At 60.3% G+C, this 57671-nt stretch carries 51 protein-coding genes and 2 tRNA genes (2 of these 53 only partly in view); 22 read left to right on the top strand and 31 right to left on the bottom strand.

The features are described from left to right. A protein-coding gene (gene cphA / locus VFW72_RS02030; protein WP_329672588.1) for a cyanophycin synthetase crosses the window boundary here: on the bottom strand, nucleotides 1-1325 show its 5' portion. 1243 nt of this gene lie to the left of the window's left edge; only the first 1325 of its 2568 coding nucleotides appear in the window; the start codon lies at nucleotides 1323-1325; the stop codon falls past the left edge of the window. Nucleotides 1326-1360: 35 nt separating this feature from the next. Then, a complete protein-coding gene (cphA, locus tag VFW72_RS02025; RefSeq protein ID WP_329672587.1) occupies nucleotides 1361-3559 on the bottom strand; it encodes a cyanophycin synthetase in 2199 nt (732 codons plus the stop codon). A 75-nt stretch (nucleotides 3560-3634) separates the two neighbouring features. Here cphA (VFW72_RS02025) and VFW72_RS02020 point away from each other — a divergent pair, with 75 nt between their 5' ends. Genes VFW72_RS02020 through VFW72_RS02000 form a run of 5 tightly spaced genes read left to right on the top strand, consistent with a single transcriptional unit; the run spans nucleotide 3635 to nucleotide 11031 of the window. Continuing rightward, nucleotides 3635-5863 carry an ABC transporter ATP-binding protein gene (locus tag VFW72_RS02020; RefSeq protein ID WP_329672586.1) on the top strand — a complete coding sequence of 743 codons (2229 nt, stop codon included), beginning with the start codon at nucleotides 3635-3637 and terminating at the stop codon, nucleotides 5861-5863. 11 nt (nucleotides 5864-5874) lie between these two features. Further along, nucleotides 5875-6351, top strand: coding sequence for a DUF1854 domain-containing protein (locus VFW72_RS02015; RefSeq protein ID WP_329672585.1), 477 nt, complete (start codon nucleotides 5875-5877; stop codon nucleotides 6349-6351). Continuing rightward, nucleotides 6351-8276 carry a B12-binding domain-containing radical SAM protein gene (locus VFW72_RS02010; RefSeq protein WP_329672584.1) on the top strand — a complete coding sequence of 642 codons (1926 nt, stop codon included), beginning with the start codon at nucleotides 6351-6353 and terminating at the stop codon, nucleotides 8274-8276. Before VFW72_RS02015 ends, VFW72_RS02010 begins: the two co-directional genes overlap by 1 nt. Nucleotides 8277-8311: 35 nt before the next feature. Next, nucleotides 8312-9793, top strand: a complete 1482-nt coding sequence (locus VFW72_RS02005; RefSeq protein ID WP_329672583.1) for an aminoacyl-histidine dipeptidase — start codon at nucleotides 8312-8314, stop codon at nucleotides 9791-9793. A 35-nt stretch (nucleotides 9794-9828) separates the two neighbouring features. Further along, nucleotides 9829-11031 carry a patatin-like phospholipase family protein gene (locus tag VFW72_RS02000; RefSeq protein ID WP_329672582.1) on the top strand — a complete coding sequence of 401 codons (1203 nt, stop codon included), beginning with the start codon at nucleotides 9829-9831 and terminating at the stop codon, nucleotides 11029-11031. Between the two features lie 43 nt (nucleotides 11032-11074). Here the strand turns inward: VFW72_RS02000 and VFW72_RS01995 are convergent, their stop codons facing one another. Then, on the bottom strand, nucleotides 11075-12214 hold the full coding sequence (locus VFW72_RS01995) for a LuxR C-terminal-related transcriptional regulator (protein ID WP_329672581.1): 1140 nt from the start codon (nucleotides 12212-12214) through the stop codon (nucleotides 11075-11077). Next, nucleotides 12211-13374, bottom strand: a complete 1164-nt coding sequence (locus tag VFW72_RS01990) for a helix-turn-helix transcriptional regulator (protein WP_329672580.1) — start codon at nucleotides 13372-13374, stop codon at nucleotides 12211-12213. Before VFW72_RS01990 ends, VFW72_RS01995 begins: the two co-directional genes overlap by 4 nt. A gap of 209 nt (nucleotides 13375-13583) precedes the next feature. Here VFW72_RS01990 and VFW72_RS01985 point away from each other — a divergent pair, with 209 nt between their 5' ends. Continuing rightward, nucleotides 13584-14660 carry a hypothetical protein gene (locus VFW72_RS01985; protein ID WP_329672579.1) on the top strand — a complete coding sequence of 359 codons (1077 nt, stop codon included), beginning with the start codon at nucleotides 13584-13586 and terminating at the stop codon, nucleotides 14658-14660. 69 nt (nucleotides 14661-14729) lie between these two features. Beyond that, nucleotides 14730-15407, top strand: coding sequence for a PEP_CTERM-anchored TLD domain-containing protein (locus VFW72_RS01980; protein WP_329672578.1), 678 nt, complete (start codon nucleotides 14730-14732; stop codon nucleotides 15405-15407). Between the two features lie 48 nt (nucleotides 15408-15455). On the opposite strand, the gene yegQ is transcribed toward VFW72_RS01980, so the two are convergent. Next, on the bottom strand, nucleotides 15456-16835 hold the full coding sequence (yegQ, locus tag VFW72_RS01975; protein WP_329672577.1) for a tRNA 5-hydroxyuridine modification protein YegQ: 1380 nt from the start codon (nucleotides 16833-16835) through the stop codon (nucleotides 15456-15458). 73 nt (nucleotides 16836-16908) lie between these two features. Here yegQ and VFW72_RS01970 point away from each other — a divergent pair, with 73 nt between their 5' ends. Together VFW72_RS01970 and VFW72_RS01965 are read left to right on the top strand one after the other, a co-directional pair. Further along, entirely contained in the window at nucleotides 16909-17745 is an 837-nt protein-coding gene (locus VFW72_RS01970; protein WP_329672576.1) for a rhodanese-related sulfurtransferase, read from the top strand. Between the two features lie 26 nt (nucleotides 17746-17771). Then, entirely contained in the window at nucleotides 17772-18674 is a 903-nt protein-coding gene (locus VFW72_RS01965; RefSeq protein ID WP_329672575.1) for a pseudouridine synthase, read from the top strand. Nucleotides 18675-18713: 39 nt separating this feature from the next. Here the strand turns inward: VFW72_RS01965 and asd are convergent, their stop codons facing one another. Further along, nucleotides 18714-19559, bottom strand: a complete 846-nt coding sequence (gene asd / locus VFW72_RS01960; protein ID WP_329672574.1) for an archaetidylserine decarboxylase — start codon at nucleotides 19557-19559, stop codon at nucleotides 18714-18716. A gap of 124 nt (nucleotides 19560-19683) precedes the next feature. Between asd and VFW72_RS01955 the strand changes: the two genes are divergently transcribed. After that, the gene (locus tag VFW72_RS01955) at nucleotides 19684-20247 is read left to right on the top strand and encodes a hemerythrin domain-containing protein (RefSeq protein WP_329672573.1); all 564 of its coding nucleotides are present in this window, start codon (nucleotides 19684-19686) and stop codon (nucleotides 20245-20247) included. A 23-nt stretch (nucleotides 20248-20270) separates the two neighbouring features. Here the strand turns inward: VFW72_RS01955 and VFW72_RS01950 are convergent, their stop codons facing one another. Continuing rightward, on the bottom strand, nucleotides 20271-21305 hold the full coding sequence (locus VFW72_RS01950) for an endonuclease/exonuclease/phosphatase family protein (RefSeq protein ID WP_329672572.1): 1035 nt from the start codon (nucleotides 21303-21305) through the stop codon (nucleotides 20271-20273). Between the two features lie 20 nt (nucleotides 21306-21325). Continuing rightward, entirely contained in the window at nucleotides 21326-22012 is a 687-nt protein-coding gene (locus tag VFW72_RS01945) for an OmpA family protein (protein ID WP_329672571.1), read from the bottom strand. A 95-nt stretch (nucleotides 22013-22107) separates the two neighbouring features. On the opposite strand from VFW72_RS01945, the gene VFW72_RS01940 reads away from it, so the two are divergent. From VFW72_RS01940 to VFW72_RS01920, 5 genes are read left to right on the top strand one after another with little or no spacing between them, the layout of a single operon-like run. Then, nucleotides 22108-22524: a PA2779 family protein gene (locus tag VFW72_RS01940; RefSeq protein WP_329672570.1), complete on the top strand. Its 417-nt coding sequence runs from the start codon at nucleotides 22108-22110 to the stop codon at nucleotides 22522-22524. Then, nucleotides 22521-23537, top strand: a complete 1017-nt coding sequence (locus VFW72_RS01935) for a PA2778 family cysteine peptidase (protein ID WP_329672569.1) — start codon at nucleotides 22521-22523, stop codon at nucleotides 23535-23537. Before VFW72_RS01940 ends, VFW72_RS01935 begins: the two co-directional genes overlap by 4 nt. Continuing rightward, complete coding sequence (locus VFW72_RS01930) at nucleotides 23510-24880, top strand: serine protease (protein WP_329672568.1); 1371 nt, start codon at nucleotides 23510-23512, stop codon at nucleotides 24878-24880. Before VFW72_RS01935 ends, VFW72_RS01930 begins: the two co-directional genes overlap by 28 nt. Next, complete coding sequence (locus tag VFW72_RS01925; RefSeq protein WP_329672567.1) at nucleotides 24862-25872, top strand: FHA domain-containing protein; 1011 nt, start codon at nucleotides 24862-24864, stop codon at nucleotides 25870-25872. The genes VFW72_RS01930 and VFW72_RS01925 overlap by 19 nt, the downstream gene beginning before the upstream one ends. Then, the gene (locus VFW72_RS01920; protein WP_329672566.1) at nucleotides 25862-26446 is read left to right on the top strand and encodes a flavin reductase family protein; all 585 of its coding nucleotides are present in this window, start codon (nucleotides 25862-25864) and stop codon (nucleotides 26444-26446) included. The genes VFW72_RS01925 and VFW72_RS01920 overlap by 11 nt, the downstream gene beginning before the upstream one ends. A 32-nt stretch (nucleotides 26447-26478) precedes the next feature. Here the strand turns inward: VFW72_RS01920 and VFW72_RS01915 are convergent. The 17 genes from VFW72_RS01915 to VFW72_RS01835 all read right to left on the bottom strand — a co-directional run bounded on the left by VFW72_RS01915 (nucleotide 26479) and on the right by VFW72_RS01835 (nucleotide 42838). After that, a tRNA-Lys gene (locus VFW72_RS01915) sits at nucleotides 26479-26554 on the bottom strand. 103 nt (nucleotides 26555-26657) lie between these two features. Further along, nucleotides 26658-26733, bottom strand: a tRNA-Lys gene (locus VFW72_RS01910). A gap of 70 nt (nucleotides 26734-26803) precedes the next feature. Further along, nucleotides 26804-29980, bottom strand: a complete 3177-nt coding sequence (locus tag VFW72_RS01905) for a response regulator (protein ID WP_329672565.1) — start codon at nucleotides 29978-29980, stop codon at nucleotides 26804-26806. Between the two features lie 5 nt (nucleotides 29981-29985). Beyond that, entirely contained in the window at nucleotides 29986-30417 is a 432-nt protein-coding gene (locus VFW72_RS01900; protein ID WP_329672564.1) for a response regulator, read from the bottom strand. After that, nucleotides 30407-31897 (bottom strand): PAS domain-containing sensor histidine kinase, encoded by a 1491-nt coding sequence (locus VFW72_RS01895; protein WP_329672563.1) that lies wholly within the window; start codon nucleotides 31895-31897, stop codon nucleotides 30407-30409. The genes VFW72_RS01900 and VFW72_RS01895 overlap by 11 nt, the downstream gene beginning before the upstream one ends. Nucleotides 31898-32135: 238 nt before the next feature. Further along, entirely contained in the window at nucleotides 32136-32900 is a 765-nt protein-coding gene (locus VFW72_RS01890) for a tRNA threonylcarbamoyladenosine dehydratase (RefSeq protein WP_329672562.1), read from the bottom strand. A 31-nt stretch (nucleotides 32901-32931) separates the two neighbouring features. Beyond that, the gene (gene ybgF / locus VFW72_RS01885) at nucleotides 32932-33783 is read right to left on the bottom strand and encodes a tol-pal system protein YbgF (RefSeq protein WP_329672561.1); all 852 of its coding nucleotides are present in this window, start codon (nucleotides 33781-33783) and stop codon (nucleotides 32932-32934) included. Nucleotides 33784-33804: 21 nt separating this feature from the next. Further along, a complete protein-coding gene (locus VFW72_RS01880; protein WP_329672560.1) occupies nucleotides 33805-34359 on the bottom strand; it encodes an OmpA family protein in 555 nt (184 codons plus the stop codon). A 41-nt stretch (nucleotides 34360-34400) separates the two neighbouring features. After that, nucleotides 34401-35699, bottom strand: coding sequence for a Tol-Pal system beta propeller repeat protein TolB (gene tolB, locus VFW72_RS01875; RefSeq protein WP_414638762.1), 1299 nt, complete (start codon nucleotides 35697-35699; stop codon nucleotides 34401-34403). 120 nt (nucleotides 35700-35819) lie between these two features. Continuing rightward, nucleotides 35820-37322, bottom strand: coding sequence for a ribonuclease G (gene rng, locus VFW72_RS01870; protein ID WP_329672559.1), 1503 nt, complete (start codon nucleotides 37320-37322; stop codon nucleotides 35820-35822). 41 nt (nucleotides 37323-37363) lie between these two features. Next, the gene (locus tag VFW72_RS01865) at nucleotides 37364-37984 is read right to left on the bottom strand and encodes a Maf family protein (protein ID WP_329672558.1); all 621 of its coding nucleotides are present in this window, start codon (nucleotides 37982-37984) and stop codon (nucleotides 37364-37366) included. A 4-nt stretch (nucleotides 37985-37988) separates the two neighbouring features. After that, entirely contained in the window at nucleotides 37989-38456 is a 468-nt protein-coding gene (gene rlmH, locus VFW72_RS01860) for a 23S rRNA (pseudouridine(1915)-N(3))-methyltransferase RlmH (RefSeq protein ID WP_329672557.1), read from the bottom strand. 15 nt (nucleotides 38457-38471) lie between these two features. Continuing rightward, nucleotides 38472-39269, bottom strand: coding sequence for a ribosome silencing factor (gene rsfS, locus VFW72_RS01855; RefSeq protein WP_329672556.1), 798 nt, complete (start codon nucleotides 39267-39269; stop codon nucleotides 38472-38474). Continuing rightward, nucleotides 39256-39894: a nicotinate-nucleotide adenylyltransferase gene (gene nadD, locus VFW72_RS01850; RefSeq protein WP_329672555.1), complete on the bottom strand. Its 639-nt coding sequence runs from the start codon at nucleotides 39892-39894 to the stop codon at nucleotides 39256-39258. The genes rsfS and nadD overlap by 14 nt, the downstream gene beginning before the upstream one ends. Next, nucleotides 39881-40813: an oxygen-dependent coproporphyrinogen oxidase gene (gene hemF / locus VFW72_RS01845; protein ID WP_414638761.1), complete on the bottom strand. Its 933-nt coding sequence runs from the start codon at nucleotides 40811-40813 to the stop codon at nucleotides 39881-39883. Before hemF ends, nadD begins: the two co-directional genes overlap by 14 nt. An 11-nt stretch (nucleotides 40814-40824) precedes the next feature. Then, a complete protein-coding gene (gene purD / locus VFW72_RS01840) occupies nucleotides 40825-42105 on the bottom strand; it encodes a phosphoribosylamine--glycine ligase (RefSeq protein WP_329672554.1) in 1281 nt (426 codons plus the stop codon). A 10-nt stretch (nucleotides 42106-42115) separates the two neighbouring features. After that, on the bottom strand, nucleotides 42116-42838 hold the full coding sequence (locus VFW72_RS01835) for a YebC/PmpR family DNA-binding transcriptional regulator (RefSeq protein WP_329672553.1): 723 nt from the start codon (nucleotides 42836-42838) through the stop codon (nucleotides 42116-42118). Nucleotides 42839-42914: 76 nt separating this feature from the next. Between VFW72_RS01835 and VFW72_RS01830 the strand changes: the two genes are divergently transcribed. Continuing rightward, nucleotides 42915-44471, top strand: a complete 1557-nt coding sequence (locus VFW72_RS01830; protein ID WP_329672552.1) for a helicase HerA-like domain-containing protein — start codon at nucleotides 42915-42917, stop codon at nucleotides 44469-44471. A gap of 65 nt (nucleotides 44472-44536) precedes the next feature. Here VFW72_RS01830 and lplT read toward each other — a convergent pair whose 3' ends face one another. After that, on the bottom strand, nucleotides 44537-45835 hold the full coding sequence (lplT, locus tag VFW72_RS01825; RefSeq protein WP_329672551.1) for a lysophospholipid transporter LplT: 1299 nt from the start codon (nucleotides 45833-45835) through the stop codon (nucleotides 44537-44539). A gap of 110 nt (nucleotides 45836-45945) precedes the next feature. On the opposite strand from lplT, the gene alr reads away from it, so the two are divergent. The 3 genes from alr (at nucleotide 45946) to radA (ending at nucleotide 49063) form a co-directional block, all read left to right on the top strand. After that, a complete protein-coding gene (gene alr, locus VFW72_RS01820; protein ID WP_329672550.1) occupies nucleotides 45946-47064 on the top strand; it encodes an alanine racemase in 1119 nt (372 codons plus the stop codon). Between the two features lie 92 nt (nucleotides 47065-47156). Continuing rightward, complete coding sequence (locus VFW72_RS01815; RefSeq protein WP_329672788.1) at nucleotides 47157-47645, top strand: acyl-CoA thioesterase; 489 nt, start codon at nucleotides 47157-47159, stop codon at nucleotides 47643-47645. 47 nt (nucleotides 47646-47692) lie between these two features. Next, complete coding sequence (gene radA / locus VFW72_RS01810; protein ID WP_329672549.1) at nucleotides 47693-49063, top strand: DNA repair protein RadA; 1371 nt, start codon at nucleotides 47693-47695, stop codon at nucleotides 49061-49063. A gap of 1 nt (nucleotide 49064) precedes the next feature. Here the strand turns inward: radA and murJ are convergent, their stop codons facing one another. Beyond that, nucleotides 49065-50627 (bottom strand): murein biosynthesis integral membrane protein MurJ, encoded by a 1563-nt coding sequence (gene murJ, locus VFW72_RS01805; protein WP_329672548.1) that lies wholly within the window; start codon nucleotides 50625-50627, stop codon nucleotides 49065-49067. A 148-nt stretch (nucleotides 50628-50775) separates the two neighbouring features. Here murJ and rpsT point away from each other — a divergent pair, with 148 nt between their 5' ends. Further along, on the top strand, nucleotides 50776-51069 hold the full coding sequence (rpsT, locus tag VFW72_RS01800; protein ID WP_329672547.1) for a 30S ribosomal protein S20: 294 nt from the start codon (nucleotides 50776-50778) through the stop codon (nucleotides 51067-51069). Between the two features lie 89 nt (nucleotides 51070-51158). On the opposite strand, the gene VFW72_RS01795 is transcribed toward rpsT, so the two are convergent. Beyond that, nucleotides 51159-51746 carry a hypothetical protein gene (locus VFW72_RS01795; RefSeq protein ID WP_329672546.1) on the bottom strand — a complete coding sequence of 196 codons (588 nt, stop codon included), beginning with the start codon at nucleotides 51744-51746 and terminating at the stop codon, nucleotides 51159-51161. A 117-nt stretch (nucleotides 51747-51863) separates the two neighbouring features. Continuing rightward, nucleotides 51864-52181: a DUF3579 domain-containing protein gene (locus VFW72_RS01790; protein ID WP_329672545.1), complete on the bottom strand. Its 318-nt coding sequence runs from the start codon at nucleotides 52179-52181 to the stop codon at nucleotides 51864-51866. A 464-nt stretch (nucleotides 52182-52645) separates the two neighbouring features. Here VFW72_RS01790 and VFW72_RS01785 point away from each other — a divergent pair, with 464 nt between their 5' ends. Both VFW72_RS01785 and argF read left to right on the top strand, forming a co-directional pair. Then, entirely contained in the window at nucleotides 52646-53845 is a 1200-nt protein-coding gene (locus VFW72_RS01785) for an aspartate aminotransferase family protein (RefSeq protein WP_329672544.1), read from the top strand. Nucleotides 53846-53848: 3 nt separating this feature from the next. Further along, nucleotides 53849-54781 carry an ornithine carbamoyltransferase gene (argF, locus tag VFW72_RS01780; RefSeq protein WP_329672543.1) on the top strand — a complete coding sequence of 311 codons (933 nt, stop codon included), beginning with the start codon at nucleotides 53849-53851 and terminating at the stop codon, nucleotides 54779-54781. 172 nt (nucleotides 54782-54953) lie between these two features. On the opposite strand, the gene VFW72_RS01775 is transcribed toward argF, so the two are convergent. Both VFW72_RS01775 and VFW72_RS01770 read right to left on the bottom strand, forming a co-directional pair. Further along, nucleotides 54954-56522, bottom strand: a complete 1569-nt coding sequence (locus VFW72_RS01775) for a methyl-accepting chemotaxis protein (RefSeq protein WP_329672542.1) — start codon at nucleotides 56520-56522, stop codon at nucleotides 54954-54956. Between the two features lie 136 nt (nucleotides 56523-56658). After that, a protein-coding gene (locus VFW72_RS01770; protein ID WP_329672541.1) for a methyl-accepting chemotaxis protein crosses the window boundary here: on the bottom strand, nucleotides 56659-57671 show its 3' portion. Its footprint extends 367 nt past the window's final position; only the last 1013 of its 1380 coding nucleotides appear in the window; the start codon falls outside the window, past its right edge — the gene reads right to left on this strand; the stop codon is at nucleotides 56659-56661.

The raw sequence follows: 57671 nt of genomic DNA, 5'->3' as shown, positions 1-57671 counted from the left end.
AGGTGCATGCGCAAGCCGGGTGCCGCGTTCACTTCCACCACGCCACCGTTCTGGTCCTCCAGGGGGCGGTGCACGCTTTCACACATCACATCCACGCCGCAAATGTCCAGGCCCACAGTCTGGGCCGCCGCAATGGCGCGAGCGGCCACCTCGGGGTGAACGTCGTCGGTCACGTCGGTGGCGGTACCGCCTGTACTGAGGTTGGCGTTGTTGCGCAAGATCACCCGACGCCCCTTTTCCGGAATGGATTCGGGCTGCAGGTCTTGCAGAGCCAGACGGGCAATGGCGATGTCGTCGAATCGGATCTTGGTCAGCGAGGTGGCGTGACCATCACCACGACGGGGATCGGCATTGACCTTTTCAACCAGTTGGCGCACGGTGTGCACGCCATCGCCGATCACGTGGGGCGGGTCGCGTCGCGCGGCAGCGACCAGCTTGTCGCCCACCACGAGCAAGCGGTAGTCGGCCCCAGGCAGGTATTTTTCGACCATGACGGTACCGATTTCGGCAGCCGCCTTGAAAGCGATGGCAAGGTGGTCCTTGTCAACCACGTTCACGGTCACGCCCTTGCCCTGGTTGCCATCTTGAGGCTTCACCACCACGGGCACACCGATTTCACAGGCCACAGCCCAGGCGTCTTCCAGATCGGTCACCGGACGGCCAATCGGCACGGGCACGCCAGCGGCAGCCAGCAAGCGCTTGCACAAGTCCTTGTCTTGCGCAATGGACTCGGCCACAGCGCTGGTGCTGTCGACTTCGGCCGCCCAGATACGGCGCTGCTTGGAGCCCCAGCCAAACTGCACCAGGCTGCCTTTGGTCAGACGACGCCAAGGAATGCCACGGGCTGCGGCGGCCTCCACGATGGAGCCGGTGCTAGGGCCCAGGCGCACGTCTTCATCCAGCTCACGCAACTGGTCCAGCGCCTTGTCGATTTCAAACGAACCACCCGTCAGCGCGGCCTGGATCAGGGCCTCGGCCAGCTCGAAGGCCTGGGTACCGACGTCTTCTTCGCTGTACTCGACCACGACCTGAAACACACCGGACTCCACCGTGGCGGCGGTGCGACTGAAGGTCACAGGACACCCTGCTTGCGCCTGCAGGGCCAGGGCCACGGCTTCGAGCGCATGCGCCAAACCGATCTGCCCAGGGCGCCCATCAGGGCGCAGGGCCCCCATGGAAGGGAACAGCTCGCGCAAGCGCTTTTCAAACCCAGGCAACTGGGCCAGATCGCACTCTTGTGGCGTGCAGGTCACGATGGCCTGGATCGCGGTATGGCGACTCCAGAGGTTGGGGCCTCGCAGGGCCCGGATACGGGAAACTTCCATCAGCGTATCTTTCAAATCTCTCGGCAGACCCACTCTCAACGGGCAGGCTTGGGAGCCTGCTCGCTGGTCTCAATGCCGGCAATGATCAGTTCGGGTGTGATGCCCATGGCCCAGGCGGCTGCCACCACGGCCAGCAAGACCCGCTCTGTTTCGGCCTGACTGGTGGCCTGCACCATCTTCTGAACCGCCGGGCTGTTGACGTGAATACATCGGGTTTCGTAGGCCCCGTTCTGGGCCATGACGATGTGCTGGTCACGCAGGAACACGGCACGTCCCCCAGCGGCGCGGTGTGCCACCACGGCAGGATTCTGGCCATCGACCGCGAAGAAAATGACTTGCCCGTCGCACAGGCTGGCCATTTCGACCAGGCGCTCGTTGTCGGCGTTCAGCACGGCTGTGCCTTCAGGCAAGACCACATCGACCTGGGTGCGCAGCACACGGAACAGCTGCGCTGCATCATTGACGTCGTGTTTGGCCAATTCGGGCGAAGCCTCGAAATCCAGATCGGTGACCACGCCCACCTGGCAGCGGTCGTAGGCCAAACCGTCTTGCAAGATGGACGGGGCCCCGTTTTCCAGCACCACCGCATTGACTTCGCGGTTCATCAGCAGACGATGGCCGGCCGCCCAGGTGGCGCTGTTGGCGCTGTCAACCCGGCGCGAACCCAGGAACAAGCCGCCACGGCAAGCCAGCCCCACATGGCGACCGCTCAACTGCAGCAGCCAGGCCACCAGGCGCGACACCTCCGCCACGCCGCGCGAACCCGCCACACCGATGATGGGGATGCGTCCCGACTCGGTTTCGTCAAACAAGTGATCGACGATGTGCTTGCCAACCGGGCGGGGCAGCCCTTCGGCCGGTTTCAAGTGCATGAGCAAACCGGGGCCGGCGTTCACTTCCACCACGGCGCCCCCCTGCTCCAGCAAGGGGCGGGAGATGTCTTGCGCCACCAGATCAATGCCGGCGATGTCCAGGCCTACGACTCGGGCAGCCAGGCCCACCAGGTAGGCCACGTCGGGATGCACCTCATCGGTGCAATCAATGGCCACGTTGCCGTTGCGCTGAATCAGGACACGCTGGCCTGCGGCCGGAACGGACTCACCGGTCAGGCCCTGGCGCTCCAGCAAGAGACGAATGGCTGGCTCGCGGTCAAGGATGATGGTTTCCAGCGGAAACTCTTCCTCTTCGCCTCGACGCGGGTCGGTGTTGAGTTGCAGGTCGATCAGTCGGGCCACCGAGCTGACGCCGTCGCCAGTCACCCACAGGCTCTCGCCACGCGCGGCCGCCACCACCTTGCCGCCCACCACCAGCAGGCGGTGTTCATCGCCTTTGATGTAGCGCTCGACGATCACGTCGCTGCCTTCGGCATCGGCAATGCCGTAGGCCGTTTCAATGTCGGCTTGCTCGGAGAGCTCCAGCGACACCCCACGGCCGTGGTTGGCGTCAGACGGCTTCACCACCACCGGCAGGCCGATGTCTTGCGCGGCTTCCCAGGCTTCCGCCGGGCTGTTGACCACTTGGCCTTCGGGCACAGGCACGCCAACAGACTTCAGCAGGGACTTGGTCAAATCCTTGTCACCCGCAATGCCTTCGGCGATGGCGCTGGTCAAGTCGCTTTCAGCGGTCCAGATGCGGCGCTGAGCCTTGCCGTACCCCAACTGAACCAGGTTGCCATCATTGAGGCGAATATGGGGAATGCCACGGTCGGCGGCAGCCCCCACGATGGAAGCGGTGCTGGGGCCCAGGTAGCAATCGTCGATCTGGGCGCGGATTCTGGTGACCGCGGCAGTCACGTCAAACGGCTGGTCGTTGATGGCAGACATCAACAGCGCATGCCCTTCGGCCAAAGCCACGCGCGCCACCTGCTCGTCGCGAGCACGGAACACCATGCGGTACACACCATGCTGCGAAGTGCTGCGGGTCTGACCGAAACCTGTGGGCATGCCCGACAGGTTCAGCAACTCGATGACCACGTGTTCGAGGATGTGACCGGCCCAGGTGCCTTCCTGCAGACGCTGGATGAAGCCGCCACGCTCACCCACACCGCAGTGGTGTTCTTCCAGGGCCGGCAACAGCGCAATCAGGCGCTCGTTGAACCCTGGCAGCTTGTTGGACGGGAAGTCTTCCAACTCGCCCAGGTCCAGCCAGACCTCCAGGACGGATCGGTAGGTCCAGATATTGGGGCCGCGTAGGTAATTGATACGCAACAGCTTGATGTCGTTCTTCTGACTCATACCCAGCGGGATCTCTTGAAACTCGGTTGTGCCGGCGGCATTGGGCGAAAATAGGGAGCCTGATACGGGAAACACATGCTCACACACCCTTCACAAGAGACTCTTCGCCCCTCGCAGCCGATACCGCTGGCTGTAGGTGAAAACGTTTTAGCATCATTTTCGGTTGACTTGGACCTGCAACTCCAGTTTGGCCGTGGTGAATTGGTCCTGAGCAACCAGAGATTGCTGTCGCTCAAGGCGGGTGGCACCAGTTGGGAAACTTGGGATCTGCACCCCGGGTTGAGCCTGAAGCACCACGACCACGCCGGGGTGGGCACCCTGGAATTGCATGATACGGAAAAGCGTATCGCCCTGTGGCGTTTCACGCTGGACCAGCACAGTGCCGCCATGCGGTTGGTGGAACAGTTCGAACGTCAGCAGGCCGCTCAGCAATCCGGGCAAGCCCAAGAGGAAGACGAAGCCGGCGTGTGCCCCACTTGCCATGCCCAGATTCCGCCCGACGCCGAAGAGTGCCCGGTCTGCAACCGCGAAAGCCAGACACCGCCCTCGACCTGGGTGCTGCTGCGCCTGTGGCGCTTTGCCCAGCCGTACCAGTGGCAACTGCTGCTGGGCTTCTTGCTGACCCTGGGCTCCACCGCCGCCACACTCGTGCCGCCCTACCTGACCATGCCCTTAATGGACAAGGTGCTGATTCCCTTCCAGAACGGCCAGAAAATCGACCCGATGCTGGTGGGCGGCCTGTTGGGCGGCTTGCTGGCCTCGGCCTTGTTCGCCTGGGCCTTGGGCTGGGCGCGCACCTATGTGCTGGCGCTGGTGTCCGAGCGCATCGGTGCCGACCTGCGCACCACCACCTTCGAACACCTGCTGCGCCTGTCGCTCGACTACTTCGGCAGCAAGCGCACCGGTGACCTGATGAACCGCGTCGGCTCGGAAACCGACCGCATCAACGTCTTCCTGTCGCTGCACGCGCTCGATTTCGCCACCGATGTGCTGATGATCGCCATGACGGCCGCGATTCTGGTGTCCATCAACCCCTGGCTGGCGCTGGTCACCCTGGTGCCCCTGCCCTTCATCGCCTGGTTGATTCATCTGGTGCGCGACCGCCTGCGTACCGGCTTCGAGAAGATTGACCGCGTATGGGGTGAAGTCACCAATGTGCTGGCTGACACCATCCCCGGCATCCGCGTGGTCAAGGCCTTTGCCCAGGAAAAGCGCGAAGCCAACCGCTTCCGCGCCGCCAACCAGTACAACCTGGAAGTCAACGACAAGCTCAACAAGACTTGGTCGCTGTTTTCGCCGACCGTGTCGCTGATGACCGAAATCGGTCTGCTGGTGGTGTGGGCCTTCGGCATCTGGCAGGTTTCGCAAAACCACATCACCGTGGGTGTGCTGACCGCCTTCATTGCCTACATCGGGCGCTTCTACGGCCGGCTTGACTCCATGAGCCGCATCGTCTCCGTCACGCAAAAGGCGGCGGCTGGCGCCAAGCGTATTTTTGACATCCTCGATCACGTCTCGAACGTGCCCGATCCGGTCAACCCAGTGAAACTGGGCCCGATCGAAGGCCGCATCGAAATGAATGGCATTGGCTTCCGCTACGGTAGCCGCACCGTGATCCGCAACCTCAGCCTGGACATCAAACCCGGCGAAATGATCGGCCTGGTCGGCCACAGCGGCAGCGGCAAGAGCACGCTGGTGAACCTGATCTGCCGCTTTTATGACGTGACCGACGGCGCCATCAAGATCGACGGCACCGACATCCGCCGCATTGCCGTGTCGGACTTCCGCCAGAACATTGGCCTGGTGCTGCAAGAGCCCTTCCTGTTCTTTGGCACCATTGCCGAAAACATTGCCTACGGCAAGCCGGACGCCACACGCGAAGAAATCATCGCTGCGGCGCGCGCGGCCCACGCGCACGAGTTCATCTTGCGTCTACCTCAAGGTTACGACTCGTTGGTGGGTGAACGCGGCCAAGGTTTGTCCGGCGGCGAGCGCCAGCGCATTTCGATTGCGCGCGCCCTGCTGATCAATCCCCGCATCCTGATCCTGGACGAAGCCACCTCGGCCGTGGACACCGAAACGGAAAAGGAAATCCAGAAGGCGCTGGACAACCTGGTCCAAGGCCGCACCACCATCGCGATTGCCCACCGCTTGTCTACCCTGCGCAAGGCCGATCGACTTGTGGTGATGGACCGCGGCCAAGTGGTAGAAGTGGGTCCGCACGACGAACTCATGGCCCAACAAGGCGCTTACTGGCGTCTGTATGAAGCCCAGGCTCGCAAGGCCGAACAAGACGCCATTTGAGGAGCGGCCCCATGAACACCAACAGCGCTAACTTGAAACTCAGCCGCAATACGTTTGGCAAGCTGGTCTATGTCGATGCTGAGGGCGTCGAACACGTGGGCGTCACCCCCGTACGCGCCTTCCCCATTGCGGCCCCCGAGGAAGGCTTGTCCCTGGTCAGCACCGACGGCCACGAGCTGGCCTGGGTCTCGCGCCTGGCTGACCTGCCAGCAGCGACGCGCAGCCTGATCGAAGAAGACCTGGCCATTCGTGAGTTCACGCCCACGGTGGCTCGCATCTTGAAGGTATCCACCTTCTCTACCCCCAGCACCTGGGATGTCGACACAGACCGGGGGCCGACCCAATTGGTGCTGAAATCCGAAGACGACATCCGCCGTCTGGGCGAGGGTCAGCTGCTGATCTCCAGCAGCAATGGTCTGCAATTTCGCATCGGCAATTGGCGCGACCTCGACAAGCATTCCAAAAAGCTGTTGGAGCGCTTCCTGTGATGGCGAGTGCGACGGAGAAAGCAGCCATTCGCGTGCTGTCGCTCATCCCCCCGATGACACAGCTCAACACGCCCTACCCGTCTACCGCCTACCTCACTGGCTTCTTGCGCTCCCGCGGTGTGCCGGCCTTTCAGGACGACCTGGCCCTGAAACTGGTGCTGCGCCTGTTCACCCGCGAGGGCTTGCAGGCCGTGCTCGACCGCGTCAAGGCCGTGCCCCGCAAAGCGCGCACGCCCGCCCTGCAATCGTTCGAAGAACAGTTTGAACGGTATGCCGACACCATTGGCCCCACCCTGAGGTTTCTGCAGGGCAAAGACTCCACCTTGGGGCACCGCATCTGCAATCGCAGCTTTCTGCCCGAGGGGCCTCGCTTTGACGCCATCGAGCACTACACCGTGGGCGAAGAAGGCGAAGATCCGATTGGCTGGGCCTTTGGCTCGCTGGGCATGCACGACCGCGCCAAGCACCTGGCCACGCTGTACCTGAACGACCTGGCCGATGTGCTGCGCGATGCGGTCGATGAACGCTTTCAGTTCGTGCGCTACGCCGAATCGCTGGCCGCCAGCCAAGCCTCCTTTGACCCTTTGGCCGACGCGCTGGAAGCCCCGTCCAATCTGGTCGATAAGCTCTTGGCGGAATTAACGGTCGAGGCAGTCGAGCGACACCAGCCCCAACTCGTGCTCGTGTCCACGCCCTTTCCCGGCAATGTGTACGCAGCCTTCCGGATGGCACAGACCATCAAGGCCCGCTTCCCGCACATCCATACCGCGCTGGGTGGCGGCTTTGTGAACACCGAGTTGCGTGAACTGAGCGAAGCCCGCGTATTCGACTACTTCGACTTCGTCACGCTGGACGCCGGTGAGCGCCCTCTGCTGGCCCTGCTCGAGCACCTGCAAGGCAAGCGCAGCAAACAACGACTGGTGCGCACCTTTGTGCGCGACGCCGAATCAGGTCAAGTCAAGTACATGAACTGGGCCGAGCCCGATGTGCCCTTTACCGAAGTGGGCACACCCACCTGGGATGGCCTGCCCCTGACCGAGTATTTGTCGCTGTTGGACATGCTCAACCCCATGAACCGACTGTGGTCAGACGGACGCTGGAACAAGCTCACCATCGCGCACGGCTGCTATTGGAAGAAATGCAGTTTCTGTGACATCAGCCTGGACTACATCGGCCGATACGAAAACGCCACGGCCGAGATCCTGGTCGATCGCATCGAGGCCATCGTGAAAGAAACGGGGCAAACCGGCTTTCACTTTGTCGACGAAGCGGCGCCACCAAAGGCACTCAAGGCGTTGGCGCACGAACTCATCAAACGCAAAGTCCAGATTTCGTGGTGGGGCAATATCCGATTTGAAAAGTCCTTCACCCCCGAACTTTGCCAACTCTTGTCCGACAGTGGCTGCATTGCCATTTCAGGCGGGCTGGAAGTCGCGTCTGACCGCTTGCTGGCCTTGATGAAAAAAGGTGTGTCGGTCGAACAGGTGGCCAAGGTCACCCGCTCGTTCACCGAGGCGGGCGTGTTGGTGCATGCCTACCTCATGTACGGCTTCCCCACCCAAACCGTGCAAGACACCGTCGACGCGCTGGAATACGTGCGCCAACTGTTTGAAAACGGATGCATTCAAAGCGGCTTCTTTCACCGTTTTGCCTGCACTGTGCACTCGCCCGTGGGCATGAACCCCGAGGAATACGGCGTGACCCTGCAGGCCTTGCCGCCCGTGTCCTTTGCCAAGAATGACATCGCCTTCATCGACCCGACCGGGGTGGACCACGATGCCATGGGCCGCGCCCTGAAAAAGGCCATCTACAACTTCATGCATGGCGTGGGGCTGGACTCCGACGTGCGCAGCTGGTTTGACGTGCGCGTGCCCCGGCCCACCGTGAACCGCCAGCGCATTGCCAAGGCCCTGGCCGAAGCCTGACACCGTACTCACGCACCCACACCCCAGCCTGCCCGATGTTCGAGAACCTGCAACCCACCATCGTTTGGCAACACTTTGCCACCCTGTGCCAGATTCCGCGCCCATCGAAACATGAGGGGCCCCTGCGTGACCATCTGCAGCACTGGGCACAAGCGCGTCAACTCGAAACCATCATTGACACGGCTGGCAATCTGATCATTCGCAAGCCTGCCTCGAAGGGCTGTGAGACGGCACCTGGCGTGGTGCTACAGGCACACCTCGACATGGTCTGCCAGAAGAACGCCAACTCGAACCATGACTTCACCCGCGACCCGATTCGCGCGGTGGTCGAAAATGGCTGGGTGAAAGCCCCCGACACCACGCTGGGTGCAGACAACGGCATGGGCGTGGCCATGATGCTGGCCGTGCTGGAAGACACCGGACTGAAACATGGCCCCATTGAAGCTCTGTTCACGGTGGACGAAGAAGCCGGCATGGGCGGTGCACACGGTCTTCAACCGGGCTTGCTGCAAGGCAGACTGATGCTGAACCTGGACACCGAAGAGTGGGGCGAGTTTTACCTGGGTTGCGCGGGCGGAGTCGACGTGAATGTCGAGCGGCCCGGGCAAGCGCAGTCTTTGCCAGATGGCTACGTGCCACTCAAGATCAGCCTGCAAGGCCTGCGTGGCGGCCACTCGGGTGTCAACATCCATGAAGGCCGGGGCAACGCCATCAAATGGCTGGTGCGTGTGCTGTTGGACTTGAGCCAGCGGTTCGATGTCCGCCTGTCCAGCCTGCAAGGCGGCACGGCGCGCAATGCCCTGCCTCGCGAAGCATTTGCCACCCTGGCTGTTCCTGCCCAGCATCAAACGTCGATCGCTGCCGCAGTCGAGCAATGGCAAGACCTGCTGATTCAAGAATGGTCGGACATCGAGCCCAAGCTGGCTTTGCGCATCCAAGCCGCAGAAGGCGTCACCCAAATCTTGTCGACCGCAGAACAAGCCATCTGGCTGAACAGCCTGAATGCCGCCCCCCATGGCGTGCAACGCATGAGCTTGAAGGTGCCCGGCGTGGTCGAAACCTCCAACAACCTGGGCATGGTCGATGTGCGACCTGCGCACGGTTCGTGCAACTTCATGGTGAGGTCACTGATCGAGTCAGGCTTCAATGCGCTGGCCGACCAGATCATCAGCCTGTTCCAACTGTCGGGCACCTCGGCCTCGGCCAGTGGCCAATACCCTGGCTGGGCACCCAACCCGGCTTCACCCTTGCTGGCGCAGTGCCAGGCCGTGTACCGACAACTGCATGGCCAAGACGCTCACCTGCAGGTGATTCACGCTGGACTGGAATGCGGCTTGATTGCTGCCAAATATCCGGGCATGGATATCGTGTCCTTTGGCCCCACCATCCGCGGCGCGCACGCGCCAGGTGAAGCGGTGGAGATCAAGGCCGTGGATCGAACCTGGTCACTGCTGCGGCACATCCTGCAGGCCCTCGCCAACGGCGCTTGTGAACCTGCGACGTCGCTGCCATACTGACAGCCACCACTTGCTCCACCGCGAAAGGACTCGCCATGAGTTCCCACTCTCGCGCAGTACCCTCGTCGTCCAGATTACCCTCTTCGCCTTGTGGTGAATGGGATACCGTCGCCTTGGTGCTGCAAGGCGGCGGCGCTTTAGGTTCTTACCAAGCCGGTGTGGTTGAAGGCTTGCTCGAAGCGGGCATAGAACCCGACTGGGTTGCCGGCATTTCAATTGGCGCACTCAACAGTGCCATCATTGCCGGCAATGCTCCCGAACACCGCCTATCGCGACTGCAGGGATTTTGGGAAACCATCTGCAGTCCGCCACGCGGGCTGTCGCTAGGGGCCTTGCCGAGCATACCGTTCGCTCAAACCCTTCACACCCCGATCAGCAAAGTACGCAGTGCGGTCGAAGCAGGGCTGACCCTGACTATGGGACAAAACGGGTTCTTCTGCCCACGGGGCCTTTCTCCTTGGCTGGCACTGGATGAGCCCGTCACGGACGTGAGTTTCTATGACACCTCGGTGTTGAAGTCCACGCTGGAAAGCTTTGTCGATTTCGACCGCATCAACGCTGGCGTGGTGCGCGTGTCGGTGGGGGCCGTTGACGTTCAGACTGGTAACTTCACCTACTTCGACAACACTCAAGGTCCCGCCAAAGGCTGCATGCGGCCCGAGCACTTCATGGCCTCGGGAGCCCTGCCACCCGGCTTTCCAGCCGTCGAAGTCCAGGGCCGCTATTACTGGGACGGCGGCCTCGTCTCGAACACGCCATTGGCAGAGGTACTGCACGCTTCACCGCGTCGCAACACGCTGACCTTCCAGGTGGACCTGTGGAGCGCCAAAGGCCCCTTGCCCACCAATGTGTTCGACGCGCAAGAGCGGCAAAAGGACATTCAGTACTCCAGCCGTACCCGCGCCATCACCGACATCATGCAGCACCAGCAACGCAACCGGCACCTGCTGCGCGAGTTGCTGGAACTGATCCCGGAAAAAGATCGGCAGACCAACCCCTGGTGCCGTCAGGCTGCAGAAGAAGCCTGCTCCAGGCAGTACGCTGTCATTCACCTGATCTACCAGGACAAGGAATGGGAGGGCCATGCCAAAGACTACGAATTCAGCTTCCAGACCATGCAAACGCACTGGCACACGGGGCTGAAAGACATTCGCCACACTCTGAGCCATCCTGAATGGTTGCGCCTGCCTCCCGATGGCCAGGAATTCGTGACCTACGATCAACACCGCAGCCATTAAGCGACAAAACCAGTGGACATGCGCAATATCGTCCACGCCTTGGTCATATCAAGGACGGTGGCATGGAAGCGAGTTGTCGAACCAGTTGTGCTTGCCTAGATACGCCCATCTTCTCCATGGCCGCACGAATTTGTGTTCGTATGGTGTTCAGGGAAACCCCATGCTTGGACGCAATGGCTTCCGCAGACAAGCCTTCTTTCAACGCAATTGCCACTCTCGCTTCAGCGGGACTCAGGTCATATGTGGCCGCGACAACGAAAGGATCCAGCTTGTCATGGTGAAGCTGATCATGAAGCAACACCAAAGCCAAGCCCTTTGAGCCGAATGCACCCAGCGATGTGTCGGGCCGCATCGCGTATAGGTAGACTCCCCAGCACCCCCCCGTTGCCCCCATCATGCGGAGGAAAACTTTTTCCGAAGCCTCCCCCCCGAGATAAGAGCGGGATGACAAACCCAACGAACGAAGAGCGATCAACAGTTGCGCATCATCCGAAAGCAACGATCCACTGAGCAGCCCACCCTTATCAAACAACACCTGCTCCCGGTTTAACAAATCGCGAGCAGAGGGATTGCAGAAAACAATTCGACGGGTTTCGTCGAGCAACAACATGGGCTGAGGCATGCGTTGCAGCAGTTCTAGCCCTAGCGCAGCCGGTTGCATGGCCTCCCGGCGCCTCATGAAGATGGTGACGGCATTGTGCAAGTGCATTCCCAATCGACGAATCAGATCCTCCTCGTATTCGTTCACAGGCATTGCCCCATTGGGACGATGAACACCCCAAATGGCCGCTTGCTCGTTGTCTTCATAGACTTTCATCCCCGAGGAATACCGACCGCCATAGGGAATCAAAAATTCTTGATAGAAGGGACTCTGGGCAACAAACGCTTCATCAAAATGGCGATGGCAACTCAACACCTGTCCGACAGGGCTGCTCATAACCAGCGCCGCTCTCGGATCAATCTGGTGATATTTCCGAATGAAGTCCAACGCCGCCTCTGGATTCGCTTCCCCAACCTCAAAACTGAAGGCCATCGCTCCATTGCTCTTGATGGCACCGTACAGGTTCACAACTTGCGCACTCAGAAGCTGTCGAACCTTTTCCAGGCCCACCCCCCACGGAACCTGATCGCTTGATGCCCGATAGAAATCGATGATGATGTCATCCAGGTCAGAATCGGTCATGTGCCTACCCCCAATCGACGCGGCATGCATGCCAGAAGGCTTACCAGTTCCGCCTGGCGGTTCGCACCTGTTTTGGTCATCACCCCCCGAATCTGCGTGCGTATGGTCGCCAATGAAACCCCTCGCTCCAGTGCTATTTCATCAGCGCTCATCCCTTGCCCCAATGCCATGAATACGCCCGCCTCGGCCGGACTCAAGTCCCACATTGCCGCCACCACAAAAGGATCCGTCTCCAACGTCGCCTCTGGTGCATGAAGCATGACCAGTGCCAGGTCTTTCGAACCGAAAGCCCCCATTGATTCGCTCGCTCGTAACGCATAACAATGCAAGCCGATCCAATCACCTTGCCTATTGGATAAGCGCACAAACGACCTGTTCACAGCAACCGAGTCAGGCTGATCCCCCGGATACGAACCACCGGATAGACCAAGACTTCTGAGCGCCAGCAAAATTTGAGCGTCACCATCACGGTCTGGACCTCCAAGCAAGTTGTCATGACAACGAATGGGATGTGTTCCCTTGAGCAACTCACTGGCCTTGGCATTCTCGAAAACGATGCGACGTGTCTCGTCCAACAGCAAAATTGGGTAGGGCAAGCGTCTCAGAGCATCCAATCCAACTGACATGGCACCTGTCAAGGGCTGCATCGAGAGATGCATCGACAGAGCCTGCTCCAAATGCCTCCCGAGTCGATGCATCACTGCTTCATCGTCGCTCGTCATTGGCGTAGCCGTCGTCCCTCGATGAACGGCACACAGCACCACCGTGTCGCTGTCTTCATAAGCCTTGATCGCAGTGCAATACCGTAGGCCGTAAGGAATCAAGAACTCTTGGTGATAGGGGTCTGTCGCAACGAACTCTTCGCTGAAATGCTTATGGCAGCTCATTACGTGACCAACGGGCTGCATCAACAGCACAGGCGTTCTTGGCTCAATCTGGTGATAGCGACGGATGAAGTCAAGCGCTGCTTGTGGGGACATGTCCCCCACCTCAAAACTGAATGCGACGGTTCTGCTGGTCTTTGACAGGCCGTGCAACGTGACCACTCGCGCGTCAAGCAATAAACGCAAATGTTCGAGAGCTACGCCCCATGGTTGCTCACCTGACGCCGATCTGTAGAACTGGACGATGACATCGTCAATGGCCTGAAGGCAACTCATCTTTTGCGTCCCCCACGCGCCGAGGCGGCATCACAGCCCCCCCCTTGCCCGGACTTTATTCGGCCCTAACTCACTTGCGCAAACACCACCCCCACACATGAGGGGCACTCATCAATTTGCATGATGCTCGCAATCATTCATTTTCCTAACCTCAAGCAAATATTGCAGCGGCAATGCCACCCGGAAACGCTTCAACAAAAGGATTATTCATGAAATACCTAGCATTAATTTTCATAGTATTTTCCATAGCAGGGTGCGGAGGCAGTGGCAGCAACGAAGCCGATTCCACCTACTTTGGTGTAACGGGCGTAAAAGACGGCTCGTCATATACCGTTTGCATTAAAGACATGGAGTATGTTGACCCCGGAAGTGACTCTGGCAAAGCTGTCACAGCAAATTTGGTTGCCTACTACAAACTAACGGGAGAGATAAAGTCACTCAGTGGTACAGGCCAAACCTGCCAAGAGAAATTTCCCCAAGCGGCGACCAGCATCACGGTAGCGTTCTACAACGACAATGTGAGAGGCGCATCCGTTAGCAGCGACAACTCGGATAGCGGCGGGCAAAACAATGGAGGAAACAGCACCTCCATAACCTATTTCCAATGGCAAGGCAGCGTAAACGGAGCTGGCGTGCGTGACAGCAGCGGAAAGGTATTTGGATTTCGCGCTTCAGACGGACAGATGTTTTACTGGCCTGGTGGGGGAGTCGAGACCAAGTTGAATGGCCTCTCACTGTCCGGCATCAATCTGATGAACAACGGCCGCGCGATTGGTGGCGTATATCTCAGCGCAGCGGCGGGCGGAGGAAAGCTGGCAGTTTTATATTGCAGCGATGGCAGCCTGATGGCCATTGACATTGATGCAAGTGGTTGGAGCTATCAATGCAATGGCGTCGGCGGAGGAAGCGGAACCATAACCGGAGGCACGGGAGGAAACCAAAATGGAGGCCAGACGTCAACCTCCTACATTACTTGGCTCAATAGCAGCAATGGCGAAAACGTCATGGATGCCAGCGGGGATGCCTTCAAATTCAACAGCCAAACGAAGTGCCTCTACAGCTTGAATAGACAGACTGAATACTCAAATGCCTGCTTGTCTACGACCGGATATGGCTACCTTGGCTATTTTGATGGAACCCCAGTTTACGTAGTACTCGCACGAGCCCAAAACGGAACCTCATGCGTCGCAGTCTTTACGGACAGCAATTATTACGCAGTGGACATATACACCGACAACACGAAGGAATATTTTTCATCCACCAATGAAAAATGGCAGCCTTGCTGATTTCATCCGAAAACGCGACAGACAGCCCATCAAGCCCACGCACCTCATCATGTTTTAAAGGAGAAAACCATGCGTTCAATATTGATCATGTCATGCGCATTGACCTTTTCCATTCAGATTTACGCCACCCCAATAGGGTATGCATCTGAAATACTGGACGATGCAAAAGCCGCCAAGCTTGAGGCCTGGCTTGGAAATGGTCCGATTAAACTCACAAATATTTTCACAAAGGACGCTGACGACACGTCATACGACTTTCATGCGCAAGTGGATGGGAAAGGCCCCACATTCGTGCTGTTCTCCGTAACCAGTGGGGCGACCGGAGAAACAAATATCGTGGGTGGCTACAATCCGGTGTCTTGGAGTTCCGATAATGTCTACAACATGACTCCAGACCCGGCTGAAAAAGTTGCTTTTATATTCAACTTATCCAAAGATATCAAACTAACGCAGCGACTGGATTTTCAGGGCGACTACCAAACATATAACAATTCAGCATACGGCCCTACTTTTGGCGGGGGACACGACATTTTTGTCGGTCACGAACTCAGCTCCGTGCACTCCTGGCTTTGGTCCTATGGAGCAGACGAAGACTTGACCCAATCGATTGTGCCCAACAGTCGCTTCAACCCCATTCAGAAAATGGAAGTGTTCGCCATCACGGCGGTGCCGGAGCCCTCAGCTTTTGCCTTGGCTGGCATAGGCGCGCTGATCGTCTTGCGCTCAAAAAAACGTCATCCGGTCTAAGCCTCTATCGGCAGCGACGCGCCCTTTTCGGAGCATCGCTGCATTCGATCAGGCCTCCTGCGGCTCCAACAAACGCGCCAACAGCGCACCGCTGTACTTCTCTTCCAGCGGAATGCGCACATGCAAAGGGCTGCCCGGGGCCACCTCAATGGCCTCGCCGTCCATATTGCGCATCGCATCCAGCTTCACAATCTGGTTGCCACTGGGGTGAATGATTTCGATGTGGTCACCCACGGCGAACTTGTTCTTCACCTCAACCTCGGCCCAGCCATCGGCCACGCCGCGCACCTCGGCCACGAACTTGCTGCGCTGAAATTCCGAATGGCCGGTGATGTAGTTCTGGTAGTCCTGCGCGGGACGGCGCTCCAGCAAACCGCCGGTGTAGCCGCGGTTGGCCATGCCTTCCAGTTGCAGCAACAAGTCCTTGTTGAACGGGCGCCCCGCCTTGGCATCATCAATGGCTTGGCGATAGACCTGGGCCACGCGCGCCACGTAGTACAGCGACTTGGTGCGCCCTTCCACCTTCAACGAATCGATGCCGATCTTGACCAGGCGTTCCACGTGCTCGACCGCACGCAGGTCTTTCGAGTTCATGATGTAAGTGCCATGCTCATCTTCCATGATGGGCATGAGCTCGCCTGGACGTCCCGCCTCTTCGATCAAGTAGACCTGATCGGCCGCCGGGTGGCGCTTGCCATCGCCACAGGCCGAGAACGCCTTTTCGGCGTCTTCCTGCTCTTTGGCGAAATTGAAGTCACCTTCCAGCTTGATGGGAATGACCTCGCCCGTGTCAGACGCTTGCGTGCCTTGGTAAGTGTTGTACTCCCAACGGCACGCATTGGTGCAGGTGCCCTGGTTAGGGTCGCGGCGGTTGAAGTAGCCTGACAGCAGACAACGCCCCGAGTAGGCGATGCACAGCGCCCCGTGCACGAACACCTCCAGCTCCATGCTGGGGCATTCCTGACGGATCTTTTCGATTTCGTCCAGGCTCAACTCGCGCGACAAGATGATGCGCTGCACGCCCATCTTTTCCCAGAACTTCACCGTGGCGTAGTTGGTGGTGTTCGCCTGCACCGACAGATGAATCGGCACCTCGGGCCACTTTTCGCGCACCATCATGATCAGGCCTGGGTCGGCCATGATGATGCCGTCGGGCTTCATTTCGATGATAGGTTCGATGTCGCGCAGGTAGGTGCGCACCTTGTCGTTGTGCGCAATCAGGTTGCTGGTTACGTACAGCTTCTTGCCGCGCTGCTTGGCCTCCTGAATGCCTTGCTGCAATTGCTCCAGGCGGAATTCGTTGTTGCGCGCACGCAGGGAATAGCGGGGCTGCCCCGCATACACCGCGTCGGCTCCAAAGTCGAAAGCGGCACGCATTTTTTCCAGCGAGCCGGCGGGCAAAAGCAATTCAGTGGCAGGACTTGTCATAGCCCGCTATTTTGCCGTGGAGTGAATGCCCCCGGCTCAACGCCCTGCGCTCTGCGATGCGACAATTTCGGGCATGAATGCCCCTGAAGCACCCGCGAATCAAATTCACGCCTCGTTTTACAAATTCGTGCCGCTGGCCGACCCCGACGCGGTAGCCGAAGCCCTGCGCGACGTGACCCGTCACGTCATGGGCAGCATCATCGTGGCCGAAGAAGGCATCAACGGTGTGATGGCGGGCCCCGAGGCAGCCCTGACCGAGGCAGAAGAGGCCTTGAGGCACGACCCACGCTTTGGCGGAGCCTTCACCGACATCGTGTTCAAACACAGCCCCTGCCAAACCCGTCCATTTTTCAAGATGAAAATTCGCCGCAAACGCGAAATCGTGGCCTTTGGCATTGACGGCATCACCGGGCTGACCGACAACCGCGCCGCGGCCAACCATGTGCCCCCCGAGCAATGGCGGGAACTGATTCAACGCGACGACGTGGTCGTGCTGGACAACCGAAACAGCTTCGAGTACCGCCTGGGCCACTTCGACCACGCGGTGGACCCCAAGGTCAATAACTTCCGCGACTTCCCGCGCTACGTGGAAGAGCACGCTGACGAATGGAAGGCCCAGGGCAAGAAGGTGGCCATGTACTGCACCGGTGGCATTCGCTGCGAAAAAATGAGCGGCTGGATGCAGGACAAGGGGCTGGATGTTTACCAGCTCGAAGGCGGCATCCTGAATTATTTCCTGACCCTGCCCGATGCCAACAAGGACTGGCAAGGCGAGTGCTTCGTGTTTGACAGCCGGGTCGCCATCGACACCCACTTGCAGGAAACGCCCACCACCATCGACCAGGTCTATGACCCCAACGAGCCAGAAGAAAAGTGGCGCCTGGAACGCGCTCATCGTCTGGACCCCTGATCGCGCCAGCCAGCCACTGCGCCCCGATGAACCGCAACTTCACCCCGCCCACGGTGGATGGCGTCAGTGCCAGTTCACTGGTGCTGCCTCCCGGCCCTTGGCTGCGCCTGATCGACTATCTGGTGCATCGCCTTCCCGCTGTGAGCCGTGAAGATTGGCTGGCCCGCATGCAAGCCGGAGAAGTGCTCGATGAGCAGGGCCAGACACTCGGCCCCGAGGCCCGCTACCGCAAACAAACGCGTGTTTATTACTACCGGCGCCTGGCTTACGAACACCCGATTCCGTTTGAGGAAACCGTCCTGTTTCAAGATCAGTGGATCGTGGTGGCGGACAAGCCGCATTTTCTGCCGGTGGTGCCCTCGGGCCGCTATGTGCAGGAAACCTTGCTGGTACGACTCAAGCGCAAGCTGGGAATCGACACGCTCACACCGATGCACCGCATTGACCGGGACACCGCTGGCTTGGTGCTGTTTTCCATTCAACCGCACACCCGTGCAGCCTACCAGCACCTGTTTCGCGACAAGACCATCTCGAAACAGTACGAGGCCATCGCCCCCACCCGCACCGATCTGAGCTGGCCCTACACCCACTGTAGCCGGCTGCAGGAAAGCGCCCAGTTCATGGCCATGGAAGAGGTCGCTGGCCCCATCAATGCCGAGACCGTGATCGACGTTCTTGAGCAGCGCGGCAATCTGAGCCGCTATCGCCTGCAGCCCATCACCGGACAGAAGCACCAGCTGCGTGCTCACATGTCAGCCCTGGGCATGCCCATCGTCAACGATCTGTACTACCCCGTACTGCAGCCAGACCACATCCCCGACTACAGCAAACCTTTGAAGCTGCTGGCTCAAACGGTGAGCTTCACGGACCCGATCACCGGGGAAGGTCGGACCTTTCAGTCGCAACGCTCTCTGGACTGGCCGAACTGATCGCGGCGAAGGCGATCAAGCCGATGGCACCGCGGCCAATCAGTTGCGCGACATCGCCTCGCCCATGCGCACCGGACGAGCGGCTTCCCAAGCCGGGTTGAACTGAACGTGGCCTTCCTTGGGAAACAGCAAAACCACGGTCGAGCCCAACAGGAAACGCCCCATCTCATCGCCCTTTTTCAGCACGATGTTCTGGTCGTCGTAACGCCATTCGCGCACATTGCGGGTGCGGGGTGGGTTGACCACACCGTGCCACACGGTGGCCATGCTGCCCACAATGGTGGCCCCGACCAAGGTCAGAACAAAGGGGCCTGTTGCCGTTTCGAACACGCACACCACCCGCTCGTTGCGAGCGAACAAGCCAGGCACGCCGCGGGCCGTGGCCGGGTTCACCGAGAACAGATCGCCCGGCACATAAATCATTCGAGTCAGACGCCCATCGCAGGGCATGTGAATGCGGTGATAGTCCTTGGGGCTGAGGTAAATCGTGGCGAAGGTGCCATCTTCAAACTCAGCCGCCAGCTTGGCATCGCCCCCCACCAGGGCGCGGGTGGAGTAATGGTGGCCTTTAGCCTGAAAGATCTGGTCTTTCTTGATCGCACCCAACTGGCTGATGGCGCCATCGACCGGGCACACCAAAGCCTTGTCTGCCAAAGGACGTGCCCCGGCTTTCAAGGGGCGGGTGAAGAATTCGTTGAACGTGGGATACGCCGAGAAATCAGGATTCGCGGCCTCTGCCATGTTCACGCCGTACTTGCCCGCAAACCACTTGATGAAGGCGGTCGTCGCCCCACCCCCACGCAAATTGGCCAGGCGACCGGCCAAGGCCGTCAATGCCTGTTTGGGCAGAAGGTATTGCGACAGTACGAACAGACGATCAGACACGGAGATTCCTCATGGCGCAAACCGATTGCGCAGCAGGGGCAGGATTCTATCGGGGTTGACCTAACGCAAGCCCAGCCAAGCGATGGCAGAGAGAATGAATCAGTGATTTCCCCTAGGAGCCGACATGCCTGTGACAGCCACCTCGACCCCTGCCGATTCGGCCTCAGCTGAGATTTCCAACGTGGAACCATTTGAGGTTCTGGACGCCACCCACCAGCAAATCGTGACCGCTTTGCAGCAACTGACGCAACTGGTCTCCCATCTGCGGGAAAACGGTGTTGATCGTCATGCCCAAGACACCGCCAAGAGTCTGTTCCTGTTTTTCATGAACACGGCGCGCCAGCACCATCTGGATGAGGAGAAGCACGTCTTCCCACAGTTGATCAGCAGCGGCGATGACCAACTGATTCACACCACATTGCGCCTTCAGCAAGACCACGGCTGGATCGAAGAAGACTGGTTGGAGTTGGCTCCCCAGATCGAATCGATCTCAGCGGGCTACAACTGGTACAACATTGAGCAGCTCGAACATGCCGTTCCGGTGTTCGCAGCGCTTTACCACGACCACATGCGTCTGGAGGAATCGCTGATCTACCCTGAGGCCCGAGCACGCATTTCCAGCTGGAACCTCAAGAGCATGGGACGGGAGATGGCGGCACGGCGACGCCCGGGGCGCTTGGCCGCTTGAATGCCCCGACGCGGTAGGCCAGATCAGTCGCGATGCACCAGCAGATCGGCAATCACAGGCCGATGCTCGGAAGCCTCTTTGCCGCCCACGTCACAGTGAGCCACGCCTAAGTCATCGCTGACCAGAATGTGGTCGATCCGGTTGATTGACCATCCCGGGCGCAAGGAATGTCCATGGGTGTAGCCATAGCCCAGGCCTGCGGCGGAGTACGCATCGCGCAGCCCCGCCCCCAAGAGGGTCTGGACTACCATCGAGCGCTCAGGCGCATTGAAGTCTCCGGCCATGATGACGGGCCGCTGCGTTTCGCGAGCCAGCAACTGGTCACGCAAAGTACCCGCCTGGATCAAGCGGGCCTGAAAGCTCTTCTTCCAGTTCGTCGATCCGGCCAATGACTTGGCACGCAAGGCATTGAGCCCTTCCCGCGGCGACAACAGGTGCACCGTGTACAGGTCGATGTCTTTCCCGTACGCGGTGATCACGCAATGTACATAGGTATGCGTTTCGTTGAAATACGAGACGAAGGCCGGCGCACAATCGCGCATCGGCAGGCGGCTGGCCACAATGAACTGGCCATAGGCATAGAAATCGCGATCACCGATCAATTTTTGAGCGGCATCCGACAACGGGCGGCGCGTGGCTCCCGCTTCTCCCGCGTCCTGCATGACCACCACATCGGGATCATGCTGGTTCACCTCCCAGGCCAAGCGCCCCAGTCCCCCGGTTTGCTGAATATTCAGGAAGGCCTTGACGTTGTAGGTCATCAGGCGCACACGCCCTGCCCCTTCATCGCCCTTGGACAGCACCAGCCCCATCACCGGGCCCAGCACCACCAGCAAGGCGGCCAAGGCCACAAGGCGCCAGCGCCAGGGCTGAGTCAACGCCAGTACATTCACCGCCCCTACGGGCAACAACCACCCCCAGAACGGCGCGTACTGGAGGGCGGCAAACAACCAGTGATGCTCTGCCCCCCAAAGCAGAATCGCCCACCAGAGCAGGCCGCCGCTGAGTGCGAGCACGATCAGCCCGCGCACCAACACAGCCCACCCCGACGCACGCATCTCCACTGCCCTGTTGAGACTCAGTTGGACTCGGACACAAAGATCTCGACGCGACGATTCTGGGCGCGACCATCTGCCGAATCGTTTGGTGCAATGGGCTCGCGCTCACCGCGGCCTTCGGCGCTCAGGTTGGAAGAACGCACGCCCTGGCCTTGCAGGTAGTGCATGACCGACTGCGCACGGGCCATCGACAGCTTGTCGTTGGCTGCATCACCGCCGACATCATCGGTGTGACCCACCACACGAGCGCGCAAACCGCAGTACTCGCGCAGCGATTTGGCGACCTGATCCAGCGTTTGCTGGAAAGCAGGCTTGACGGCGGATTGACCGGTTTCAAACAGCAATGAACCGGGGATGTTCATCTTGACCGAACCATCGGGCATTTCAGTCAGGCTGATCGACGCCTTGTACTGCGAACCGATCAAAGCGCCGCTCAATGCGCCCAGCAAGGCGCCATTGCGTGTGCCCACACCACGGTTGTCCGCCACGCGGTTGCCAATGACGCCGCCCAGCACAGCACCTGCCACCGCGCCAATGGCGGCATTCTTGCCTTGCGAGTTGGGCAGGCCCTTGCAGCCGAACATGCCGCCTTCAGATTGTTGCTGGCCTGCACCGCCAGGGGTGGTGCCGCAGGCAACCAGTGCAAACGACAAGAACGTTGTGCCAAACACCACAGCGCCACGGCGCATCCACATGCCAGAATTCATAGCGATCCCCTTTGAAAAACAACAGGGGCCGAGTTTAGCGACTGTTGTTGACAAAAGATTCACTCTCAACCTGTTCATCACCTGGAGTTTCGGACATGACTCGAGTCAAACGCAGCATTTCGGCCGTTGTCGCCGCATCGGTCCTGTTGTCGAGCGCCTGGAGCACCGCGCAGGCCGCCAGCATTTCCACCCAAGAGTTCGCCGCCGCACAGGCCGCTGAGTCAGGCCTGCCTGACGCCAGTGCAGCACGAGCCCAGATCGATGCGGCCCTGGCTCGCGCCGACCTTCAAGCCGCCCTGGCCGAAAAAGGGGTCAACCTTGACCAGGTACGAGCACGCGTCGCGGCCCTGACCGACGACGAAGCTCAATTGTTGGCCGTCCAGATCGATCAAGCCCCCGCAGGCGCCTCCGATGTTCTCGGCGTTCTGGTTTTCCTGTTTGTCCTGCTATTGGTCACCGACATCCTGGGCCTGACCAAGGTCTTCCCCTTCACCCGCTCGGTTCGCCGTTGATCGCACCCCGCCTCGGTATCAGACAGGGGGCCATCCTCCTGTCTGCCACCTTGATGCTGTCGGCTTGCGGCCTCCTGCCGGCCACGCCGCAGAGTGACGCCTTGCTCGGGTCTTCGACCCCTTCATCCATGGCCTGGCAGGGCACTCGCCAATGGGAACAATCGAACTTGCCGATCGTTCTGCAAGAGCCCGACTATTGCGGGCCGGCCGCGCTGGCGATGGTGCTGACTCAGGCGGGCCTCGTTGCCGACCAACAAACACTCGCCGGCAAGGTTTTTCTGCCTGAACGCTCGGGCACGCTTCAAGCTGAAATGCTGTCTGGCCCTCGCCAGTTCGGGGCCCTGGCCTACGAGCTCAATGGCCAGTTAACCTCTTTGCTCGACGAAAGCCAAGCCGGCCACAGCCCTGTCGTGCTACTCAACCTCGGGCTCGATTGGGCACCGCGCTGGCATTACGCGGTGGTCATGGGATTCGATCTGGACCGAGGCGAGATCGTTTTGCGAAGTGGCACCAGCCCCCGTGAGGTCATGCCGCTGCGAACCTTCGAGCACACATGGCGCCGCGCTCGGCACTGGAGCATGGTGGTCGCACGCCCCGGCACCGTCCCCAACTCGGTCACACCAGAGTCAGCGGAACGCGCGGCCTTGGGCTTCGCTCAAGTGGCATCCGCTGCTGACCAACTTCCGGTCTGGACCAGCCTCGTTCAACGCTGGCCTGATCGGCTGCTCGGTTACCTGGCCTGGGGCAATGCACTCCAGACACTGGGGCGGCACCAGGAAGCCGCCCGGCATTTTGAACAGGCGGCGCATCGTTTCAACAGCGCCGCGGCCTGGAACAACCTCGCGCAGACCCAGCTGAAACTCGGTCGCCGAGCAGAGGCCAGACAATCCGCAGAGCGCGCCCTCGACATTGCCCAGACACGCGAACCTCGATGGCTACCTGCCATTGAGGACACCCTTCACTCCATCGATCAAGCCAAGCCCACATGCGTGCCTCCTACACCCGGCTGCTGAACGCCGGACTCGCTGCCGCCGGACTACTCCTGTCCTCGGGCGCAATGGCCCAAGGGCCTCACGACGGACATCACGCTCCAGCCCCCGCCAACGCCGCCAGCACGCCTGCCCCACCCAGTCTGTCCGCGTCGGCCAAGCGCATCTACGACCAAAGCCGACTGCAATTGCTGCAAGTGCGAACCTTGCTGAAAGGTCAAGACAGCCAGGCGTCCGTCGGCTCGGGCTTTCTGGTCGATGAGTCCGGCTTGCTGATCACCAACTACCATGTCGTCAGCCAGTACGCTCTGGAGCCCGATCGCTACCGCCTTCGCTTCGCCACAACCGATGGACTCGAGGGCCCAGTCGAGCTAATTGACATCGATGTCAGACATGATCTGGCCCTGCTCCGGCTGCCGGCAAGGCACCCAGCCATCCGGGGTGCGCTGCCCTTCCGCCCTGCTTCTCAGCCCTTGACAAAAGGCGAACGCATTTTCTCCATGGGTAACCCGCGCGATGTCACGTTCGCGGTCGTTGAAGGCAACTTCAATGGCCTGGTCGAGCGGTCATTCGACCCCTTGATCTACTACGCAGGCAGCATCAACCCCGGCATGAGCGGCGGCCCTGTGCTCGATGACGAAGGCCGAGTCGTCGGCATCAATGTCTCGGCCATGGTGTTTGCCGAGCAAATCAGCTTCCTGGTTCCTGGCGGCGATGCGCAGGCACTGCTGGAGCGCTCACGCACCAAAACACACCCCCTCGCTACGCCAGTGTGGCCCACCATCACCCAGCAAGTGTTGGCCTACCAGGACGAACTGACCCGCCGCTTCCTCGCTCAACCCTGGCGTGATGGCGGTCACGAGCACTACCGCCTGCCCATGCCGCAAGAGCAGTTCATGCGCTGCTGGGGTGGCAACACGGCCAGCGAAGCCAAGGGCATTCGAACCGAATCAACACGCTGCCGAATGGAGCACAACCTGTTCATTCGCGACAGCCTGCGCCTGGGCTATCTCGACTTCGAGCAATACCGCATGGATGGCAAGCAGATTGGCCCCTTGCGTTTTTCGCGCCTGTACAGCCAGCGATTCGGCGCCAATGCCAGCATGAACACCGGCAAAGAACGTACCGCGCCCCAGTGCAAGGAGTCGTTCGTGGACAGCCATGGCCTGCCCGTACGGGCCGTGGTGTGCATGAACGCCTACAAGAAACTCAAAGGCTTGTACGACCTGACCGTTCTGGCCGCCACCGTTGACGATGAACGGCAAGGCGTGCAAGGACAGTTTGAGGCCAACGGCGTGAGCTTTGGCAACGCCATGAAACTGACTGCTCATTACCTCGAAGGGTTCGGATGGAAGCGCGCGCACTGATCGAACTGCTGGATCGCCATGACGAGGTGATCGGCCGCTATCGCGTGGGCCCCGAGCCCATTCGAATTGGCCGGGGACTCGGCTGCGACATCGTGCTGGAGGACCCCTACACCGCCGAGCACCACGCCAGCCTGCGCACCACAGACGAGGGCTGGCTGCTCGAGTTGCCTCATAGCCTGAATGGGGCCTGGCACGAGGGCGTTGCGCTTGCCGTTGACGAGCAGCACGCCCTGCCAGCAGGTGCAGAAATCGAGTTGGGGCAGACCCGTCTGCGTTTACGCCATCCCATGCAGGCCATGGCGGCAGAACTGCCCCTGCCCCTCGATCACCACCACAAGCAAAGTAAATGGCGCCGCTACTTGCCTTCGCCGAAAGCCATGCTGTTGCTCGGCCTGGTATGCGCCTGGAACCTAGGCAGCAACTGGCTGGATAGCCCCCCAGGCAGCCCGTGGTCGGCCTACTTCGATGAATTGCTCGCCACCCTCGGCTTTGCCGCACTGTGGGGTGGCTTGTGGAGCATCATCAACCAGATCTTCCGGCGCGAAATGCCCTTCTGGCAGCATCTGCAGCACGGCATGGTGGCCTATCTGCTGGTGGGCGCCATGACCCTTGGCATGAGCCTGGCGGCGTACTCGCTCTCATGGCCGGTGCTGTCTCACCTGTCGGGCTGGGCCAGTACCGTCGGCGCGCTGACCGCGTGCTGGTTCTGCGCGCGCCAGATCTGGCCCAAACGACAACGCCGGGCCGCACTGGCGCTGACCGTGCTGGCGCTGCTGATCTGGGTCCCCCCAACCATCAAGCTCTACTCGAATCAGCATCGCTGGCTGCAGCCCTTGTACATGACCACTCTACCGCCGCCATCGCTTCGCTTGGCTACCCCGGTCGCCACATCGGCATTCGTTCGAGACGCCAGCGAACTGGAGTCGTCTCTGATCCGTGCCGCGCAACAAGACGCCGACAAGCCCGACGAGCACGACGGTGATGAAGACTGACATGCAGGCCAAGCCCGAGTCATCACACGACCCCGTGCCGCTGGAGAAGGCCTACCTCCTGCTGAATCACGGGCCCGTGACGTTGATCAGCAGCTGCCACCAAGGACGGCGCAACGTGATGGCCGCCTCGTGGGCCATGCCGGTCGATTTTTCGCCGCCGAAAATGGCCGTGGTAATCGACCGCCAGACCTACAGCCGGGAGTTGATCGAACGCAGTGGCGAACTGGTCATCAACATCCCCTCAGACCGCATGCTTGAAGCCATCGTGCATGCCGGCACAGCCAGCGGGCACAGCGTAGACAAACTGCGTGAACTGCCTGAGTTGTGTCCGGGAAGCCATGTGGCAGCACCGCTCATTGCCGGTTGTCTGGCCTGGCTCGAATGCAAGGTGTTGCCGGAACCTCACAACCAGCGCCAACACGACCTGTTCATTGTCGAAGTACTGGCTGCGTGGGCCGATCCAAGTGTTTTCCGACAAGGGCGCTGGCTCTTTGAAACAGGCGGCCCCAGAACGGTTCACTACAGCGCAGGTGGGCAATTCTTTTTGACCGGCGAGGCCAAGCAAACCAAATAAAAAAGCCACCCGATTGGGTGGCTTTGGAATTTTGGTGGGCCCTGTAGGATTCGAACCTACGACCAACGGATTAAGAGTCCGCTGCTCTACCAACTGAGCTAAGAGCCCGCACCTGGTATCTTCTTTCGAAGACCGCTAGAACTGGTTATCTAGCGAAGACTCACATTATATACACAAATTTTGTGTCACAACGAAGTCTTTGAAAATTTTTTGGTGGGTCGGGCGAGACTCGAACTCGCGACCAACGGATTAAAAGTCCGCTGCTCTACCGACTGAGCTACCGACCCCCGGCAAAGACGTAAAGTATAACCTGTTTTTTCAGGCTAACGCAAGAGGTTGATCTCAGCGTTGAAGTCGTTACTCACCCACCTGTTGCAACAAGACATGCAAAGCGTGAAAACAGGCCCGATGAGCCGACTCAAACTGAGTGATGGCTTCATCTACGCCCTGCCCGCTGCGCAAAACCTCTTGCAGTTGTGAGGCCGCCTGGGAGTAGGCCATCAGTCCGAGATTCGCGGCGCTGCCTTTGAGATCATGCGCTTTCCTGCGCGCAGACTCGATGTCCAGCTGACTCACCTGTTGCCTCAAGACCGCCACCGCATCAGACTCCTGCCTCACGAAGGCCGACAACAGTTTCCATACCAGGGCATCGTTGCCGTGCACCCGCGCACGCAAGGCATCCAAATCGATGTCATCGACCCGACTCGCCTCATCTGGACTCTCGCTTGCACCGGAAGACTGTTGCGACACCCATTTGAGCAAAATGCCAATCACGTTCTCAGGTATCACCGGCTTGGCAATGTGATCGACCATGCCCGCCGCCTTGCAGCGAATGCGGTCTTCAGGCAGGACGGCCGCAGTCATGCCAATCACCGGCAAGTCAACCGCTTGCGGCAAGGCTTTGATCTGACGCGTCGCTTCCAACCCATCCATCACCGGCATGTGCATGTCCATCAGCACAGCTTGGAAGGCGCCGACGCCGCCCTGACGCACCGCCGCCACGGCCTTGGCGCCATCATCGACGATGGTGACCTCCATGCCACAACGCCTGAGAAACTCATCAGCCACGATCTGATTGAGTTCGTTATCTTCCACGAGCAAGACACGAACCCCCTGGAGCGGCACGGCAAGCGCACGCAGACGGTCAGAACGCGACTGCCAGTCTTGCGACCGGGCCACCTCGACCAAGGCATCAGCAGCCTCTTCCAGTCGCAAAGCTTCCAATAGCTTCGAGGCCAGAACGGGCTTGACCAAGACGGCATGCACGGTCACATCGGTATGCATTTTCTGTGCTGCCAGTCGCTCACTTTGGCTGGCTGTCAAAATCAGTTTCAATGGTCGCGCTCGCCCGAGCCTGGCCCGATCAATCAGCTGCGCCAGATGGGCCACCCCGTCAGAGCCAAGCAGCGAGAAATCAATGACCAAGGCGTCTACCGACAGCCCCTTGCGATTGAGCCGCTCAATTTGCGCCACCCCACCCAGGACATCGGCGGCAGCGTGAGGCACAACGTGCCAGGAGCGCAACTGTCGCTGCAGGGTGCGACTGGAGGCGTGATTGGCATCGATCACCAAAGCACGCTGCCCAGCCACATCAGCAGCCGAATCCAGCACGCCCTGCACATCGGCAACATCCAGCTGAACGTGAAACCAGAATTCACTTCCCTGCCCCAGCACGCTGCGTACGCCGATTTGACCCTGCATGAGGGTGACCAGACGTTTACTGATCGCCAGGCCTAGACCCGTTCCACCGAAACGCCGGGTGATCGAGCCATCGCCTTGAATGAAGGCCTCAAACAGCCTCGACTGCATTTCCTGCGCAATGCCAACGCCCGTGTCTTGAACCGAGAACAGCAACGCCATGCGCCCAGCCTCATCCGGCCCGGATCCGGCGCGAACACGCAAAAGGATGTGGCCATGGTCAGTGAACTTGATGGCGTTGCCAATCAGATTGGTCAAGACCTGCGACAAGCGAAGCGGATCACCCAGGAAAAACCGAGGCAGGTCTGGCGCGAGGTCGACAATGAACTGGAGATTCTTCTGCTCGATGCGAGCTTGAAACAAGTCTGCCAATCGTTGCATGACATCTTCGAGGGCAAAGCGCGTGCGCTCCAGATGCATGAAGCCTGCCTCGATCTTGGAGTAGTCAAGGACATCATCAAGGATGTCCATCAGTGCCAAGGCCGACGTGTGCATTTTCTCGATGTAACTGCGAACCGAAGGCAGCAACTCATCTTCCAGCACCAACCGCGAGAATCCCACGATCGCATTCATGGGGGTGCGAATCTCGTGACTCATATTGGCCAGAAAGGCACTCTTGGCTCGCGCGGCACTTTCAGCAGAATCCCGAGCCTTGACCAAGGCCTCATAGGCCGAGAGCTGCTCCGTCACATCTCGCACCATCACCAACACCAGAGGCAGACCTTCCCGCTCAAACCGAGCCAGGGAACAAGAGAACTGCCGCGCCACGCCCTGCACCGGGCCCAAAGGCACGTCCACGCGACGCGGCACACCATCGTCCAAAGTGGCTGTGACGTATTGCCAAAGGGACGACGCCATCGACTTGAGTTGAGTACCGCACGCTTCAACAAAGGCCTGATTGGTCAGTGTGCAAGTGCCGTCTGCCTGAAACACAGCGATACCGATTGGCGAATGCTGAATGATGGCATCGCTGAAGCGAAGCAGCTCTTCCACGCGCTCTTGGACTTGCTTGCGAACGGTGATGTCAGACAAGGTCGAGTAAAAGCCCAGACAGGTCCCGTCATCACTCACATCCGGCTTCAACTGCCACAAGCCCCACCGCGCGGTCGATCCGTCGTACCGCACAAATAACTGCTCGAATACCTGCTCTTCGCCCTTCAAAGCCCTTGCCACATGTTTGGCGGCATTGGAATAAGCAGCCGGCCCCAGCACTTCGGTCAAGGCCATGCCCTTGAGTTGCGAGCCAGGAATCTGGAACCACTGTTCCATGCAGAAATTGCCAAAGCGGCAGCGCCCCTCATGATCCCAATACGCCATGGCCATGGGAGAGTTGTCGACCAGCGCACGCAAGTCCTTCTCGCTTTGGCGAATGGTTGCGGCCTGTTCGTCGACACGCTGCTCCAGTGATTCATGAATCTGACGCAACTCACAACGCACCCGATGCATTTCAACCGCGCGTCGCACAGAACGCTGGAGCACGTCGACAGACAGATGCGTCTTGGGAAGATAGTCGTATGCCCCCTCCATCATCGCCTGCACCGCCAGCGCCTCGTTGCCTGCACCAGTCACCATGATGATGGGGCAAGCTGCGCGGTCCTCTGACTGGATTCTTGAAATCAGTTCGGCGCCCGTGGTATCACCCAGGTGGTTATCCAGAACAATGCAATCGAACTGCGCGCCCTTCAATAACTGCAACGCCTGAAAGCCGGACTCAGCCTCGGTAATCTCGACAGATAAGGCGCTGCGATCGAGATAGCGCCGAACCCGCTCCCGATCGACGTCATCGTCGTCAACGACCAGCATCTTCAGATTGTCTGTGGCGGCTGAGGTCAGCATGGTGTTCATCCCGGCAATCGCACGGCGTTTTGGTAGCTATTGAGCAAAGAGACCAGCTTCACGAATTGAGGTCCTACCGCTGACTTCACCATGTAGCCCGCAATGCACTCGTGATACGCCCGAGTGCGATCCGAATCGGCCGTCGATGTGGTCAATATGAACACCACATCTCCCCGTAAGACCGGATCGGCTCGCAACTGCTGAAGGAACTCAAAGCCATTCATGCGGGGCATGTTGAGGTCCAGCAGAATCACCCTCGGTCTGGGCACGACATGCTCAGCATCCTTGTCACGCAACATGTCCAGCGCCTGCTGACCATCCTCAGCCCACACGACCGGGTAGTTGCAGCCGTGCTTTTGCAAACTGCGGACGACCGACTCGGCAGCGACATCGTCATCCTCAACCAGCAAGATGGTGGGGATCACATCACGATACATCTTGACCTCTCCTTGGGAAGCGCGGCCACCAGAAACGGAAGCAAGCGCCTCGCCCATTGGCCACCGGCGACACCACCTCGATACGCCCGCCATGCACCTCCACGACGCGCTTGGTCAACGCCAGGCCAATGCCCGATCCCCCGCGCTGGTTTGCCGTGAGTGTTTGAAAGAGCTTGAAGATGCGGTCTTTCGATGCAACAGGGATACCAGGGCCATCGTCAATGACGCTGATGACGGCATAACTGTCATCAGCGTGAGCCTCAACACGAATGACGCCCTCGTCTCTGTCGTGATGCTTGACCGCGTTGGCCATGAGATTGCGCAACGCCGTCTCCAACGGGGTGCGAGTCGCATGAAAGAGCGGCAAAGCAATGTCCAACTCAAGACGAAGGCCGGGCGGCATAGGCTGCAACTCGATGATTTCTTCGACAAGATCCTGAATATCGACCGTGGTGTAGTTGGTGGCTGCTTGACCTGCTCGAGCGTAGTTGAGCAGGTCCTCGATCAGGCGCTCCATTCGCTCGATACGTTGCTTCATACGCCCTAGGTTTCGCGCCACAGACGGTGCCACCGCACTACCGAGGTCGGCTTCAATCCACTCCATCAGATCAGCCAGCCCACGCAGCGGCGACCGCAAATCGTGAGAGGCGACATAGGTGAACTCTTCGAGATTGGAGTTGGCTTGCTTGAGCGCCAACTCCAGACGCTTGCGAACGCTGATGTCACTGACAACCGCCAAGGTCATGGCCTGGCGTTGCCACCTCACGCGACTGAGGCCAATCTCAACGGGCACCTCACTGCCATCGCGGTGCAGCGCCGTCAGGTCCCGTCCCTGGCCCATCATTCGGGCCTCTCCAGTCTTTGTGTAGCCAGCCATCAAGCCACCATGCGCATGGCGATGCCGCTCAGGCAATAACATGTGCAATGGTTGGTTGACCAAAGCGGCAGGGGCGTAACCCAAGGACTGAGCCAACACCCTGTTGACCATCACAATTTCACCCTGATCATTGACGATCAGCAGGCCATACGGAGACTCCTCGAACAAGCCTCTGAATGCCCACTCCAATGCCAGTCGTTCACTGATGTCGACAACCGACGCCAGAACCAAAGGGCCCTGCGCACCCGCTACGGGATTGAGTCCAATCTCGACAGGAAACTCCAAGCCATTGGCTCGGCGCCCGTAGAGCACACGTCCACCCCCCATCGGGCGACGATCAGGCTGGTCGAAGAAGCCCTGCCGTAATGCGACATGAACGCCCCGAGAACCCTCTGGCAGCAGCACCTCAACGGGCTGCCCCACCAACTGGTCGGCGGGCAGCCCAAACATGAGTTCCAGCTCGGTGTTGACCGCCACGATGGTGCCGGCTGCATCGACGATCAGAAACCCATTGGGAGCCGCATTGAAGGCACGAGCAAGCAACTCGAGCCCGGGGACCAGAGGATCGCTGCTCACAGGTGTGACTGACGTGTGGGCTGACACGGCTGCCTCCAGTTGGCATGAATCGCCCTGACACAAAAACACATGCAACACACGTTGCGCCCCTCCCTTTGGATCTGGAGGGGATCTTCTGCAACGGCTTGCGCGCCACCTGGCGAACGCGTTGAGCACCCCTCTTATGAATCCAATGTGCCACGGTCACTCAGGCAAAAAGCCTGAGACAAACCATAAGGCATGACACCAAGAGGGACTTTGAATGCGATAATGTAAGGTTTGCCTGTCAGGCAATCATTCTCTGGATCACCTGAGCCGCCGCAACCAGGCCAAAAGTGGCCGTCACCGTGACCGACGAGCCATAACCATGGCAGTTCAGTGAGCCATCACCTGTTGCGTCAGCCTCACAGGCGTCTTGAGGCGGCAAGACCGCTTCGCGCGAAAAGACACAAGCCACATTCATCTTGCCCTTGCGAGCCCCCCCATGGCGTTGGCGCAAACGCTGGCGCAAGCTTGCCAGCAAGGGGTCATGTGTCACATCGGACAAATCGGCCACCTCAACCAATTGAGGACTGGTTTTTCCACCTGCCGCCCCAACCGTGACGAAGGGCTTCTTGTGCGCCCAAGCCCACGCAGCAAGAGCCGCCTTCGCTTTGACTTGGTCGCAGCAGTCCAGCACCACGTCGACCGCATCGGGCCGCAACAGGGTGGCCACATTGTCCTCGTCTACAAACTCTTCCACGGGGTGCACATCGCATCCGGGATGAATCTGGGCGATGCGATCCTTCAACGCCAGAACTTTGGCCTGGCCCAGCGTCGACTCCAATGCATGCACCTGCCGATTGATGTTGGACTCGGCCACATGATCAAGGTCCACCAACGTCAGCGAGGCGACGCCGCTACGTGCGAGAGCCTCCGCAGCCCACGATCCGACGCCCCCCACACCGATGACCGCGACGCGCGCCTGGCGCAGACGCTCGTATGCCGCGACGCCATGCAGGCGGCGCAAACCACCGAAGCGACGCTCCAGATCTGCAGAATCGGAAATCATGCCCTCACCTCGGTCAAGATGGACGGGTGAGTTACTTGCGAGGCTTGGTCTTGCCAGCGGCAGAGCCAGAGGCCGCAGCAGGCTCCGGCGTTTTCAGGGCGGCCGTGGTCGCAATGCGGTCTTTGGCAGCCTGGGCCGCTTCAGACTGAGGGTAGCGCTTGACCACTTCATCCAGCGTCTTGCGCAGCTGTTTGGCGTCCTTGAGTTCGCTGTAGCAATTCGCAATCGACAACATGGCCTCAGGCGAGCGAGCGTGGTCAGGCGCCTGGGCAATCAGCTGCTTGAAGGCACCGATGGCCTCGTTGTACTGAGCGGCACCGTAGTAGGCGTTGCCCAGCCAGTAGTAGGCCGACTCCTTGTAGCCGGTCGAAGGATAGCGCTGCAAAAAGGCATTCAGGGCTGCGGCCGCGCCAGCAAAGTCCTGAGACCGCAGTTTGAGCAAGGCGTCGTCAAACTGCTTCTTTTCCTCGGGCTCTGCCTTGAAAGACTTGCCATCGAGGTTGACACCCACAGGCTCGAGCTTGCGAGCGCGCTCATCAGCAGCCTGTTGCATGTCTTTCTGGCGTCGCTGCACCTCAGCCAGGTCGCGAGCCAGCACTTCGCTTTGCCCACGTTCCTTGGCCAGATCGCTGCGAACCAGTTCAATCTGGGAATTCATGTCCAGCAAGCTGCGCTTGAGGACATCGATCTGCGCCGAGAGCTCCTTGAGGCGGGCAGCTTGCGCGTCCAGGTCCTGAACGCGCTGCTGCCGCAACTCCAGGATGGCGTTGCGTGCATCTTCATCCTCAAACAACCCGGCCCGGGCAGACGATGCCCCGGTCAGGGCCAACAAGGCCAGCGCCACGGGGCGCAAACGGCTTTGCAGAGGGTTCAACACACGCATTGCACTTCCTCGGAATTCAGATTACTTGGTGCGCAGTTCCACGCGACGGTTCTTGGCCCAGACTTCTTCGCCGGAACCGGTCACAGCAGGCTTCTCTTCGCCGAAGCTCACAGCTTCCAGTTGCTCAGCCTTCACGCCGATCAGGGTCAGCGACTTGACCACGGCTTCAGCACGCTTTTGGCCCAGAGCCAGGTTGTATTCCTTGCTGCCGCGCTCGTCAGCGTGACCTTCCACAGCGGCCTTCTTGCCCGAAGCGATCAGGGCCTTGCCGTTGCCTTCGACAACAGGCTTGAACTCGTCCTTGACCACGAAACTGTCGAAGTCAAAGTAGATCACGTTGGCCAGGTTGGCATCAGCACCAGCCTTGCCATCGACCACGATGGGAGCGACGGTGGTGGTGGCGGCGCCGCCGTTGTTCACGCCAGAGGCGTTACCCGAACCGGCGTTGGCGATGGGAGCGGGCTTGTTGGCGTTAGCCTGGTTTTCGTCGAGCTTGACGGCCGAACCGCAAGCAGACAGCAGTGCGGCGGAAGCTACAGCCAGGGCAGCCAGAGACAGAGTGCGAACGTTCTTCATATGGATCTCCGAAAACGATCTGAGTCAGAAAAAAACAAAAATCAGCGGCGTGCCGCGCCTGCCTGGGGGCCCCAGACGGGTTCACGAACATCTGCCGGTGTGGCCAACCGGGCCTTGATGCGTCCATCCAGCGACGTGGTCATCAATACCTCCCGACCATTGACACGGGTGGCATAGACAATCAAGCGGCTGTTGGGCGCAAAACTGGGGCTCTCGTCATCGCTCGTATCGGTCAGGACACGCACGTTGCCGGAAGACAATTCCATCAGGTGGACCCGGTCCGCCCCGCCCACCCGGCCGATGTAGGTCATCAAACGGCCGTCAGGGCTGATGGCTGGGCTCACATTGTAAGAGCCATTGAATGTGACACGGGTGGGCTCCCCCCCTTGCGCGGGGACGCGGTAAATCTGGGGTCCGCCCCCACGGTCACTCACAAAATAGATCGAGGCGCCGTCAGGCGACCACACGGCCTCGGTGTCGATAGCCGACGACTGGGTCAGACGACGCACCACACCGCCGCTGGTGCCGATGACATACAACTGCGAGCCCCCATCTCGACTCAAGGTGACGACCAGTTGCTGACCGTCGGGAGACCAGGCGGGAGCACTGTTGGTGCCTTTGAATGCCGCCAGAACACGACGCTGGCCGGTCAGCACTTCCTGCACCACGATGATGGCCTTGCCACCCTCAAAAGTCACATAAGCCAAATGTCGGCCATCAGGCGACCAGGCAGGAGAAATGATGGAAGCGGGACTGGTCAGCGAGGGCTGTACGCCTTCGCCGTCCGCATCGGCCACATTCAGGGTGTAGTGCTTGCCCACCTTGCTGACATAGGCAATGCGCGTGGCGAAGGCCCCCTTGTCACCGGTGAGCTTTTCATAGATGAAGTCGGCGGCGCGGTGCGCGGCCAATCGCAGGTCGCCCGGCGTGACCACCAGGCTCTGCCCACCCATGTCTGCCGCCTTGAGCGTGTCCCAGAGACGGAAGCGCACATCGTAGCGGCCATCCGCCAGCATGGTGACCGAGCCGACCACCATGGCATCGGCCTTGGGCTTCCATTCAGCCAGGTTGGGGTGATTGGCATCGTCCCAGCGCTCACCGGGCACATCGAGCATCTTGAACTGGCCGCTTCGCTCCAGATCAGCCTTGATGATGGCGGAAATGGCTTGGGGCGCGAGGCCTTCGTTCTTGAACTTGGCGATGGCCACGGGCACTTGCGTGGCGCCCACACCAGAAATTTCGACCCGGAATTGGGCCCAGGCCCCAGTCAGGGGTGCCATGGCCAAAGCGGCCGCAGCCAACCAGGCTCGGCGCGAGGAAAGGCGATGAAGCAGCGACATCAACTGGATCAGATTGGGTGATTTTCGAAAACAGGCGACATTGTGCCCCTTTCAGATGACAGGATTGGCCAAAACAGCCAATTCCCCCCCGGAATCAGGTCAAGTTATGTAAATTTGCACTCAGAGCAGAACGATGTCGTATTGTTCCGGTGACATGGTGGGCTCAGCCTGCAGCGACACCGGCTTGCCGATGAAGTCGCTCAAACCGGCCAAGTGCTGGCTTTCTTCATCCAGCAGCATTTCCACCACGGTGGCATTGGCCACCACTCTGAACTCACGCGGGTTGAACTGGCGTGCTTCACGCAAGATTTCGCGCAGGATGTCGTAGCACACCGTGCGCGCAGTCTTGACCTGCCCCCGCCCATCGCAGGTGGGGCACGGTTGGCACAGCATGTGGGCCAGGGATTCGCGAGTCCGCTTGCGCGTCATTTCGACCAGACCCAGTGCCGAGAAGCCGCTGACAGTCACCTTGGTGCGATCGCGCAGCAATTGCTTGCGGAACTCCGCCAGCACGCTGTCGCGGTGGTCTTCGCGCAGCATGTCGATGAAGTCGATGATGACAATGCCGCCGAGGTTGCGCAGGCGCAATTGGCGGGCAATGGCCTGAGCGGCTTCCAGGTTGGTCTTGAAAATGGTGTCGTCGAAATTGCGTGCCCCGACATACCCACCGGTGTTGACATCGATGGTGGTCAATGCTTCGGTCTGGTCCACGATGAGGTAGCCACCCGACTTCAGGTCAACTCGCCGAGCCAGCGCTTTTTCGATTTCACGGTCAATGTTGTAGAGATCGAAAATGGGGCGCTCGCCTTTGTAATGGGCCAGCTTATCGACAGCGGAAGGCGTGAATTCCTGGCCAAACGCCTTAAGCGCTTCGAATTGAATCTGCGAATCAATGCGAATGCTGTTGGTCGATTCGTTGACCAGATCGCGCAGCACGCGCTGGGCCAGATTCAACTCCTGATACAGCAGGGTGCCCGGTGGCGACTTCAAACCCAGTTCGCGCACCGTGGCCCAGGTCTTGCGCAGGTAGGCGATGTCTGAGGCGAGTTCGTCGTCGGTGGCGTCTTCCGCATTGGTGCGCAGAATGAAGCCGCCCGAGCGGGTTCGGCCTTCCCGGTTATCGGCTTCACCAATGAGGCGCATCATGCGCTCGCGCAATTGGTCGCGCAGTTCCGGCGAGCCGATCTTCTGGGAAATACCCAAGTGGTCGTCTTGGGGCAAAAACACCAGCAAACGCCCGGCCACACTGATCTGGGTAGACAGGCGTGCGCCCTTGGTGCCGATCGGGTCCTTGATGACTTGCACCATCAAGGTCTGGCCTTCATGAACCCGTTTTTCAATGGGCGTTTGCGACTCGGCAGACCGCGATGCCGGCTTGGCCGACGGGTCTTCGCGATGCAGGTCGGCCACGTGCAGAAAGGCTGCACGCTCCAGACCAATGTCGATGAAGGCCGACTGCATGCCGGGCAACACGCGCACCACCTTGCCGGCATAGATGTTGCCAACCAGCCCTCGCTCCAGGGTGCGTTCGACGTGCAATTCCTGCACCGCGCCGCCTTCGATGATGGCCACGCGGGTTTCCTGGGGTGTCCAGTTCACAAGGATGTCTTGGGTGCTTGGCATGACGATGGCGTCGTGGTTGATGTCAATCGATCGAGTGGGGCTCAGAACTGCCAGCCCAAGGGGCGCAACAGTTCGGCTGTTTCGTACAGGGGCAGCCCCATGATGCCGCTGTAGCTGCCTTCGATGCGCACGGTCCACGCAGCAGCTCGGCTCTGAATGGCGTAGCCCCCGGCTTTACCCATGGGCTCGCCGCTGGCCACGTAACGTGTGATTTCGTCTGGCGCCAAAGCCCGCCAGACCACGTGAGAGGTGCTGACCAGCGCGTGCCCATTGACGACCACCGCCGTCAGAACACGGTGGTTGCGCCCAGACAGGCTGGACAGCATCTGTGCCGCATGGGCCTCGTCACGCGGCTTGCCCAAAATAGCGTTGTCCAGCGCCACCGTGGTATCAGCACACAAGATGGGTGCGTCTGGCATACCGGCGTCTTGCTGACGAAAACGCGCCAGACGTGCCACAGCGGCCTCCCACTTGGCTTGCGTCACCCGCAAGACATAGTCTTCCGGGGTTTCGCCTTCACGCTCCACTTCCAACGCTTCCGCATCTTCACTCGCATCTGGCAGAAGCAAGCGATGGGCCACACCGAGTTGATCGAGCAATTGACGGCGGCGAGGGCTCTGGGAAGCCAGGTAGATGAAGGGCGTGTGGGCGGAGTCAGGCACGGTCTCAGGCGCGATGGTAGGGATGGTTGTTTCTCAAAGACCAGGCCCGATAAAGCTGCTCAAGCAGCAACACGCGGGCCAGTGCATGAGGCAAGGTCATGTCAGACAGGCGAATGGCCTCATCGGCGGTTTGCTTCAGCGCCGGGTCGATGCCGTCAGCCCCGCCAATGATGAGTGCCACATCGCGGCCGTCGTGAAGCCAGGCCTCTGAGCGTTCAGCCAGTTGCACACTGGTCAGGCGGGTGCCACGTTCGTCAAGAATGACGCGCCGCACACCGCGCTCCAACGCGGCCTCGATGCGAGCGGCCTCAGCCTGCATGATGGCAGGCACGGGCTTGCCTTCACGGGGTTCGGCCTTGAGGGCCTTGACCTCGACCTTCCAGTCAGGCGGAAAGCGCTTGAGGTAGTCCTCGCACGCTTCGTCCGCCCAGCCTGGTAGTCGATGACCGATGGTGACCACGGTCAACTTCATGCCAACAACTCAGTCTCAACGAGCGGTTTTCTTGGCGGGAGCCTTCTTGGCCGCCACCTTCTTGGCCGCGACCTTGCGTGTCACCACCTTTTTGGCAGCCACCTTCTTGGCTGCTGGGGCCTTCTTCTTGGCAGGCGCATTCACCAGCACCTTTTGCACCGGGGCCTTCACAGTGGCTTTCTTGGCTGCCACTTTCTTGGCAGCCACCTTCTTGACCGCAACGGTCTTCACTGCGGCCTTCTTGGCAGCAACCTTTTTGGCGGCCGGGGCCTTGGCTGGTGCGGCTTCCTTCACAGCAGCAAGCTTTTTGGCTGGGGCCTTCTTGGCTGCAACCTTGCCGGCCACCTTGCGTGTGGGGGCGGTGGTGGCTGCCTTCTTCGCAGCAGTGGTCTTGCCAGAGGCCTTCTTGGGCTTGACTGGCTCTTCTTCGTCCATGGGTTCGGACGCCTTGACCAGCGATTTGCGGCCTGCCTTGACCTGAATGGCCACAGGCTTTTCACCCCAGATTTCTTCCAGCTGGTAGTACTGGCGAATGGCCGGCTGCATGATGTGCACGACAGCAGCGGCACAGTCCACGATGATCCACTCACCGTTGTCTTCGCCTTCCGTCCGCATGACCTGGAAGCCGGCGGCCTTCACGGCCTGACGCACGCTGGAAGCCAGGGCCTTGGTTTGTCGGTTGGACGTACCGGAGGCAATGATCACGCGCTCGAACAGGGGCGACAGGTGTTCGGTGTTGAAGACAGCGATGTCCTGGGCCTTGACGTCTTCGAGGCCATCGACGATGGCGCGTTGCAGTTTACGGATGTCCATTCAGCGGAGGGTGCCTGTCGGCATAGAGTTGATGTTGGGCAATATAGCGCGCCACGGCGTCGGACACCATGGTGGGCACCAGCGTTTTAGGGTCTGCACCAGCCAATATTTGTTGACGAATGGTGGTGGAAGACACAGAAAGGGGTGGCATGGGCAGAGCGGTTGCCCGCCCCAGGTTCAATTCGGGCATGGCAGCAGCGTCGCGGCAAGCCACGGCCACCTGCACCCGATTCAGCAATTCCTGCCACCCATGCCAGGTCGGCAGATTGCGGTATTGGTCCAGCCCCATGATGAGAAACCAGTCGCATGCGGACGAGCCTGCCTGCGACTGGAAGGCCCGAACCGTGTCCAAGGTGTAAGACGGACCAGGACGGTTCACTTCGATGGCATCGACCACGAAACGCGGTTCGTGAGCTGTGGCCAGTTTCACCATGTTGAGGCGGTGCTCTGCCTGGGTCAATTGTCGGCTCTTTTGCCATGCCTGCCCCACCGGCACCCAGCGAACTTCGTCCAATTGCAGATGCTGCAGAGCGGACTCGGCCAGCGCCACGTGGCCTGTGTGGACGGGATCAAAACTGCCGCCCATGATGCCGATGCGGCGACGAGTTGGCTCAGACCCAGTCACGCGGGGGCAGGAAATCGGTGTACAGACGCGCCTCGGGCGTGCCGGCTTCGGGTTGCCAGTTGTAGCGCCAGGTGACGATGGGGGGCATCGACATCAGGATGCTTTCCGTGCGACCACCCGACTGCAGTCCAAACAGCGTGCCACGGTCCCACACCAGGTTGAACTCGACGTAGCGGCCCCGACGAAAAGCCTGAAAGTCGCGTTCGCGCTGGGTGTAGGGGGTGTCTTTGCGACGCTGCAGGATGGGCAGGTAGGCCTCGATGAAGGCGTCGCCGACCGACTTCGTCAGTGCAAAGCCGCCATCGAAACCCAGCTCGGAGAGGTCGTCGTAAAAGATGCCGCCCACGCCGCGCGCCTCGTTGCGGTGCTTGAGAAAGAAATACTCGTCGCACCACTTCTTGAAGCGGGGATGCTTGTCTTCACCGTACGGCGCCAAGGCGTCTTTGCAGACCTGGTGAAAGTGCTTGGCGTCTTCTTCAAAGCCATAGTAGGGAGTGAGATCCATGCCGCCACCAAACCAGGCCACCACGGTGCCATCGGGCTTGTGCGCGGCCAGCATGCGCACGTTCATGTGAACGGTGGGCACATAGGGGTTGCGGGGGTGAAAAACGAGGGACACACCCATCGCTTCGAACGGGCACCCGGCCAATTCAGGACGATGCTGCGTGGCCGAGGGAGGCAGGCTGGGGCCCTTGACGTGGGAGAAGTTGCAGCCCCCGCGCTCAAGCAGGTTGCCTTCTTCGACCAGGCGCGAGCAACCGTCACCCTGGAGGCGCTCCTCAGGGCCCCTCACCCACGCATCGCGGATGAAGGGCTTGCCATCGGCAGCCTCGAAGGTAGAGATGATGCGGTCCTGCAAACCCAGCAGGTAATCGCGCACAGCCTGTGTTTGCAAGGTGTCGGTCATGGGGGAGGTCATGAATGCGGCCATCAGCGCTTGATCGCGCGCCAGCCAATGTCCTTGCGGAACTGCATGCCGTCGAACTGGATGCTGGCCAGGGTTTCGTAGGCCTTTTGCTGCGCCAGCTTGGCCGACTCACCCAACGCCGTCACGCACAAGACACGGCCACCGCTGGTCACGGTCTGGCCATCCACCTCTTGCGTACCGGCGTGGAACACCATGGCGTCATCGGCATCAGCCGGGAATCCGGTGATGACATCGCCCTTCTTGGGGCTGAGGGGATAGCCGCCAGCGGCCATCACCACGCCCAGCGCAAAACGGCGGTCCCATTGCAGTTCGATCTGATCCAGCGTGCCATCGGTGGCATGCATCATGACATCGATCAGATCGCTCTTGAGGCGCATCATGATGGGCTGGGTTTCAGGGTCACCCATGCGGGTGTTGAACTCCAGGGTCTTGGGGTTGCCTTGCGCGTCAATCATCAAGCCGGCATAGAGGAAGCCGGTGAAGGGATTGCCGTCTTTGGCCATGCCGGCCAAGGTGGGCAGAATGATTTCCTGCATGGCTTTGGCATGCACATTGGGCGTGACCACAGGTGCGGGTGAGTAGGCACCCATGCCACCAGTGTTAGGGCCTTCGTCGCCATCCAGAAGCCGCTTGTGATCCTGGCTGGTGGCCATGACCGCCACATTCTTGCCGTCGGCCATGACGATGAAGCTGGCTTCCTCGCCTTGCAGGAACTCTTCGATCACCACGCGGGCACCGCCCTCGTTGTGCTGCACGCCCAGCTTGTTGTCGAGCAGCATGAAGTCAATGGCCTCATGTGCTTCCTGCAAGGACATGGCCACGACCACGCCCTTGCCCGCAGCCAGGCCATCGGCCTTGATGACGATGGGCGCGCCATGCTTGTCCACATAAGCGTGCGCCGCCACGGGGTCGCTGAAGGTCTCATAGAAAGCCGTGGGAATGCCATGGCGCTTCATGAAGTCCTTGGCAAAGGCTTTGGAACTCTCCAGCTGGGCTGCCGCCTTGGTCGGGCCAAAGATACGCAGACCACGGGCACGGAACTCATCGACCACGCCGGCAGCCAGGGGGGCCTCAGGGCCCACCACGGTCAGAGCGACCTTTTCGCTTTCAGCGAAATCAGCCAGCGCCTTGACATCGGTGATCGCGATGTTGGTGAGACGAGGGTCACGCGCCGTGCCGCCATTGCCGGGTGCCACGAACACCTTGTGGGCCTTGGGCGATTGGGCCAGCTTCCAGGCCAGAGCGTGTTCACGGCCACCTGAGCCGATGACAAGAATTTTCATAGTGATTCGATCAGTTCAATTCGGCGTTGTGATAGACCTCCTGGACGTCGTCCAGGTCTTCCAGCACATCCAGCAGCTTCTGCATCCGGGCAGCATCATCGCCGCTCAGTTCGACGGGGGTGTCGGCACGCATGGTCACTTCGGCCAACTCGGCCTTGAGACCAGCACCTTCCAGCGCATTCTTGACGGTTTCAAAGTCGCCAGGCGCACTCAGCACCTCGACAGACCCGTCATCGTGGTTGATGACGTCTTCGGCACCGGCTTCCAGGGCCACTTCCATGACCTTGTCTTCACTCACGCCGGGGGCAAACAGGAACTGCCCCACGTGCTTGAACTGAAACGCCACCGAACCTTCTGTGCCGAGGTTGCCACCGTGCTTGCTGAAGGCATGACGGACCTCAGCCACCGTGCGAACGCGGTTATCGGTCATGCAATCGACGATGATGGCAGCGCCGCCAATGCCGTAGCCTTCGTAGCGAATTTCTTCGTAGGTGACCCCATCGAGATTGCCCGTGGCCTTGTCCACGTTGCGCTTGATGTTGTCGGCAGGCATGTTGGCTGCCTTGGCCTTGTCGATGGCCAGGCGCAGGCGGGGATTCATGTTGATGTCACCCCCACCCTGGCGGGCTGCCACGATGATTTCACGGGTGATGCGGGTCCAGATCTTGCCGCGCTTTTCGTCCTGACGACCTTTGCGGTGCTGAATATTGGCCCACTTGGAATGACCGGCCATGATGCGGTGCTCCGGAATAGTTAAATTGCAGGGATACTGTGATTTTACCTTTTGCTTTGTCCGGGAAACCTGATCCATGGCAGACCCCATCCTGATTGCCCGCCACGGCGACACCGAATGTCACCTCTTGCCCGCCCTGACCAACCGCCACGGACTGATCACCGGGGCCACTGGAACGGGCAAAACCATCACCCTGCAAACCTTGGCCGAGAGCCTGTCGAAAGCGGGCGTCCCGGTATTCCTGGCTGACATCAAGGGTGACCTGACCGGCATTTCCCAGCCGGGGACGGTCTCGCCCAAGCTGGCCGCCATTCTGGCTGAGCGTGGCCTGCCAACCCCCAGCTCATCCGCCTGCCCGACCACGCTGTGGGACGTGTTTGGCGAACAGGGCCACCCCGTACGCGCCACGGTGTCCGACATGGGCCCGCTGCTACTGGCGCGCATGCTCGACCTCAACGACACCCAGGCCGGGGTGATGCAACTGGTCTTCAAGATTGCCGACGACAACGGCTTGCTGTTGCTCGACCTGAAAGACCTGCGCGCCATGCTGCAGCATGTGGGCGACAACGCCAGCCAGTTCACCACCGAGTACGGCAACATCAGTGCGGCCAGCATCGGCGCCATTCAGCGCGGCCTGCTGCAAATTGAACAACAAGGTGGCGACAAGTTCTTTGGCGAGCCCATGCTCGACATTCAAGACTTCATGCAGACCGTGTCAGGCCAGGGCGTGATCAACATCCTGGCGGCAGACAAGCTGATGAACTCGCCACGGCTGTACGCCACCTTCCTGCTGTGGATGCTGTCGGAGTTGTTTGAAACCCTGCCTGAGGTGGGCGATCTGGATAAGCCCAAGTTGGTGTTCTTCTTCGACGAGGCACACTTGCTGTTCAAGGATGCCCCCTCCGCCCTGATCGAGCGCATCGAACTGGTGGTGCGTCTGGTGCGCTCCAAAGGCGTCGGCGTGTTCTTTGTGACTCAGAACCCACTGGACGTGCCCGATACCGTGCTCGGCCAGTTAGGCAACCGGGTTCAACACGCTCTGCGCGCGTTCACACCACGCGACCAGAAGGCCGTGAAAGCAGCCGCCGAGACCATGCGCGCCAACCCGGGCCTGGACATTGCCACCGCCATCACCGAGTTGGCTGTGGGCGAAGCCTTGGTCAGCCTGCTGGACGACAAGGCGCGGCCCAGTGTGACCCAACGCGTGTTCGTGCTGCCACCCGGTAGTCAGATTGGCCCGATCAGCCCAGCGCAGCGGCAGACCCTGCTGGCTCAATCGCTGGTCAGCGGTGTGTACGAAAAAATGGTGGACCGCGAATCGGCCTACGAACGGCTCAAAGGCCGTGCGGCCGCCGCGCCAGCAGCATCGACATCGGAAACCGGCTCCATGCGGGATGAGGCCAATCGGGTGCTGAAAGGCGAGACCGCTACGCGGGGGGCCGAGCAAGCCGGCGGCTGGTTGGGCGATGCGGCGGGCGATCTGATTCGAGGCAGCGGCCGCAAGGACTCGATTCTGGAGACCCTGGCAAAGTCGGCAGCCCGAACCATTGGCTCGACCGTGGGCCGCGAAATCATCCGCGGCGTGCTGGGTTCCATTCTGGGCGGATCGGGCTCCAGCCGACGCCGGCGCTGAGCCGCTAACAGCCCTGGTTGGCTCCCCAACCAGGCGCTCCCTCATCGCGCCTGACCACGGACGGATCAGTGACGCGAATGCGAGTGGTGATGACCGTCGGTTCGGGCAATGGCCAGCAACTGCTCGACTTCGTCTGTATGGTTGCGCAGATTGCGTTCATGCCAAAGCTTGATGACGTACATGAAACCGGCCACTGTCAGACCAAAGGCCGTGATGGCACCATAAGCTGACAAGCCTGCCTTGGTGCAGGCGCTATACAGAAAACCCAGCGCCAGGATGCAAGCCTGCTCGTTGAAGTTCTGCACGGCAATCGAACGCCCAGCCCCCATGAGGTTGTGCCCCCGGTGCTGCAACAGCGCATTCATCGGCACCACCAGGAAGCCACTGAGCCCCCCCAGCAAGATCAGGAAGGGAATGGCCAGACTGACATCGCGCAACCAGTTCATGCCGAGCACCAGAATGCCCATGCTGATGCCCAAGGGGATGACTTTGGTCGCCGCATCCAGACGCATCTTCATGGAGGCAACCACCGCCCCCACTGCCGTGCCAACGGCCACCACACCGACCAGAGACGACGCCTTGGTGGTGTCATAACCCAGCGCTACGGCCGCCCAGGCCAGCACGATGTAACGCAGATTGCCGGACACGCCCCAGAACAAGGTGGTCGTCGCCAGAGAAATCTGGCCCAGCTTGTCAACCCACAGGCGGCGATTGCAATCGAGAAAGTCGTTCACCAGGGTGGCGGGATGCGATGGGAACGATTGCAGAGGCGTATCCGTGCGGGGAATACGCAGATTGAACCCTGCAGCCAGCACGTACAAGATGACCAGGGAAGCGATGGCTGCCTCGGGGGGCGTATCGATACCGGTATCAAAGCCAGGGAGGTCGAAAGCCAGCAAGTGCGGCGAGACCACCTGCCCCATCAATTGCCCACCCAGGACCACCCCCATGATGATGGACATGATGGTCAAGCCCTCGATCCAACCGTTGGCCTTGACCAACTGGGAGGGAGGCAGGAGCTCGGTCAGGATGCCGTACTTCGCGGGCGAATAAGCAGCCGCCCCCAGACCGACGATGGCATACGCGGCCAGCGGATGGGTGCCAAACAGCATCATCAAGCAGCCCACCACCTTGATCGCGTTGGACATGAACATGACTCGCCCCTTGGGCAGCGCATCGGCGAACGCGCCGACAAAAGGCGCCAACACCACGTAAAAGAGCGCAAACATGGGGACCAGAGCCGCCCGCTGCCACTCAGCAGCACCACCCGACTTGAGAAGTTCTACCGCGGCCACAAACAGCGCGTTGTCGGCCAGCGAACTGAAGAACTGGGCCGCCATGATGGTGAAAAAGCCTTTTTTCATGCGCGCGCGAAGGTGAAATCGTGTTCGTTCTAGAAAATGCCCTGGCGCGAAAAAAGGTCGATCACCACAGCGGTGGCCGGTTATAGCACGGGCGCTGGCAAAATCTCGCTATGCCCCGCCCACTTGAAGCCCTGATCCACGTCGACGCCCTTCGCCACAACTTGCAACGCGCCCGAGAGTGCGCCCCCGATGCGCGAATCTGGTCGGTCGTCAAAGCCAATGCCTACGGACACGGTCTGCAGCGCGCCTTCGAAGGCCTGAGGGCCACCGACGGTTTCGCCCTGCTCGACATCGCCGAAGCCCGCCGCTTGCGGGAAATGGATTGGCGAGGCCCCATCTTGTTGCTGGAAGGGGTGTTCGACGCCCGAGACCTCGAATGGTGCTCGCGCCTGGGCCTATGGCATGTGGTGCATTGCGACGAGCAGATTGACTGGATCGCGCAACACAAAACCGAATGGCCCCACCGCGTGTTCCTGAAAATGAACACCGGCATGAACCGACTGGGTTTTCAGCCCGCAGCGTTTCGCAGCGCCTGGGCCCGCTTGAGCGCCCTGCCTCAGGTGGAAGAAGTGTCGATGGTGACCCACTTTTCAGACGCCGACAGCCCCAAAGGCATCGCCCATCAGGTCGAAGTGTTCCAAACCACCACGGCCGACCTCAGCGGCGAACGCAGCCTGTGCAACAGCGCAGCCACCTTGCGCCACGCACACGACCCCGCTGTACGCGGCGACTGGATCCGCCCCGGGGTGATGCTGTACGGCGCCTCCCCTGACTATCCAGAACACGACGCCATGCATTGGCGCCTGCAACCGGCCATGACCTTGCGCTCGCGCCTGATCGCCGTGCAACACCTGAACGCAGGCGACACCATAGGCTACGGCAGCCGATTCACCGCCTCCAAGGCCATGCGCATCGGCGTGGTGGCTTGCGGGTACGCCGACGGCTACCCTCGCCATGCACCCGATGGCACCCCCGTGCTGGTCAATGGCGTGAAGGTCCCCATCGTCGGCCGGGTGTCGATGGACATGCTGGAAGTGGATCTGACCGAGGTGCCGCAAGCCGAAATCGGTAGCGAGGTCACCCTGTGGGGACACGGGCCGCAAGTCAACGGACAAACCACCCAGTTGTCCATCGACGAAGTGGCCCAGCACTGCGGCACCATTGGCTACGAGTTGATGTGTGCACTGTCGCCCCGGGTGGCTGTACAGGTGATCGACAACGCCGCTTGATCGACTCCCACTGAACCCCTGATCGGTATGGGTCTTGCTTATTCAGTGACCTGCCTTTGATAACAAACCCGCTGAGCGAGCAGTAAATGGACATTGATCAACAACGCCACCAACTCCGCATGACCGTGCTCATGACGCCGGACATGGCCAACTTTTCCGGCAACGTGCACGGTGGCACCATTTTGAAAATGCTGGACCAGGTGGCCTATGCGTGCGCCAGCCGATACGCAGGCACCTACGTGGTGACCATGTCGGTCGACCAGGTCACATTCCGACAACCCGTGCACGTCGGCGAGTTGCTGACTTTTCTGGCCTCGGTGAACTACACCGGCACCTCGTCGATGGAGATCGGCATCAAGGTGATTGCCGAAAACATTCGCACCCAGGTGGTGCGCCATGCCAACAGCTGCTTTTTCACCATGGTGGCCGTCAACGACGAGGGCAAGCCCACCGCCGTGCCCGCGCTGACACCGGGCACCGCCGACGAAAAGCGCCGATTCGAGGCAGCCAAACTGCGCCGACAATTGCGCCAGGAACTGGAACGCCGGTTCAAGGAAATTTCTGCTCATCCAGGCAGCTGATCCCCCTTGCGCAAGAAGGGGCCCAACTGCCCCTTCATCCTTAGCGCATGGCCAAAGAGAAAACCGTCTACACCTGCAGCGAATGCGGCGGCACCAGCCCGAAATGGCTGGGCAAATGCCCCCACTGCAACGCCTGGAACACGCTGGAAGAGACCCGGGCCGAAGTACCCGGGAAAAACCGCATGCAGGCGCTGGCCCGCGGCCTCAATGCGGCTCAGCCGGTGACCACGCTGGCTGACATCGAAGCGGCCGAAGTCTCGCGCACGCCCACCGGGCTGGAAGAGTTGGACCGAGTGCTCGGCGGCGGCATCGTCGCGGGCGGGGTGGTGCTGATCGGTGGCGACCCCGGCATTGGCAAATCAACCTTGCTGCTGCAGGCGCTGGATGCCCTGTCCCGCCAGATGCCGGTGCTCTATGTCACCGGCGAAGAAAGCGGCGCCCAGGTGGCCCTGCGGGCCCGACGCCTCGGGCTGGACGGCTCCGCTGTTCGGGTCCAGGCCGAAATTCAGCTGGAAAACATCGTGGCCACGTTGGAGGCGGAAAGGCCCGCGTTTTGCGTGATCGACTCGATTCAGACCTTGTTTTCAGACCAACTCAGCTCAGCGCCGGGTTCGGTGGCCCAGGTGCGCGAATGCGCAGCCCACCTGACCCGCGTCGCCAAGGCCAGTGGCTGCACCATGGTGCTGGTGGGCCACGTGACCAAGGAAGGCGCATTGGCCGGCCCGCGTGTGCTGGAACACATCGTCGACACGGTGCTGTATTTCGAGGGCGACACGCACAGCAGCTTCCGTTTGATTCGCGCCATCAAGAACCGCTTTGGTGCCGTCAATGAAATTGGCGTGTTTGCCATGACGGACAAGGGCCTCAAAGGGGTCACCAACCCCAGCGCGATATTCCTGTCCACCCACAGCGAACCTGTACCCGGCTCCTGCGTGCTGGTCACGCTGGAAGGCACGCGCCCCATGCTGGTCGAAATCCAGGCGCTGGTCGACTCCGGCGGGCCCAGTCCACGCCGACTCAGCGTGGGCCTGGAACGCGACCGACTGGCCATGTTGCTGGCCGTGCTGCATCGCCACGCCGGTATGGCCTGTTTCGATCAGGATGTGTTCGTGAACGCGGTGGGCGGGGTCCGCATCAGTGAACCCGCAGCCGACTTGGCGGTACTGTTGGCCATTCAGAGCAGCCTGCGCGGCCGCGCCTTACCCAAAGGCTTCATTGCCTTTGGCGAAGTGGGCCTGGCGGGAGAAGTGCGCCCAGCGCCTCGAGGACAGGATCGCTTGAAGGAAGCAGCCAAGCTGGGCTTCTCGATCGCTGTCGTCCCCAAAGCCAACGCACCGAAAAAACCCATCGACGGACTGACCATTCACGCCGTGGAGCGCGTGGAAGAAGCCATCGAGCTGGTCCGTTCACTGCTCTGATTCAGCGGCGGATCGCTTTCTTGAGGTTCAAGCCGGTGGCCGCCAAAGTGCCGAAATACAGCACGGCAGCGCCCACCAGGCAAGCCGCCATTGCCCCCACACGCAGCATCTTCTGGGTATGCAGACCGATCCAGTCGATGTGGGTGGTGGCCAACCAAAGCCCCACGCCCAGCACCGCTGTGGCGAACACCACCCGCAGGGTGAACAGTGCCCAGCCAGACGCCGGCTGATAGCGCCCGGCCTTGCGCAAACCCAGCAGCAACCACGAGGCATTGACCAGCGAGCCCAAGCCAATCGACAAGGCCAAGCCAGCATGGCCCAGCAGGGGCACAAAAATAACGTTGAAGCCTTGGGTGATGGCCAGTACGGTGATACCAATGCGAACGGGCGTCTTGATGTCTTGGGTGGCGTAAAAACCCGGTGCCAGCACCTTCACCCCGATCAAGCCCATCAGACCCACGCCGTAACAAGACAGCGCCAGCACGGTTTGCTGCACATCGTTGGGCGTGAAGCGGCCGTAGTGGTAAAGCACCGCCACCAAGGGCTTGGCAAAGACCAGCAAAGCCACCGCAGCGGGCAGCGCCAACAGCAAGACGAGGCGCAGCCCCCAGTCCAGCAGATCGGAGAAACGCGCAGCGTCGCCCCCAGCCTGGGCTCGAGACAACTGGGGTAGCAGCACCACGCCCAGGGCCACACCCAGCATGGCGGTGGGGAACTCCATCAAGCGATCAGCATAAGTCAGCCACGACACGGCCCCTGCCCCCAGGTGCGAAGCGATCTGGGTGTTGACCAACAACGACAGTTGCGCGACCGACACGCCCAGAATCGCTGGCGCCATTTGCTTGAGAATGCGCCCCACTCCAGGGTGGGCACGCGCTGTGCGCCAGGCCGACAAGGTCACCCCGATACGAGGCACCATGCCGATTTTCAGCAAGGCGGGCACCTGCACCGCCAATTGCAGCAAGCCCCCCACCATCACCCCCACGGCCAGGGCATAGACCGGCTCAATGCCATGGTTGCGAAACAGGGGGGCCACAAACAGCGCCGCCCCAATGGTGGACACATTCAGCAAAACTGGCGTGACAGCAGGCACCGCGAATCGGCTCCAGGTATTCAGAATGCCGGCGCTGAGCGCCACGAGCGACATGAAGCCGATGTAGGGGAACATCCAGCGGGTCATGACCACGGCGGCGTCAAACCCGCCGCTTTCCTTCAAGCCCGAGGCCATCGCCCACACCAGAACCGGCGCGCCAATCACCCCCAGAACGCAGACCAGGCCCAGCACGCCAAACAGAACCGTGCCCACGGCGTTGACCAGATCGTGGGTGGCCTGTTCACCGTTGCGTGTGCGGCTTTCGGCCAGAATGGGCACAAACGCTTGCGAAAATGCCCCTTCGGCAAACAAGCGTCGCAGCAAATTCGGAATGCGAAACGCCACATTGAAGGCATCGGTGGTCGCACTGGCGCCGAAAGCGGCGGCAATCAGTAACTCCCGAACCAATCCCGTGATGCGCGACGCCAGGGTCAGCAGGGAAACGATGGACGCGGATTTCAGCAAGCTCATCCGGGCATTATAGGAAGGGCCTGCGCCCCACTAGCCAGGTGGCTCCTGCCATGATATATTCGCAGGCTTTCCAACCAACTTTGCCTTGTGGGGTGCGAATTGGTTGTCGGGTTTGCCCGGCGCCAGGCATCTACAGGGCCAGAAAATCATGGCATCTGCATCCAAAGCCAAAAAGACCGTTCGTATTGCTTCGGGCCGTAAGCGCGCTCGTCAAGACGTCAAGCTGAACGCTGCCAACTCGGCTCTGCGCTCGAAGTTCCGCACCGCTGTCAAGAGCGTGTTGAAGGCTGTTGCCACCGGCGACAAGGCCAAGGCTTCCGACGCTTTCAAGTCGGCTCAGCGCGTGATCGACTCGATCGCCGACAAGGGCATCTTCCACAAGAACAAGGCTGCTCGTTACAAGAGCCGCCTGTCTGCCAAGATCAAGGCTATCGCCGCCTGATCTCAGACCTTGGTCGCAAAAAAGGCTCGCACTGCGAGCCTTTTTTTATTGGCGGCCATCACCGCCGAACTGAGGTGACAAAGCCCCGATCAGGCGCGCTTGGGGTGCTTCAAGACCGCCGACTTCCGCTTGGCAGCCAGCGCGATCGCGCAAACGCCCATCAGACTCAAACCCAGCGTGCCTACCTCAGGCACAGCGGTGACGGACATCGCGACCGGGTCGGCACTCCAGATGCCGGCAGTGCCAGACAGCGAGTAAGTCACACGCCCCCAGATCAGGTTCAAAGGGCTTGCACCTTGAGGTTTGACGGCACTGAAGAAAAAGTCGTCCGTGGCCGATGCGATGCTTTGCAGCCCCGATGGGCCCGCGCCGATCATCAACGCTTCCCAGTTGGCATCAAGCGATGAGCGCAAAGCCGCCAGATCAGGGAAGACATGAGACACGCCATCAACCGTTGTCTGCATATCCAGCAGAACGGGGACACCCAGGTCGTTTTCGCCGAAATCAACGGTAGCGGCACCGTTGATGACGCTCACAGGCGAGGGGCCGAAAGTCTCGCCAGCAAGCGAAACGACCGGTTTGAAGTTGGTCGCATCGAAAGCAATTCTGTACACGCCAGCCTGAGCCAGCGTTGGCAGAGCGACCAACGAGGCCATCGCAAAAAATTTCTTGCTCATGCGAGCTTCCCCTGAGATCTTTTATTCGAGACCCCATTCTAGTTCTTCGCTCGCTGCCCCAAGGACTGACGGAACACAAAGATCAAGGCCCACCCCGGTGCGGGATCTGCGCACGACTCAGGGCAACAGACACCCGTCTACCACCTGCAGGTCGTTGTCTTTGGCAAAGTTCATGACGAAGTCCCAGGCCATGGGCTCGACGTCTTTCAGCGCCTCGCTGACGACCACACATTTGATGTCGCCAATCGTGGTGGGAACACAGTAAGGCGAATACCCCAGATGGGCTGCCGCCCCCATCGCCACGCCACCGGGGCGAAAACTGGCCAAGGCCCCGGCCAGGCGCTCTGCCCAATCACTGGGGCGAAACGCTCTGCCTTTGCTGTTGACGCCTTGGATGAATACTTCTCTGGGTTTGATACGAGAAAACGTGGTCACGGTGCTGCTTTTGGCTGGCTGTGCAATGACAGGTGCATTGACAGTTGCGACGGCAGATTGTGTCTGCGCGCCGCGTGAATCTACAGGGAGTCCGGGATGGTGACCCGTTGGCCCATCGTTGGCGATGGACTCGACCTCTACAACCGCTTCCATACCTGACAGCTCCTTCACGTGGCTGACCCTGGAAAGACAAGCAAGTTCAATGCCTCGAGGCGCCCCGCAGGGGCGCACCAAGGACAGCCAAGGAACCGCCGTACCCGGTATGCATCTCGTCAAATGCAGCACCAACTTGACACACAGTGTGCACCAATCATGGCCAAGCGTGAACGATCACCCGCTCAACAGTCGGGCTGTTCTGGCATTTGGACACGTCCAGGGTCGATTCGGCGGCGCCTTTTACTTAGAATGGTGACGGCGCAGCCCTGCCCTGCGCTTTTTTCTTTTTTGAGAGACCCTTCACTGCCATGAACGCTCCCGTGTCGATGCCCCATGTGATGCCCACCTACGGTCGCCTGCCGATTGCCTTGTCGCACGGCGAAGGCGCCTACGTCTGGGACACCGACGGCCGACGTTATCTGGATGCACTGTCTGGCATTGCGGTCAACACCCTGGGACACAAGCACCCTAAGCTGACGCCTGCCCTGCAGGATCAGGTCAGCAAGATGATTCACTGCTGCAACTACTACCAGGTGCCCCTTCAGGAAGAACTGGCCCGTTTGCTGGTCGAGCGTTCGGGCCTGACCAATGTGTTCTTCTGCAATTCGGGCCTGGAAGCCAACGAAGCGGCCCTGAAGATTGCCCGCAAGTATGGCCACGACAAAGGCATCGACAAGGCCGAAGTGGTGGTCTATGAGAAGGCTTTCCACGGCCGTTCGATTGCCACGCTGTCGGCCACCGGTAACCCCAAGGTGCACGCCGGTTTCGAGCCCCTGGTAGAAGGCTTCGTGCGCGTGCCGCTGAACGACATCGCTGCCCTGGAAGAAGTGGCCCGCACACGCCCGAACGTGACCGCGGTGTTCCTGGAGGTGATCCAGGGCGAGGGCGGCATCAACCCCGCCCGTGCCGAATACCTGCAAGCCGTGCGCGCTTTGTGCGACAAGCAAGGCTGGCTGCTCATGCTCGATGAAGTCCAATGCGGCATGGGCCGCACTGGCAAGTGGTTTGCCCACCAATGGACCGGCATTCAGCCTGACGTGATGCCCTTGGCCAAGGGGCTGGGCTCTGGCGTGCCAATTGGCGCCGTGGTGTGCGGCCCCAAGGCAGCCAACGTGCTGCAGCCAGGCAACCATGGCACCACATTTGGTGGCAACCCATTGGCCATGCGCGCCGGGGTGGAAACCATCAAGATCATGGAAGAAGACCAGTTGCTGGCCAATGCCGAACGTGTGGGCAACCACTTGATGGCGGCCCTGCGCAAAGAACTGGGTAATTTGCCTGGCGTGGTCGAGTTCCGCGGCCAGGGCTTGATGATCGGCATCGAGCTGGATCGCCCCTGCGGTGTCATCCTGAACCGCGCCATGGAAGCTGGCCTGCTGCTGAGCGTCACATCCGATAAAGTGATCCGCCTGCTGCCTCCGCTGATCTTCACCACCGAACAAGCCGACCAGACCGTGGCCATCCTGGCTCCGCTGGTGCGTCAATTTCTGTCTGAAAGTGCTGCCTGAGACATGAAACCCGGAATGAGCCTGATCAAGCATTACCTGCAGTTCAAGGACCTGCGGGCCCCCGAGTACGAGTACCTGTTCGAACGCGCGGCCATCATCAAGAAGCGCTTCAAGAACTACGAAAAGTACACGCCGCTGGTAGACCGAACCCTGGCCATGATTTTCGAGAAAGCCAGCACGCGTACTCGCGTCAGCTTTGAGGCGGGCATGTACCAGATGGGTGGCTCGGTGGTGCACCTGACCACCGGCGACAGCCAACTGGGCCGCAGCGAGCCGATTGAGGACAGTGCCAAAGTCATCTCGCGCATGGTCGACCTGGTGATGATTCGCACCTACGAACAAGCCAAACTGGTGAAGTTCGCGGCGAACTCGCGCGTGCCAGTCATCAACGGCTTGACCAATGAATACCACCCCTGTCAGATCCTGGCTGACATCTTCACCTACATCGAACACCGCGGCTCGATCAAGGGCAAGGTGGTCGCATGGGTGGGCGATGGCAACAACATGGCCAACACCTGGCTGCAAGCGGCCGAGATTCTGGGCTTCACGGTGCACGTGAGCACACCCAGCGGCTACGAGATTGACCCTGCTGTGGCTGGCATCAGCAACACCGACTGCTACAAGGTCTTCAAGAACCCGATGGACGCCTGCCGCGGCGCCGATCTGGTCACCACCGACGTGTGGACATCGATGGGCTATGAGGCGGAAAATGAAGCACGCAAGAAGGCGTTTGCCGACTGGTGTGTGGACCGCGACATGATGGCCGTGGCCAAGCCCGATGCCCTGTTCATGCACTGCCTGCCCGCCCACCGCGGCGAAGAAGTGGAAGCCGACGTCATCGACGGCCCCCAATCCGTCGTCTGGGACGAGGCAGAGAACCGGCTGCATGTACAAAAGGTACTCATGGAGTACCTTTTGTTGGGGCGCATTGGCTAACAGCCAATGTGAACCGGGGCCGACAGGCCTGCAGGCGGTTCCGGCACAGGCTCATATCGCGCAGCGATGTGAAGCCGCGAAGCGGCGTGCCGAAGCCAAAACAGACTACACGTACAAAAGGTACTCATGGAGTACCTTTTGCTTTGTCGGATTGGCTGATTCTGAGTGTGAATCAGGTCCTGAAGAACTCGACCGATTGCACCAGATTGTCGGCTTGTTGTTTCAAGGATGCGGCCGCCGCCGCCGATTGCTCCACCAATGCGGCGTTTTGCTGCATGGTCTGATCAATCGCTGAGACCGACTGGCTGACCTGAGAAATGCCTGAGGATTGCTCCTCAACCGCCTCGGTGATGCTGGCGATCATGTCGCGCACCTGCTGTACCGCAGCAACGGCAGAGGCGATGGTGGTACCGGCATCATTGACCAGGTTGGAACCCCGCTCGACACACTCCACACTGGCGCTGATCAATGTCTTGATTTCCCGTGCGGCATTTGCACTGCGCTGAGCCAGGGCTCGCACTTCCGAGGCCACCACGGCAAAACCGCGCCCCTGCTCGCCCGCCCGGGCGGCTTCAACGGCGGCATTCAATGCCAGGATATTGGTCTGGAACGCGATGCCATCGATGACCGCAATGATGTCGGAAATCTTGCGCGAACTGTCGTTGATGTCGTTCATGGTGGCCACCACATTGCTGACCACCGCGCCCCCTTGCTCTGCCACCACGCAGGCATCTGAAGCAAGCCGCGAGGCCTCATGCGCACTGTCAGCACTCTGGCGCACACTGGTGGTGAGGTGTTCAATCGCTGCGGCCGTTTCTTGCAGGTTCGATGCCTGCTGCTCGGTGCGATTCGACAGATCCAGATTGCCTGTGGCAATTTCACTGGAGGCCTCAGCCACGAACCCGGACGCCTCGCGCACCTGAGCGACCACTTTGGCCAGACTGTCATTCATGCGGCCAAGCGCCTGCATGACCTGGCTGGCTTCATCGGCACCTTGCACGTCAATGCGCTGGGTCAGGTTGCCATCGGCCACCACCGTCGCGACGGAAACCGCCTCTTGCAGCGGCCTGGTAATGCTTCGCAGAATGCACCACGAACACCCGACTCCCACTGCAGCGGCCAGGGCCATGATGATGCCCAAGGTCCAAAGCGCCTCGCTGTAGGACGCGAGCGCCTCCGCCTCAGCTTCTTCGTGACGACGAACCGATGCGCTCACCACCTCAGCCACGATGGCATCAATTTGCTCTGTCGGGGGGCGATCCATGCCCTTGACCAGCTTGTCAACGGCATGGGCACTGTCAGCGGCTCTGGCGGGGTCGTAGTGCGCCATGGCCTCGCCGTACTTCCCCATCAACTGCTCATGCGATGCCAATGCCCGGTCAACCCCTTGGGTGGGCAACCCCAGATCACGCATCTTGGCTTGCAGTTGCTGCAGCTTGCTGCGTGTGGATTCACCTTCCTTGGCAAAGGCCTTGCGGTACTTGTCGTTGGCAGCCGGATCGCCGCCTCTCAATAGAAAGTTTTTCCATTCCTGCACCTGAATCTTGAACGTAACCTGGGCGTTGCGCGCCAGATCGACCACTTCCTGAAAGGCTCTGGCCTGATCATTGGTTGAAACGAAGTGATCCGTATCGGTCTTCATGACGCGGGCGGCATAACCGCCTAGCATCAAGAACAGGGTCAACAGCAGGGATGCCATGATGGCAATGCGCGTGCCAATCTTGATCTGTGAGAAATTCATGTCCGGCTCCAGGCCATGAGGTTGAGCTTGCCGGACAAAACTGCTCGAGTCCGGTTCGAGTGATCACCGTTTATCGGCCCCAAGCAGGGCCGATTTGAGTCAACCAACGTTGACCCTAGACAACAGACGAGCAGACTTAGCTTGTGAACTTGTACGCGAGCCGCAGGCCGCCCCAGTGGCGCCCTTGAACGATGATGGGGGCCGCAGCTTCCTTCAGCAAAACGTACTGCCCCCCACCCATGTCGCGGCGATAGGTCTGCAGCAGGAAGGGGCGCGTGCTGCGCGCCGAGGCCAGGCCGGTTCGGTCATTGAACACCCGGCGCCAACGCGAGTTCGCCGTGTTCCAGACCACCTCGCCTGGGCGCTGACGCTGGCAATAGACGCGGTTGTGCGTCGAGATATAACCGTTGCGGTCCGCTGCAATGCAGAAAACAATGTCGGGCAGCGCTTGCAGGGCCGGCTCTTGAATAGGGGGAAACAGTTCGTCAGCCAATGCGTTGAAGCGGGTTTCGTGCTGCCTGGGCTCACTGCCTTCGATGAGGCGGTAATGCTCATCGAACAAGTCATCTAGCTGGATGCGATGACGCTGCAATGCCGTCTCGAGGGCCTGGGAAATCTGGGCGGCAACCCGCTGGGCCAGTTCGATGTAGGGCGTATCAGAGGTGCGAATCCCGCACGAGGCCATCGCTTCCATCAACCGTTCGGAAATGCCCAGCACGCTTTCGCTACGCTGCAGTGCCGTGCCCAGGGCATCTCGGGTACGGGCCATTTCCTGGCCCATGGTCTGCATTTGCGTGGTGATGAGATTCGACGACGCACAGCTTTCTTGAGCGGCCTGAGCGATACGCTGCACGCCCTCTTCCACGCGACCGAGCGACTCGTAGAAAGTCAAATGGCGACTGGCATTGGTCTGCCGAGCGGCAGCATCTCGAGACAACTCTTGCGCCAGACTCTGGATACGCTGATCAAGCTGGGCCACCGTACTCATGATGGCCTTCGAGCTGGATTCGACTTGGGTGGCCAAGTCTTTGACGGCATCAGCAACCACAGAAAAGCCGGCTCCAGCCACTCCGGCACGCTTGGCTTCAACAGATGCATTGAACGCAACCAGACGCGTTTGCAATGCAATCTGGGTGATATCGGTTGCGG

The sequence above is a fragment of the Aquabacterium sp. genome, from assembly GCF_036273115.1.
Classification (GTDB): domain Bacteria; phylum Pseudomonadota; class Gammaproteobacteria; order Burkholderiales; family Burkholderiaceae_C; genus Aquabacterium.
This window is presented reverse-complemented; position numbering and strand designations above follow the sequence as displayed.

Coding starts and splice junctions, on each gene's coding strand:
- VFW72_RS01775 (WP_329672542.1), bottom strand. CDS start 56,522: ATGAATTTCTCACAGATCAAGATTGGCACGCGCATTGCCATCATGGCA.
- murJ (WP_329672548.1), bottom strand. CDS start 50,627: ATGAGCTTGCTGAAATCCGCGTCCATCGTTTCCCTGCTGACCCTGGCG.
- yegQ (WP_329672577.1), bottom strand. CDS start 16,835: ATGACAAGTCCTGCCACTGAATTGCTTTTGCCCGCCGGCTCGCTGGAA.
- VFW72_RS01880 (WP_329672560.1), bottom strand. CDS start 34,359: ATGAAGAACGTTCGCACTCTGTCTCTGGCTGCCCTGGCTGTAGCTTCC.
- VFW72_RS01990 (WP_329672580.1), bottom strand. CDS start 13,374: ATGAGTTGCCTTCAGGCCATTGACGATGTCATCGTCCAGTTCTACAGA.
- VFW72_RS02000 (WP_329672582.1), top strand. CDS start 9,829: ATGAGTTCCCACTCTCGCGCAGTACCCTCGTCGTCCAGATTACCCTCT.
- VFW72_RS01925 (WP_329672567.1), top strand. CDS start 24,862: ATGGAAGCGCGCGCACTGATCGAACTGCTGGATCGCCATGACGAGGTG.
- VFW72_RS01920 (WP_329672566.1), top strand. CDS start 25,862: ATGAAGACTGACATGCAGGCCAAGCCCGAGTCATCACACGACCCCGTG.
- argF (WP_329672543.1), top strand. CDS start 53,849: ATGAAACCCGGAATGAGCCTGATCAAGCATTACCTGCAGTTCAAGGAC.
- VFW72_RS02005 (WP_329672583.1), top strand. CDS start 8,312: ATGTTCGAGAACCTGCAACCCACCATCGTTTGGCAACACTTTGCCACC.
- rlmH (WP_329672557.1), bottom strand. CDS start 38,456: ATGAAGTTGACCGTGGTCACCATCGGTCATCGACTACCAGGCTGGGCG.
- ybgF (WP_329672561.1), bottom strand. CDS start 33,783: ATGCGTGTGTTGAACCCTCTGCAAAGCCGTTTGCGCCCCGTGGCGCTG.
- VFW72_RS01940 (WP_329672570.1), top strand. CDS start 22,108: ATGACTCGAGTCAAACGCAGCATTTCGGCCGTTGTCGCCGCATCGGTC.
- VFW72_RS01945 (WP_329672571.1), bottom strand. CDS start 22,012: ATGAATTCTGGCATGTGGATGCGCCGTGGCGCTGTGGTGTTTGGCACA.
- VFW72_RS02015 (WP_329672585.1), top strand. CDS start 5,875: ATGAACACCAACAGCGCTAACTTGAAACTCAGCCGCAATACGTTTGGC.
- VFW72_RS01980 (WP_329672578.1), top strand. CDS start 14,730: ATGCGTTCAATATTGATCATGTCATGCGCATTGACCTTTTCCATTCAG.
- rsfS (WP_329672556.1), bottom strand. CDS start 39,269: ATGGACATCCGTAAACTGCAACGCGCCATCGTCGATGGCCTCGAAGAC.
- VFW72_RS01985 (WP_329672579.1), top strand. CDS start 13,584: ATGAAATACCTAGCATTAATTTTCATAGTATTTTCCATAGCAGGGTGC.
- purD (WP_329672554.1), bottom strand. CDS start 42,105: ATGAAAATTCTTGTCATCGGCTCAGGTGGCCGTGAACACGCTCTGGCC.
- rng (WP_329672559.1), bottom strand. CDS start 37,322: ATGCCAAGCACCCAAGACATCCTTGTGAACTGGACACCCCAGGAAACC.
- VFW72_RS01835 (WP_329672553.1), bottom strand. CDS start 42,838: ATGGCCGGTCATTCCAAGTGGGCCAATATTCAGCACCGCAAAGGTCGT.
- radA (WP_329672549.1), top strand. CDS start 47,693: ATGGCCAAAGAGAAAACCGTCTACACCTGCAGCGAATGCGGCGGCACC.
- VFW72_RS01930 (WP_329672568.1), top strand. CDS start 23,510: ATGCGTGCCTCCTACACCCGGCTGCTGAACGCCGGACTCGCTGCCGCC.
- VFW72_RS01905 (WP_329672565.1), bottom strand. CDS start 29,980: ATGCTGACCTCAGCCGCCACAGACAATCTGAAGATGCTGGTCGTTGAC.
- VFW72_RS01795 (WP_329672546.1), bottom strand. CDS start 51,746: ATGAGCAAGAAATTTTTTGCGATGGCCTCGTTGGTCGCTCTGCCAACG.
- rpsT (WP_329672547.1), top strand. CDS start 50,776: ATGGCATCTGCATCCAAAGCCAAAAAGACCGTTCGTATTGCTTCGGGC.
- cphA (WP_329672587.1), bottom strand. CDS start 3,559: ATGAGTCAGAAGAACGACATCAAGCTGTTGCGTATCAATTACCTACGC.
- VFW72_RS01995 (WP_329672581.1), bottom strand. CDS start 12,214: ATGACCGATTCTGACCTGGATGACATCATCATCGATTTCTATCGGGCA.
- VFW72_RS01890 (WP_329672562.1), bottom strand. CDS start 32,900: ATGATTTCCGATTCTGCAGATCTGGAGCGTCGCTTCGGTGGTTTGCGC.
- VFW72_RS01785 (WP_329672544.1), top strand. CDS start 52,646: ATGAACGCTCCCGTGTCGATGCCCCATGTGATGCCCACCTACGGTCGC.
- VFW72_RS02020 (WP_329672586.1), top strand. CDS start 3,635: ATGCTCACACACCCTTCACAAGAGACTCTTCGCCCCTCGCAGCCGATA.
- lplT (WP_329672551.1), bottom strand. CDS start 45,835: ATGAAAAAAGGCTTTTTCACCATCATGGCGGCCCAGTTCTTCAGTTCG.
- VFW72_RS01955 (WP_329672573.1), top strand. CDS start 19,684: ATGCCTGTGACAGCCACCTCGACCCCTGCCGATTCGGCCTCAGCTGAG.
- VFW72_RS01830 (WP_329672552.1), top strand. CDS start 42,915: ATGGCAGACCCCATCCTGATTGCCCGCCACGGCGACACCGAATGTCAC.
- VFW72_RS01970 (WP_329672576.1), top strand. CDS start 16,909: ATGAATGCCCCTGAAGCACCCGCGAATCAAATTCACGCCTCGTTTTAC.
- VFW72_RS01950 (WP_329672572.1), bottom strand. CDS start 21,305: ATGCGTGCGTCGGGGTGGGCTGTGTTGGTGCGCGGGCTGATCGTGCTC.
- hemF (WP_414638761.1), bottom strand. CDS start 40,813: ATGACCTCCCCCATGACCGACACCTTGCAAACACAGGCTGTGCGCGAT.
- VFW72_RS01965 (WP_329672575.1), top strand. CDS start 17,772: ATGAACCGCAACTTCACCCCGCCCACGGTGGATGGCGTCAGTGCCAGT.
- VFW72_RS01900 (WP_329672564.1), bottom strand. CDS start 30,417: ATGTATCGTGATGTGATCCCCACCATCTTGCTGGTTGAGGATGACGAT.
- alr (WP_329672550.1), top strand. CDS start 45,946: ATGCCCCGCCCACTTGAAGCCCTGATCCACGTCGACGCCCTTCGCCAC.
- tolB (WP_414638762.1), bottom strand. CDS start 35,699: ATGTCGCTGCTTCATCGCCTTTCCTCGCGCCGAGCCTGGTTGGCTGCG.
- VFW72_RS02010 (WP_329672584.1), top strand. CDS start 6,351: ATGGCGAGTGCGACGGAGAAAGCAGCCATTCGCGTGCTGTCGCTCATC.